Genomic DNA, 45,470 nt, shown 5'->3' with positions numbered 1-45,470 from the left:
CGGACTATCCTTCAGGGAAGACGTCGGCAGGCCTCGCCTGGTTCCTCATGCCTGCCAAAGTAGTGATAGAAGCTGTTCTCGATTTGCCAAAGGAAATCGGCTGGGGAGACGAACCGGGAGAAGCGTCGCGAAGCTACAAGAAGTCTCCAGGTCAAGTTTGAGAACCCTTGTCGGAAATCGCTGCTTTGATGAGGTCCAAAAGAACCCGGCGTAGCGCCGGGTTCTCGATCTTGACGAAAGCGGAAGCAAGTTCCATGCCTTCTTGCGTCTCAAGGAACCGCTGGACGGCCGTTCTATTCTCTGTCGACAGGGCGGAGTGCGTCTGCCCTTCGAGAAGATACGAGGCGGTTACGCCAAGAGCATGGGCGATGTCCTGCAGCCGCCCGGCGCCGACACGGTCTTGGCCATTCTCATATTTCCGAAGTTTCTGGCACGTGATGCCGAGGCGCTTGCCGAGTCATTCCGGGCTGAGGCCGATGACGCATCGCTGGAGTCGGATTTTCATCCCGATGTGTCGGTCGACACGGTTCGGCGATTTCGCAGACATCATCAATGATCCGTGGCAGATGATTACAAGCGGGAATTATAGAGGGAAGCAATATATAACTAAATATCGTTTTTATTCTGGGTTCATGAGAAATTCGAGAGGGGAGGCGATGCTCTCGAACACCCGCCGTTCGATTGCCTCGACGCTACTGGCTGTTGCTGTTCTGTCGAGGAACTCACAACGGCACAGACAGAGAAACGACCCCGACTCACATCATGAAACATTGTAATGAAGTAACAATCGTCGTCCCGGACGGCGATGCTTTTGCGTCCGCCCGCCGCCAGCGCGACGAAATCCGATGCCGCACGTGAAAATGCTTGGCGATGCTGGTTGCTGAACCAGTCTTCAGCCCTAAAATTTGCGGTTAACTCTAACCTCGATTGTGTCGACAGAGCCTCGGATCGCGTAGCGGGAAGACAGACCTCTGGAGGTCTGAACCAGATCTACCGACTGGGCTGAACTATTCTCACTGGAGGCTATTACCCAGATGACGATGGATCAGGTTCAAGGGTCTCATTCTTCCTCCACGCCCCTTGAGCGCGATGCCCGCTTGGTATCCACCGATCACAAGGTTGCGCCAAGCGAAATCGCCATCGGGGTGATCATCGGTCGCGCCGCAGAGTATTTCGACTTCTTTGTCTTTGCCATTGCCTCCGTGGTGGTGTTCCCAAAGGTGTTCTTCCCGTTCGCGGAACCGGTGACGGCAACGCTTTATTCGTTTGCCATGTTCTCGTTGGCCTTTGTCGCCCGGCCGGTTGGTTCGATTATCTTCACGGCGATCGACCGCCGTCACGGTCGGGGCGTCAAGCTGACCATCGCGCTGTTTTTGCTCGGCTTCTCCACCATGGCGATCTCCTTCCTGCCCGGATACGCTCAGATCGGCGCATGGTCCTTGTATCTTCTCGGCGTTCTGAGGATCGGCCAGGGCCTCGCCCTGGGCGGTGCGTGGGACGGGCTTGCGTCGCTTCTCGCCCTCAACGCGCCCGTCGAGCGTCGAGGCTTTTACGCCGCCATTCCGCAATTGGGTGCACCACTCGGATTCATGGTCGCCAGCGTGCTGTTCGCCTTCTTTCTGCTTAACCTGTCAGAGGCCGATTTTCTGGATTGGGGCTGGCGCTATCCGTTCTTCTGTGCCTTCGCCATCAACGTCGTGGCCTTGTTCTCACGCTTGCGGCTCGTCGCGACTGAAGAGTTTTCTCGCCTGCTCGAACGCCGACGGCTCGAACCGTCGCCGATCCTGCCGCTGATCCGGAACCACTCGGGCGTTCTCCTGGTCGGGGCGCTGATCCCGCTGGCGAGCTTCGCTCTCTTCCATCTCGTGACTGTCTTTCCTATCAGTTGGATCACCCTGTTTACCCAGCGTTCCGCTGGAGAGTTCCTGATGGTTCAATGCTCCGGTGCCTTCATCTGCGCGGTCGCGGTCGTGGCTTCGGGTCTCATCGCCGACCAAATCGGACGCCGAAGGCTCCTCCTGATCTCCGCCGGCCTCATTGCCGTCTTCGCAGTTTGCAGCACCATCGCTCCGTTGATCGTCGAGGAGAATGCAATCGGCCAGACGATCTACGTCAATGCCGGCTTTGCGCTGCTTGGCCTGTCGTATGGACAATCATCCGGCGCAGTGACGTCGCAGCTCGCGCAGCGATACCGTTATACCGGCGCTGCCCTCACCAATGACCTCGCCTGGTTGCTCGGCGCGGGCTTTGCGCCGCTGATCGTCCTGTTCCTGTCGGCCCGATACGGACTTGCTTGCGTCGGCCTGTACTTGCTGTCAGGGGCCGTCACGACGCTTGTGGCACTGAGCCTGTCGCGCTCGGAAATCCGGCAGGTCTGAAGCATGCGGCAGCCGATGCACGGGGTCCCCTGGAACGCGTCTCGTGGCACGGTTCTGCGGGGAATCATGGAGTGACTGCCCTGGCCAAATCTCCCACTCAACCGCCCTCGCCACACCGCCCGCGCACGTGCTGGCGGCGCAGATCTCTCCACGGTCTGGTTCTGATCGCCGTCGCAGGGCTTCTCGCCGGCTGCAATCTGGTCGTCATGAACCCTTCCGGTGATATCGCGGTTCAGCAGCGCAACCTCATCATTGCATCCACCGCGCTCATGCTCCTCGTCATCCTGCCGGTGATCGCGCTCACGTTCATTTTCGCATGGCGCTACCGCGCCTCGAACAATGACGCGACCTATGATCCGGACTTTCACCATTCGACCCAGCTCGAAGTGATTATCTGGACAATCCCTCTGCTCATCATCATCGCGCTCGGCGCCATGACCTGGATCAGCACGCACACGCTCGACCCCTACAGGCCACTTGGCCGGATTGCGCCCGACAAGCCGGTGCCTGCCGACGTGAAGCCCCTGACGGTGGAGGTCGTCGCACTCGACTGGAAATGGCTGTTCATCTATCCCGAGTACGGTGTCGCGAGCGTGAACGAGATGGCCGCCCCCGTGAACGCGCCGATCTCCTTCCGGATCACGTCCTCTTCCGTCTGGAACACGTTCTACGTTCCTGCTCTCGCCGGCATGATCTACGCCATGCCGGCGATGGAGACGAAGCTGCATGCCGTGATGAACCAGCAGGGGGAGTTCGCCGGCATCTCGGGGATGTACAGCGGATCGGGCTTCTCACGCATGAACTTCGGTTTCCGAAGTCTGTCGCCGCAGGGCTTTGATGAGTGGGTGGCCAAGGCCAAGTCGGCCGGGACGCCCTTGAACCGTGAGGCCTACCTCAAGCTTGAGAAGCCGAGCGAGCAGGAACCGGTTCGCCAATTCGGCGCGGTGGAGGAGGGACTCTTCGATGCCATCCTCGGCCTGTGCGTCGCGCCAGGCCAAATGTGCGTGCACGAGATGCATCACATCGACAGGACGGGCGGGGCTGCCGATGAAAGCGAGGAGAACCGCAAGCGGCTGGACTACGACGGCCGCCGCCTCGAAAGCGGCACCGAACCGTCTGGCGCGACATTCCCCGCCTCCGGTCGCCCGCCCAGGAGTCTCGAGGAGCCCCAGGGCGTGATGCCGCGCGATCAACCCGGCGAAGGGCCGAACGACCAGGGGCAGGGTACCACCCCGCCCGGTGCAGGCAGCGGCCCTGCACCGTCCCAACTGAACCCTCGACCTGCCGAACCCCACCAGCACTGATCCGGACGGGCCTCCGCATGTTCTCGAACTCAGATCTCAGCCAATTGCTCTTCGGACGCCTTTCGCTCGAAGCCATTCCCTACCACGAGCCGATTCTGGTCGGGACCTTCATCGTCGTCGCCTTGGGCGGCCTGGGGCTCGTCGGCGCGATCACGTGGTATGGTCAGTGGGGCTATCTCTGGCGGGAATGGTTCACGAGCGTCGACCACAAGAAGATCGGCATCATGTACGTCATCCTGGCCATCGTGATGCTGCTGCGCGGCTTCGCCGACGCCGTCATGATGATCACGCAGAAGGCCTTGTCTGTTGGCGCGTCGGAGGGATACCTACCGCCGCACCATTATGATCAAGTCTTCACGGCCCACGGTTCAATCATGATCTTTTTCATGGCGATGCCCTTCGTGACCGGCGTCATGAACTATATCATGCCGTTGCAGATCGGCGCGCGTGATGTGGCCTTTCCGTTTCTCAACAATTTCAGCTTTTGGATGACGGCGGGAGGGGCCGTTCTCACGATGATGTCCCTGTTCGTGGGGGAGTTCTCGCGAGCCACCTGGCTTGCCTATCCCCCGCTGTCAGGCGCCGCCTACAGTCCCGGCGTCGGAGTCGATTACTATATCTGGGGTCTTCAGATCGCGGGCGTCGGCACCACGTTGTCGGGAATCAATCTGATCGCAACCATCGTGAAAATGCGCGCTCCGGGCATGACGATGATGAAGCTGCCGGTCTTCACCTGGACGACGCTGGCCAGCAACGCCATCATCGTTACGATCTTTCCGGTTTTGACCGCGACCTTGGTTCTCCTCGCGCTCGACCGTTACGTGGGGACGCGTTTCTTCACGAACGATTTCGGCGGCAACTCGATGCTGTACATGAACCTCATCTGGATATGGGGTCATCCGGAGGTGTACGTCCTTATCCTACCTGCCTTCGGGATCTATTCCGAGGTTGTCTCGACCTTTTGCAGCAAACGGTTGTTTGGCTACACGTCGATGGTCTACGCCACGATGGTAATCGCGCTCGTGTCATGGCTTGTTTGGCTGCACCACTTCTTCACCATGGGAGCCGGCGCCAACGTCAACGCGTTCTTCGGCATCACGACGATGATCATCTCGATCCCGACGGGAGCGAAGGTGTTCAACTGGCTCTTCACCATGTACCGCGGCAAGATCCGGTTCGAGACGCCGTTCATCTGGGTCATAGGCTTCATCCCGACCTTCGTGATCGGTGGCCTGACCGGGGTTTTGCTGGCTGTGCCGCCCGCCGATTTCGTCCTGCACAACAGCCTGTTCCTGGTGGCTCACTTTCATAACGTCATTATCGGGGGCGTCGTGTTCGGCCTGCTCGCAGGCGTCCAGTATTGGTTCCCGAAGGCGTTCGGCTACAAGCTCGACCCATTCTGGGGAAAGGTGTCGTTCTGGTGCTGGCTGGTTGGCTTCTGGATCACGTTCACGCCGATCTACATCCTGGGGCTCATGGGCGTGACGCGGCGGACACAGCACTTCGAAGATCCAGCCGTCCAGCCTTACCTGACGATCGCTGCGATCGGCGTTTTCATCATCATGGCGGGAATCGCGGCCTTCGTGTTCCAACTCTTCATCAGCTATGTTCGGCGTGAGAAGCTGCGCGACGTCACGGGCGACCCTTGGGGCGGACGGACCCTTGAATGGTCGACGACTTCGCCGCCGCCGCCCTACAACTTCGCCTTCACCCCGGTGGTCCATGATCTTGATGCATGGTGGGACATGAAACGGCGCGGCTACGACCATCCTTTGGAAGGGTTCAGGCCGATCCACATGCCCAAGAATACGGGTACAGGCGTCATCCTGGCCGGGTTGAGCACCATACTGGGCTTCGCCTTGGTCTGGTATATCTGGTGGCTGGCCGCTCTTTCGTTTGTTGGTATCATCGCGACGGCTATCGCCCACACGTTCAATTACAACCGTGATTACTACATTCCGACCGAGGAGGTTGTCCGAATTGAGGGCCAGAGGCTGGCCCAGCCCGCAGGAGGGGTTTGAGCCGATGCACGAGACGACTCCCCCACCTGGCGCTACGGCGCCCGTCTTCTACGAGCAGGAGGAGCACGCCCACGGCGATGGAGGCACGCTGTTCGGCTTCTGGATCTACCTGATGGGCGACAGCCTCATTTTCGCAGTTCTGTTCGCCACCTATGGCGTACTCGGCCGCAACTACGCAGCGGGACCGTCGGGAGCCGACCTGTTCGACCTGCGGCTCGTTGCCGTCAATACGAGTCTGTTGCTTCTGTCGTCGATCACCTACGGCTTTGCCATGTTGGAGATGGACAGGGACCGGATCAGACCGACCCTTGCCTGGTTGGGGGTCACGGGTCTGTTCGGAGCAGCCTTTGTCGGGATCGAGCTTTATGAGTTCTCGCATTTGATCAGCGAGGGCGCGACGCCCCAGCGCAGTGCCTTTCTTTCCTCGTTCTTCGCTCTGGTGGGAACACACGGACTGCATGTCACATTCGGCATCCTTTGGCTCATTACGCTTATGGTCCAGGTGCGGCAACGCGGACTGATCCTGGAGAATCAGCGCCGGCTCATGTGCCTCTCCATGTTCTGGCACTTCCTCGATGTGGTCTGGATCGGCGTGTTCACCTTCGTTTATTTGATGGGGGTCATGCGATGAGCCAGGTTGCCGAACCCGGAACCACCCGACAGTCGCAGGGCCAAAGCGAGGTGCACGGGGAGCATCACTCCCATGGCGCGCAGGGTACGTTCAGAAGCTACATGACGGGTTTCATCCTGTCGCTCATCCTCACGGCCATTCCGTTCTGGCTCGTAATGGGTGATGTGCTGGGCGACACACGCACGACCAGCATCATCATCATAGTGCTGGCTGCGGCGCAGATCGTTGTCCATATGATCTATTTCCTGCATATGAACACGAAGTCGGAGGGCGGCTGGACCTTTCTGGCCCTGTTGTTCACCCTCATTCTTGTCGTCATCACGCTGGTTGGCTCGATATGGGTTATGTACCACATGGACCAGAACATGATGCCGATGTCGCCCCACGAGGCGCTGCAACGGCCCTGACGGGCAAGCGAATCGCGATGCTGGTCGCCTTCGATGTCGCTGCGCTGCTTTTCGTGGCCTTGCTCGTCGCGCTCGCCGCCTGGCAAGTCCATCGCCGCGCCTACAAGCTTGACCTGATCGAACGTGTGGAGGCACGCGTCCACGCAGCCCCGATTCCAGCGCCAGGACCAGGACGTTGGTCTGACGTGAGATCTGCTACGGACGAATATCGTCGCGTGTTTGCAACGGGTGACTGGCTTGAGGATCGCTCAACGTTTGTCCAGGCCGTGACCGCCTTGGGTGGCGGGTATTGGGTCGTCACCCCCTTGGCCCGAGATGATGGAACGACGATCCTCGTCAACCGCGGCTTCGTTCCCGCGTCAGGGCGCGAGCCGACTTCGTGGCGGCCGGGCCCAAAGCCCGCCACGGTGGTCGGTCTCCTGCGCATGTCAGAGCCACGGGGCGGTTTCCTGCGCATGAACGACCCTCGATCCGACCGCTGGTTCTCACGTGACGTGGCCGCGATCGCTGCCGCGCGTGGGTTGGGTGACGTTGCGCCCTATTTCATCGATGCCGAACGCTCGCCGGGTGACGCTGGCCTACCTGTCGCAGGTTTGACGGTCATCGCCTTCTCGAACAACCATCTCGTCTACGCATTCACCTGGGCCGCCTTAGCTGTGATGGCCGCCGCGGGTGCCATTGCTGTCAACTTGGATCAGCTGCGACGGGGCTGGATTGGAGTTCGCAAGGAAAGCCCAACTGAAATCCAAAGCTAAGGTCGTCTCGCGCTTCCCATGAAACCATCGTAGGTTCTTCCCGCATCCTGGAGAGCCGCTGAATGCGCCGGCCCGCGTGATGTGCCGCCCGCGCGATGGGAGCATGATGACGGCGATACGTCAGGCATCCAATGCCGAGGACGCCTTCCCTGCCGTCATCTGGGGATCAAGCACGTCGTCATGACATCTGCGGGTTCCTGGGTCGTCTCGATCTAACGTGAGCGGATCAGGGGCCGCCTTCAGAGATCCTGATCCGTATCCGGGGTAGTACCCGATGCGGGTGCTTCTTTCACCACAACAGTGACGAAGTGGCTTTCCACCTTGCCGCTGGCTGAGCGGACTTCGTAGCCCACCTGATCGCTTCCCTTGAAATTGGGATTTGCCTTGTAGAAGACTCCTTGCGCCTTCGCCGCGAGGCTCGGACAGCGGGCGATGCGACCTGCTTTCAGGGTGCCACTGCGCACATTCAGTTCGCCATGCTTTGGCGAGGTCATCACCTTGATCACCGGCAACGGTCCCGATGTGCAGTCCTTTTGGACATTGCCGTAGACGCCCAGCCGATGCGACTTGCCCGCCACCACGTCCGTGCTTCGATGGGCGCTGTCACCCTGAGCAAGGGCGCTGCTCGGGGAAACCGAGAGGGTGCCGAATAGGACCAAGGCGGACGCGGCGAAGCGATTATGGCTGATCATTCAGTTCTACCGTTCGTATATCGTGCTGAAGGTAAAGGAGGCGCGGGCAACGCCTCCTTCTATCCATTTATCGTTCGGCGGATTGGCCAGACGGAGCCTTCCGGCGCGCGGTGCGTCGCGAGAGCATGTTCAAGCCTTCGATCAGGGCCGAGAATGCCATTGCGGCGTAGATGTAGCCTTTGGGCACGTGGGCGCCGAAGCCTTCCGCAATCAGAGTCATGCCAATCATCAACAGGAAGCCGAGCGCCAGCATGACCACGGTCGGGTTGTTCTGGATGAATGTCGCGAGCGGGTTGGCGGCCAGTAGCATCACCGTTACGGCGGCAACGACTGCGATCACCATGATCATGACGATGTCGGTCATACCAACCGCCGTGATGATGCTGTCCAGTGAGAAGACGAGATCGAGCAGAAGGATCTGGGTGATCGCGGAGCCGAAGGTCAGGGTTGGCTTCGCCGTGTCGAATACATCCTCTGACGGGGTCGGATCCACATTGTGGTGGATCTCCTTCGTGGCCTTCCAGACGAGGAAGAGACCGCCACCGATCAGGATCAGGTCGCGCCATGAGAAGGAGTGCCCGAACAGGGTGAAGATCGGTTCCGTCAAGGTGACGATGATGGCGATGGTGCCGAGCAAGCCGAGGCGCAGGATCAGCGCCAGGCCGATGCCGATGCGGCGGGCTTTGGAGCGCTGATGCTCGGGCAGCTTGTTGGTGAGGATCGAGATGAAGATCAGGTTGTCGATGCCGAGCACCACCTCCATGACGACCAAGGTCGCCAAGGCGACAAGGGCCGTCGGATCCGAAAGCCAGGAAAAGTCCACGCGATGTTCCTTTCATCCCTGCCTTGACACGCATTGTTTCAGCCGGATGGGCCGGTGGCAATCTCGGCTGATCCGACGTTCGGCCATTGTTGTGATGTCTGCAGGGACAGATGTCTCGGCGATGCCGAGTCCTGCCGGGATCCGGATGAAGTAGGCGGATCTCGGACCGGGAGATATGGGTATGGAGCGGCCTGCCCATGGTCAGGGGGCCGCTCCATCGCTTATTTGACTTAGATGTCTTCCTCGAAACCGAAGTCGTCACCGGCATCCTCGGCCGAAGCCTGCTGCGGCTCCGGCTGTCCGGCGTCAGCCGCGTTCGCCTCTCCGCCGGAGAAGGCTCCCGCAATCATGTTGCCGATGAGAACGCCGCCGGCGACACCCATCGCAGTCTGAGCGGCGCCGGCCAGGAAGCCGCCCCCGCCGCGCTGCGGTGCCATGCCGCCCATCATGCCGGGTGCCATGTGAGGCGGCATGCCCTGCGCCGGCTGCTGATAGGGCTGGTACGAGGGTTGCTGCTGCGGACGGGACTGCCCGCCGAACAGGCCGGCAAGGAATCCGCCTCCACCTGCACGGCGGCTGGCGAGTTCATGCTCCAGCTGTTGGATGCGGCCTTGGGCAGCGCTCAGCGCCTGCTCCTGCACCACGATGGTCTGGGCCATGTAGTAAGGGGCATTCGGCTGCTGGCCGATCTGCGCCCGGATGAACTCCGCCGCCTGAGCGTCCGGGGGGGTGGATTGGCGCTCCACCTGTGTGATCTTGCCGAATAGCTGCTCGATGGCCTGACGGTCCTGATGGTCCATGAATGAGGATCCTCTGATGCAATGACGTTGTGGTGGAGAGATTATTCCTCCCGCTGCCCGGTGAGGCTGAGGAGGAGCTGGAACAGGTTGATGAAGTTCAAATAGAGGGAGAGCGCGCCGAACACGGCCATCTTGCTGTTTGCCTCGTGCCCGAAGCCCTCGGCATACTGCTCCTTGATGGTCTGCGTATCGTAGGCAGTCAGTCCCGTGAACACGAGCACGCCGATGATCGAGATCGCGAACTGCAAGGCGCTCGATGCGAGGAAGATGTTGACCAGCGACGCGATGATGATTCCGATCAGGCCCATGATCAGGAAGGAGCCGAACCGGGAGAGGTCGCGCTTGGTCGTGTAGCCATAGAGGCTTGTGGCGCCGAACATGGTGGCCGTGATGAAGAAGGTGCGCGCGATGCTCGCGCCGGTGAACACCAGGAATACGGATGCGAGCGAAAGCCCCATCACGGCCGAGAAGGCGAAGAAGGCCGTGCGTGCGGAGGCCGCGGTCATCCGATCCATGCGGAACGAGAAGAAGAAGATGAAGGCCAGCGGCGCCAGCATCACCACCCATTTAAGCGGGGTCTGGAAGATCGGCACGTAGAGGGCAGGGGTCGAGGCGACGAAGAACGCCACGAGTCCCGTCACCACGAGGCCGATCCCCATGTAGTTGTAGACCCGCAGCATGTGCTGGCGCAGGCCTTCGTCGAAGACGGCGCCGCTCGGACGCGCCGCGGCCGTCTGCCAAGTGTAAGGTGTATTCATCACTGGTCCTCCTGTTATGTATCACTGAAGCGTATGGGACAGGCGCAGGGCGGCCCGCTCGATGGCCTTGTCGCTGCCGGCACCGGTCAGGGCGTAAGCGAGCAGGCCTCGCTGCCAATAGACAGCCTGCGCGTTCTCGATCCGGGCAGGGGTCGGGGAAATCACGTCGAACGCGGGCACCTGGGCGGCGAACAATGACACGCGCCCGAGTGAGCCGGCATCGATCGCGACCTCAACGCTGTGGCCGTACCGCGATGGAAAGACCTGCACATCCCGTACCACCCATTCGGCAGGGAAGGCGGGCAGCTGGATTCCCGTTACCGCAAGGATCTCCGCAGTGTCGAAATCGGTCGTTTCGTGCTGGGACGTCATGCGGGCCCGCAGGAGCGAGGTTGCATGCGAATGGACGGCATCCTCGACAAAAGCTGGCGGCTTCGGCGAGGCCTCGCTGTCGGTGATGCCCAGGCCCACCTGTCCGTGAGCGACCCAGCCGATTCCGATCAGCGCCGCGACGGCCGCGATGCGACGCAACTTCAGACCGACCTCCCGCCATGCGAGCGCGCGCTCGAGCCGGGTTGCCGCCGCCAACATAGGCTCCCCGGGACGGGGCAGGGGAGCCGCCTGGAGCAAGCGGAGCGTGTCTCTGTCCTTCAGATCGGCCATAATACGCGCGGCCGCGTCCGGATCCCGGGCTAGATGCTCCTCGACCTCAATCCGCCTGGCCGGGTCGAGCTGGTCATCCACATAGGCGAGAAGATCCGTTTCTGTGATCGGATCAGACATCAGATCCTCCAACGATGCGCAGGTCGGGGCGCTTGGGCGCGGGCTCTCCGGGTTGGCTGATGCCCGCCTCGAAAGCGCGGAGCGCGGCACGGGCGCGCCCGAGACGGGACATGAGGGTGCCGACGGGAATCTTGAGGGCCGTGGCGGCCTCCTGGTACGACAAGCCTTCGATGGCCACCAGATGCAGGGCGGCCCGCTGCTCGTCGGGCAGGCTCATGAAGGCCGCCTGAACCTGCTGAAGCCGGACGCGGCTCTCCTGGTCGGGCATGGCGGCGCTTTCGGCCAGCTCCGCAGCCTGCTCCCAGCGTCGAAGCTCCGCGATGCGACGACGCCGGTTGTCGATAAAGGCGTTATGGACGATCGAGAGCAGCCACCCGCGCAGGTTGCCGCTGGGACGGAACGATGCCTTGTGCTCGTAGGCCCGTACGAGTGCATCCTGCACCAAGTCCTCCGCCTGCACCTCGTCGCGCGTCAGGGAGCGGGCATAGCGCCGCAAAGGACCCAATAGGCCGATGATGTCCATGCGCTTCACGTCGTTCATGCCAGGTATACGCAACCTACGAGGCTCCTAATCCGGGCTCGTGCGAATTTTTCTGAGCTGGCATCCCGAGCCTGTCTCGCTCTATCCTCTGATCCGCGCGAGCGGCCATGAGCACGAGATCTTCCGGAGAATAGCCATGCCGAGCGATGTGTTTCGTTGAGTTTAAAGGAGTGGGCCGCTCAGATCAGGGGTTGCCTGAGTGCTATATGAACAAACCAAAACCGATGAGCCCAAGCTTGAGCAGGTGGCCGACCGATCCAAAGTTGAGCTGGTATAGACGCTTGATCTCTTCGAAGCTATCGATGCTCGGGCCGGACCGCCGACGGATCACGGCATTCATCTGTCGAAACTCGTCCCCAGCCCAGGTCTCGACAACTGTTGCGGTCGCCTGATCAAGGGGCATGGTGTCTACTCTAACCGCGACGAGTTCAGGATCGTCGAACGGGTGCCGGACGGCGAGAAGGTCGACCAATTCATCGGCGGCGTAGACGGGGGTCACCGGGCTCTCCGACAATCACGCAATCGGAGACCGTGTTTGGACACTCAATTGTGGCAAACCCATGCTGGATCATCGCCGATATCCAAGGGAGGTAGGTTGAGCAAACGCCTATATCCGGAAAGGCAGGCCAATCAGAATGTCACCGGCACGCCGAGAAAGCCGTCACGGGCTTCAACATCGAAGATGTTGCTGGATCAGAGGCGCGTCATAGAACGTCCAATTCTTTAAGCCCTGCAGATGCTCGATCGCCGGACATTGACCTGCATAAACGTCTGGTTCTAACGCCTCGACGGCGAGCCCCGACCGGACGGCGAAGCGTCTATTGGCAATTAGTCTCATTCTGGGAATTGTGTGACTTTGGTCACAGAAGAAATCTTCTGGATGCGCAATCGTCGCCCGTACCTGCCGTCGCGTGCCCAGCAGGACGAGGAGTGTGGGATGACGCAGCCGAACTCGAAAACCCCTGTACCCCGCCAGAATACCGTCAAGGAACATGTGAAAACGATGTTGAGGAGGATCCCTCGGAAATCCCAATCGGGGGATAAACTCACCGGCATCAAGCTGCGGCGCCGCTGATGGCTTTAGCCGGAACGGCGGCCATTCACGCGGCCAATGGGCGTCGCGGCCATCGTTCTTGCAGTGTTCTACACGGCACCGGCGTTCCAGTATCCCGCTATAGAACCTGCGATGCATGAACTTGCGAGGTTTTGGCTGGTGCTGCCAGAGAGGATCGAACTCTCGACCTCTCCCTTACCAAGGGAGTGCTCTACCACTGAGCTACGGCAGCGCGCCAACGGGGAGGGCCGCTTACTGCCACAGGGCAGCCCTCCATGCAAGCTTGAAAATGATCTTTATTCGGCCGCCTGGACTTTGGGCTCCAGAGGAAGCCTGAGCGCCGTCCAGACTTCCACCAGGGCGACCGCCAGGGCATCAATATGGGCGTTCGAGTGGAATGGCCCCGGAGTGATGCGCAGGCGCTCCGTGCCGCGGGGGACGGTGGGGTAGTTGATGGGCTGGATGTAGATCCCGTGCTTCTCCAGCAGGCGGTCCGAGGCCGCCTTGCAGGCCTCCGCGTCACCCACCATTACCGGAACGATATGCGTGACCGTGTCGAGGACCGGCAGGCCGGCCCCGGCCAGAACCGCCTTGGTCCGAGCGACTTGGCGCTGCTGCTGCTGGCGCTCAGCGGAGGATTCCTTCAGGTGCCGGATCGACGCGGTGGCCGCGGCGGCGACAGCGGGCGGCAGGGCGGTGGTGAAGATGAAACCCGGAGCGAAGCTGCGGATGGCGTCCATGACAGCCCGGGTGCCGGTGAGATACCCGCCCATGACCCCGAAAGCCTTGCCCAAGGTGCCTTCGATCACATCGATCCGGTGCATGGCGCCCTCGCGCTCGGCGATGCCGGCCCCGCGGGGGCCATACATGCCGACGGCATGGACCTCGTCGATATAGGTCATGGCGCCGTAGCGCTCAGCCAGGTCACAGATGGCGTGGATCGGAGAGATATCCCCATCCATGGAATAGACGCTCTCGAACACGATCAGCTTGGGCCGGTCCCCGGCAGCCTGAAGGAGTTCCTCCAGATGCTCGAGGTCGTTATGGCGGAAAATAGCCTTGTCGCAGCCGGACTGGCGCACGCCCTCGATCATCGAATTGTGGTTGAGCGCGTCCGACAGGATCAGGCAGTTGGGGATCAGCTTGGCCAGAGTCGAAATGCCGGTCTGGTTCGACACATAGCCCGATGTGAAGACAAGGGCCGCCTCCTTGCCGTGCAGGTCGGCGAGCTCGGCCTCGAGCGCCACGATGGGATTGCTGTTGCCGGAGATGTTGCGGGTGCCACCGGCCCCGGTGCCCAGCCGCCAGGCGGCTTCCACCATGGCCCGGGTCACATCCCGGTTCTGGCCCATGCCGAGATAGTCATTGGAGCACCAGACGGTGATCGGGCGCGGTCCTTCGGGAGAGTGCCAGATAGCCTGGGGATAACGACCGGCCAGTCGCTCGATATCGGCAAAAACGCGGTAACGCCGCTCGGCCTGGAGGCGGTCGAGGGCTGACGTGAAGAAGTTTTGGTAATCCATCATCTCACCGGGTGGGCAATACATGCCCGGGGATAGTGGACCTATTATACCAGATCACATTGATCCGGGTCAAAGTCCTGAACTGTGATATTGCGGTTGAGCGCCGCTTGCGAAGCCTCTATTTGGTAAAGGCGACGATGGGTCGCGTGAACCATGACTGACGTGAAATCGCAAGAGAAAGCTGACCGGCTGAAGGCGGCCTTGAAAGAGAATCTCAAGCGTCGGAAGGCTCAGGCCCGGGGACGTCAGGCTGCAAAGCCATCCGGAAACGAAGCCGGAGGCTTGAGCGTTTCCGCCGAGCGCGACAAGCCGTCCGACTAGCTTAGAACGCTCAAGGCGCGCATAGCGCATGGCTCGACAAGATACTGCAAAGGGAATTCGATGGATCGCATTCGCATCCGGGGCGGCGCGCCTCTCAACGGCTTGATTCCGATTTCAGGTGCCAAGAATGCGGCCCTGCCACTGATGATCGCCAGCCTGCTGACGGAGGAAAACCTGGAACTCGGCAATGTGCCCCGGCTCGCCGACATCTCCTCCCTCCTGCGGATCATGAGCAATTTCGGCGTCGACCACTCTATCGCCGGTCGCCGGCCGGGCCAGTCCTCGGAAACGGGCCAGACCATCCGCCTGACCGCCAAGAACGTCATCGACACGACGGCTCCCTACGAACTGGTTTCGACCATGCGGGCGAGCTTCTGGGTCATCGCCCCCCTGGTGGCCCGGTTCGGCCATGCCAAGGTGTCCATGCCCGGCGGCTGCGCTATCGGGACCCGGCCGGTCGATCTGCTCATCATGGCCCTCGCCAAACTGGGCGCGGCCATCGAGATCGAGGCCGGTTATGTGGTGGCGACAGCCCCAAAGGGGCTTATCGGTTCCGAGATCGACTTCCCGAAGGTGACGGTCGGTGGAACCCATGTGGCCCTGATGGCGGCGACACTTGCTCAGGGCACCACCGTGATCCGCAATGCGGCCCGCGAGCCGGAAGTGGCGGATCTGGCGGAATGCCTGATCAAGATGGGGGCCAGAATCCAGGGTGCCGGCACTTCGGAGATTATCGTGGAAGGCGTGACCAGCCTCGGCGGCGCTTCCCATGACGTCATGCCGGACCGGATCGAGACCGGAACCTACGCCATGGCCGTGGCCATGACGGGCGGCGACCTCATCCTGGACAACACTCGGTCCGAGTACCTTCAGGCCGCCCTCGACGTGCTGGGGCAGGCGGGTGCCGAGGTGTCCCCGACCCATGGCGGCATCCGTATCCGGCGCAACGGAAATGGGATTCAGCCGGTAGATGTTACCACAGATCCCTTCCCAGGTTTCCCAACCGATCTGCAGGCCCAGTTCATGGCCCTCATGACCCGGGCGAACGGGACGTCCCGCATCCGCGAGACGATCTTCGAGAACCGCTTCATGCACGTGCAGGAGCTCGCCCGCCTGGGCGCCCAGATCCGCCTGGACGGGGACAGCGCCTATGTGGACGGCGTCGCCGGCCTCAAGGGGGCGCCGGTCATGGCGACGGATCTGCGTGCCTCCGTGTCCCTGGTCATCGCAGGGCTCGTGGCCGAAGGCGAGACCACAATCAACCGGGTCTATCACCTGGACCGGGGCTTCGAGGCGCTTGAGGCCAAGCTCGCCCGTTGCGGCGCTCAGATCGAGCGCCTGAGAGGATAGGGATCGGGAGGGGCCGGCTGAGGCAGCCGGCCTTTTCCATGAGGAGGCATGAAGAAGAAGCCGCCCTGGGCAGGTTGCGCTGGGGCCAAGGGCTCTCTACCTAAACCTTAAAGTTCAACAATAGGTTGGTGGCCCATGGACCTCCTGAGACTTGTCGCTTTCGATCCGGAAGATCTTGCCGTCATCTCCGCCCACCTGCAGGATTCGCTGCTGCGGGTGGGAGACATCGCCTATCTGCCCCGGGAGCGGCGCTTCGCCATCCAGACGCGTCGCTATGACTGGGAGGCGGCGACCCCCCAGCGCCGGCTGACCTGCATGCATTTTGAGAATGTCACGGGCGTACGGGTCCGCGGCATCGACCAGACCAACAAGGATGCGGTTCTCAACCTTCTCGCTATCGCGTTCGAGGAGACCAGCGCCCCGTCGGGCACTGCCACCTTGATCTTTGCGGAAGGTGGAGCCATCCAGGTGGACCTGGAGTGTATCGAAATGCAGATGAAGGATACCGGCCCCGTCTGGGCCGCGGAAAGCCGCCCTTCGCACGAAGAGCCGGTCCAATCGGCGGGGCGCTTGTAATGGCGCAGAGGCTCGATGCGCGGGAGCCATCCTTCCCGCAGGCATTCGCCGCGCTCCTCTCGGCCAAGCGCGAGGTGTCGGAGGACGTGGACCAGGCCGTTCGCGCCATCATCGAAGACGTGGTCGTCAAGGGCGACGAGGCCCTGATCGACTTCACCTATCGCTTCGACGGACTGGCGCTCCAGCCCGAGACCCTGCGCATATCGGCTGCCGAGATCGACGCCGCCGAGGCCCAGTGCTCGAAGGAGGCCCTGGACGCCCTGGCTTTGGCGAAGGAGCGTATCGAGACCTACCACCGGGCGCAGCGCCCGCAGGACAGCATGTCCACGGACGCGCTCGGAGTCACCCTGGGCTGGCGCTGGACCGCGCTGGAATCCGTCGGCCTCTACGTGCCCGGCGGGCGTGCCAGCTATCCGTCCTCGGTCCTGATGAACGCGGTTCCGGCGAAGGTCGCGGGCGTTCCGCGCCTCGCCATGGTGGTGCCGACCCCGAAGGGCGAGACCAACCCGCTCGTTCTCGCGGCCGCGCGCCTCGCCGGCGTCGACGAGGTCTTCCGCATCGGCGGAGCGCAGGCGGTGGCGGCACTCGCCTACGGGACTGAAACGGTGCGGCCCGTCGCCAAGATCGTCGGCCCCGGCAATGCCTATGTGGCGGCCGCCAAGCGCCGCGTCTTCGGTCAGGTCGGCATCGATATGATCGCCGGCCCCTCCGAGGTTCTGATCATGGCCGACGCCCATGGCAATCCCGATTGGATCGCGGCCGATCTCCTGGCTCAGGCCGAGCACGATCCGGCCGCCCAGTCGATCCTCGTGACGGACAGTCCCGCTCTCGCCGACGCCGTGGAGAAGGCCGTCGAGCAGCAGCTCAAGACCCTGCCGAAGGCGGAGATCGCCGGCGCGAGCTGGCGCGATTACGGCGCCATCATCCTGATCGACCGACTGGAGAACGCCATTCCCCTCGTGGACCGGCTCGCTCCCGAACATCTGGAGATCGAGACGGAGAACGCGGAGGAACTGGCCGCCAGGGTGCGCAATGCCGGTTCGATCTTCCTTGGCAGCCATACGCCGGAAGCCATCGGCGATTATGTCGGCGGCCCGAACCATGTGCTGCCCACGGCCCGCTCCGCCCGCTTCTCGTCGGGCCTGGGCGTGCTTGACTTCATGAAGCGAACCTCGATCCTGAAATGCGATGCGGACGCTCTGCGGGCGCTCGGTCCCGCGGCGATCACGCTCGGGCGGTCGGAAGGGCTGGAGGGGCATGCGCGGTCGGTCGCGATCCGCCTGAACCTGTAACGGCGAGGGGACGGGATGGCGAGCGAAGCGAAGGAGCGGACCCGGCTGGTTGCCGTCACCCTCGACGAATCCTCGATCGGCCGAGGCAACCCCGATCAGGAGCACGAGCGGGCCATCGCCATCTACGACATCCTTGAGGAGAACACCTTCGGCCTGCCGAATTATGACGGGGGCCCCTATGCCCTGCGCATCTCGCTCATCGAGAAGAAGCTCTGTTTCGAAGTGACCGCTCAGGACGGTGCGCATCTCGTCTCGCATCATCTGTCCCTGACGCCCTTCCGGAAGGCCATTCGCGATTACGAGATGATCTGCGACAGCTATTATCAGGCCATCCGCTCGGCCTCGCCGGCGCAGATCGAAGCCATCGACATGGGGCGGCGCGGATTGCACAACGAAGCCGCCGAACTCCTGATGAAGCGTCTCGATGGCAAGCTGATCCTCGATTTCAATACGGCGCGTCGCATCTTCACGCTGATTTTCGCGCTTCACTGGAAGGGCTGACGCTTGGACGAGCGCTTGGACGAGCCCCGCTCGAAACGGATCCATTCCGTTCTGTTCGTCTGCGCCATGAACGCGGTGCGCTCGGTGATGGCCGAGGCCATTGCGCGGCACTATTTCGGCAAGTCGATCTATGTGCAATCCGCCGGTGTCCGCAAGAGCGACACGGATGCCTTCACGGCATCGATCCTGTCCGAGATCGGCATCGATGGATCCAAGCACAAGCCGCGCACGCTCGAGGAGCTGGAGGAGTGGGAGGGTCTCAACTTCGACCTGATCATCTCGCTCTCGCCGGAGGCGCATCACGCGGCGCTGGAACTGACCCGCACCATCGCGGCCGAGGTGGAATATTGGCCGACCCCGGATCCGACGATCACGCAGGGCTCGCGCGAGCAGGTGCTCGATTCCTACCGCAACATTCGCGACGGATTGATGTACCGCATCCGCCTTCGCCTCAAGCAGGGCTCAGCCAAGCATCCTGATGACGGAGAGGGTGCCTAGTCCCACGAGCAGGCCCACGATGTCGATCCGCGTCACGGCCATGGCGACGATCGCCGCCGCGAGGGCGGCCATCGCAGGAAAGCCGTTGTCGATGACCACGGGCAGGATCGTCGCCAGGATGATGGAGCCGGGAAGGGCGCGAAGTCCCCGCTCGATGCGCGGCGTCAGGCGGACCCGGCTCATGACGGCGACGCCCGCGATGCGGCACAGATATGTCACGACGGCCATGGCCCCGATGGCGAGGACGGAGCCCCAGGGGCTCGGGATGACGCTGCCGAGCGTGGTCATTCGATCAGCATCCCGGCAGCAACCCCGGCCAAGGCGCCGGCGATGATGAAGACATAGCCGGGGACGAGCGCGTGAACGATCAGGGACACGATGCCCGCGACGAGCCAGGGCAGGGCGGGCTTCGCGCCTTTCCACAAGGGAACGAGCATGACGCCGAAGAAGATCGGCATGACGAGATCGAGGCCGAAGCGCCTCGGCTCCGGCACGAGGGCTCCGGCAAAGAAACCCGTGAGCGTCGCGACGAGCCACACCAGCCAGAGGATGATCCCGCACCCCAGGAGCACACCCACATCGCGGCCGCCCTCGCCGTGATAGCGGGTACCGACGAGCCAGCCGGCCTCGGTGAGAAGGAAAAGATTGAAGGCCGTGCGAGCGAGCGGCTCATCCTTGAGCCAGGGCTGGAGAGTGGCGCCCAGAAGGATCAACCGTGCATTCACGACGGCCGTGACCATCATGATCGTGAGGATCGTCGAAGGCGTCCACGCCTTTTGCCAGATCTCGAGCCCGACCATCTGGGAGGCGCCGGCATAGACGAAGGCGGAGAGACCCAGCGTCTCGCCGAGCGACAGGCCTTTCTGGGCCGCCGCCGTGCCGAACGCCACGGCAAACATGATGAAGCCGGGAAAGGCGGGCAGGGCGGCGCGGGCGCCGTGCCGAAGCCCGGCCGTGGAAAAATGAGGGCGGAGAGCGGGAGACATGAGCGTCACGCTCTGTGCCTTCCCATCTCTCCGCCGTCAATCGAGGATTGATGATCTCGGATCGATGGTCCGATTCAGCCGATCGCCGCGGTGACGTGCGGCGCGACCTCGATCCAGCCCTCGTAGATCATCTTGAGCGCCACGTAGAGGATGATCGCAAGGCCCACATAGGCGATCCAGCGGTAGCGATGGAGCAGGCGGGCGATGTACGAGGCGGCAATGCCCATGAGGGCAACCGACAGAATGAGGCCGAAGGCCAGGATGTAGGGGTGCTCGCGGGCGGCCCCGGCCACGGCCAGGACGTTGTCGAGGGACATGGACACGTCCGCGATGATGATCTGCCAGGCGGCCTGGGCGAAAGTCTTGCGCGGGGCGCCGCCGGCGACGGTGCCGTCCTGGTTGATGTCCCGGCCCTCGAGAGCCTCCTCGGCGGCCTGCTCCTCCTGCTCGTGACCGGTGCGAAGCTCGCGCCACATCTTCCAGCAGACCCACAGAAGGAGAATGCCGCCGGCCAGGAGAAGGCCCACGATCTGGAGAAGCTGGGTGGTGACCAGCGCGAACACGATACGCAGGACCGTCGCGGCGAGAACGCCGAGAAGGATTGCCTTGTTGCGCTGTTCCTTCGGAAGGCCGGCCGCCGCCAGGCCGATGACGATGGCGTTGTCGCCGGCGAGCGCGAGATCGATGCCGATGACCATCAGGAAGGCGACGACCTCGGGACCGAAAAACTGCGAGAGATCAAACATGCAGAGCCTCATCTGTCGGGTGAGGGGCAAAGCATGCGAAACGCTCAAAAAGACGCATCTGGCTTTGGCTTGATCCGAAATCTCCGGATCGGAAGCCGAAATGCAGGCAAAACCGTCTGTTTGAACGAACCCAGGCCGCCCTGGTTTTCATCCAGTCCGACATCGCCGCTCCCCAAGGAGCGACCAGAGGGGCCCGGCCTGGCTACAAGGGTCCATCTAGACAAGATGCGGCGAGGGATCAAGTGATCTCCCGAAAAGGACAGGCTACTGTCCAATAGTTCAATAGACGTTTTCTCCATGGCTGTTCATTCGAGGAGGTCTTGTTGAGAAGCATTCTCGGCAGGACAACAGAAGCTTGATCCAGACTGCGGCCTCGGGCCATATCGGTCTCAATAGCCTTGGGCGCAGGCTGCGTCCGTCGGGAGGTCGTCCATGTCTGTTCTCCACGAAGGCTCCGAGCCTTCACGCCACCGCGGGCCCGTGCGGGCCCCGCAAAGCCTGGCCGGTGGCCTTCTTCTCGTTGCGCTGGCTGCCTTGGCGCTGTGGCTGACGCGGGATCTGGACCAGGGTACGCTCAATGCCATGGGGCCGGCCATGCTGCCGCGCTGGCTCGCCATCGGAGTCGGTCTGTCGGGCCTGGCGCTGCTCGCCGCCGCCTTCCTCAAGGACGGCGATCTTCTCGAGCGCTGGAGCCTGCGCGGTCCGGTCTTCGTGATCGGCGCCATCGTGGCCTTCGCGCTCACCATCCGCGGCTACTCCTTCGGATCGTTCGGCATTCCTGGCCTCGGCCTCCTGGTCGCGGGTCCGCTCGCCATCATTCTGGGCGGCTTCGCCACCCCGGAGGCGCGCCTGCGCGATCTCGTCATCCTGGCGCTCAGCCTCACGCCCTTCTGCATGGTGCTGTTCGGCGATCTGCTCAACCTGCCGATCCCGGTCTTCCCGCAGGCGCTCACCGGGCTCTTTCCCGCCGACTGGTCGCAGAAGGCGGTGCTGCGGGCCTGTGCCGCCATCATGGCCATTGCGGCCGTCGTCGTATTCCTCACAACCCGCAATCGGCGCCGTGGCCCGATTGACGTCGCCGACCACAGCGGGAGGATCTGATGGGTGATTTCGTCTCCAATCTCAGCCTTGGCTTCGGGGTTGCCCTGTCGCTCCAGAATCTGGGCCTCGCCTTCCTGGGCTGCCTTGTCGGCACCCTGATCGGCGTGCTGCCCGGCGTGGGGCCGATCGCCACCATCGCCATGCTGCTGCCGATCACCTTCGGGCTCGACCCGGTCGGCGCGCTGATCATGCTGGCGGGCATCTATTACGGCGCCCAGTACGGCGGCTCGACCACGGCGATCCTGGTCAATATCCCCGGCGAGGCCACCTCCGTGGTGACCGCCCTCGACGGCCACCAGATGGCCCGCCAGGGCCGCGCCGGCGTCGCGCTCGGCATCGCGGCCATCGGGTCGTTCTTCGCCGGCACGGTGGCGACGCTCGTCATCGCGGCGCTCGGCGCACCGCTCACCGGCTTGGCCCTGGTGTTCGGTCCGACCGAGTACTTCTCGCTCATGGTCATGGGTCTGGTCTTCGCCGTGGTGCTGGCGCGCGGCTCGATCCTGAAAGCCATCGCCATGATCCTGGTCGGCGTGCTGCTCTCCACCGTCGGCACGGATCTCGAGACCGGCGAGGAGCGCATGACCTTCGGGCTGCCGTTCCTGGCCGACGGCATCGACTTCGCCGTGCTGGCCATGGGCATCTTCGGCATCGCCGAGATCATGCGCAACCTCGACCACACCGAGCACCGGGACGTGGTGCGCCAGGCCATCGGCCGCCTGCTGCCCAACAAGGACGACTTCCGGCAATCCTACAAGCCGGTGCTGCGCGGGACCTTCATCGGGGCCATCCTGGGCATCCTGCCGGGTAACGGCGCGGTGCTCGGGCCGTTCGCCTCCTACACGCTGGAAAAGAAGCTCGCCAAGGATCCGCGCCGCTTCGGCCGCGGCGCCATCGAGGGCGTGGCGGGGCCGGAGAGCGCCAACAATGCCGGCGCCCAGACCTCGTTCATCCCCCTGCTGACGCTCGGCATCCCGCCGAACGCCGTGATGGCCCTGATGGTCGGCGCCATGACCATCCACGGCATCATCCCGGGCCCGCAGGTGATGACCAAGAACCCGACCCTGTTCTGGGGCATGATCGCCTCCATGTGGGTGGGCAACCTGATGCTGCTCATCATCAACCTGCCGCTGGTGGGCATGTGGGTGCGGCTTCTGAAGGTGCCGTACCGGCTGATGTTCCCGGCGATCCTGATGTTCTGCGCCATCGGCATCTACTCGATCAATTCGCTGCCGACCGATGTGATGTTCATCGGGCTGTTCGGGTTCGTCGGCTACGTGCTGATCAAGTTCGGCTTCGAACCGGCTCCGATGCTTCTGGGCTTCGTGCTCGGCAAGCTGATGGAGGAGAACCTGCGCCGCGCGCTCATCATCTCGCGTGGGTCGATGGAGACCTTCATCGAGCGTCCGATCAGCGCCGGCCTGCTCGCCGTCGCGGCCATCCTGCTCGTGATCGCCCTCCTGCCGTCCATCCGCAAGGGTCGCGACGAGGTGTTCACGGAGTAGCTTGCCTTCGATCGCCTCGAGCCCACATGTAAGGCCATAACTTTTCCAGGGAGGAAAACTGATGAAGAAGGTTGTACTGGCTCTCGCCGCTGTCGCCGGCTTGGCCGCAACGGGCGCCCAGGCCCAGAACTACCCCACCCGGCCGGTCACGATGATCGTGCCGTTCGCAGCCGGCGGCCCGACCGACGTGATCGCCCGCATCGTCAGCGACCACATGAGCCGGACGCTCGGCCAGCAGATCGTGATCGAGAACGTGGCGGGTGCCGGCGGCACCACGGGCATCACCCGCGCGGCGCAGTCTCAGCCCGATGGCTACACCATCATGATGGGCCACATGGGCACCCACGGCGCCGCGCCGGCCCTTTACCCGAACCTGAAATACGATCCAGCCAAGGACTTCGCGCCCATCGGCGTGGCGGCCGGCACGCCGATCGTGATCGTGGCCCGGAAGGACTTTCCGGCCAATGATCTCAAGGGCTTTCTGGATTACGTGAAGACCAACGGCGACAAGGTGAACATGGCCCATGCGGGCGTGGGCTCGGTTTCCCATTCCACGGGCATCTTCTTCAATTCCGTGGTCAAGGTGAAGCCCACCATGGTGGCCTATCGCGGCACGGGCCCGGCCCTGAACGACCTCATGGGCAACACGGTCGACTTCATGACCGACCAGATCGTCAACGTGGCGCCGCAGATCCAGGGCAACAACATCAAGGCCTTCGCCATCGCGACGCCCGAGCGCTCCCCGGTGCTGCCGAACGTGCCGACCACCAAGGAAGCCGGCCTCGAGGGCTACGAGGTCAGCGCGTGGAACGCGGTCTTCGCGCCCAAGGGCACCCCGCCGGACGTGGTCAAGAAGCTCAGCGACGCGCTCATCAAGTCCCTCGAGGACGAGAACACCAAGAAGCGCCTTCTCGACCTCGGCGGCGTGCTGCCGACCGCCTCGGAGCGGACCCCGGAGGGGCTCCAGAAGCTCGTCGAGAGCGAGGTTGCCCGCTGGACCCCGGTCCTCAAGGCGGCCGGCGCTACGGCCGAATAAGCCGGCGGCAGCTTGAGCATTCGCAGCGGCGGGCCTTCGGGCCCGCCGCCGTCATTTCGGGCCCTGAGTTCTCGAACAGGGCTTGAAATTGCCCGCCTGGACGATTACACCCTGCCTCACGTGCAGCCGTAGCTCAGTTGGTTAGAGCACCAGATTGTGGATCTGGGGGTCCCCCGTTCGAGCCGGGGCGGCTGTACCATTCAAATCAAGCACTTATCCCTCGCAGGTTCGAGGGCTGCTTCCCAGACGGGTCAACTGGGAAACGGGGTGCGGCGGATGCCTTCGAAGATCCACAACATCTGTTTGTCAGCCGCCGCCGGCAAAGGCTCGATCGAGCGTTAAACCTTCACCTTGACGGGGTGTCTCTCGACGTCATTGCATCACTCCATGCGATGCCTATTAGCGCTTGAGCCCTTTCCGGGTGGAGGGGGGCTCGTCCTGATTGAAGGGAATCCATGCTGAATCGCCTTTCGCGAGCATGACTGGGCCATCGGCGCCGGACCGGCGATCCCGCCGCAGCGGCAGGAGGTGCCGGTCTCTTGTCCAGACTGGATCGACAACAACCGCCATGTCGTCGAGCGCCTCTGGGTCAGGCTTGAAGAGTGGCGGGCCGTTGCCACTTGCTACGAGAAGACCGCCACCTCGTTCACTTGTACTCCCCGTCTCGCCGCTCTCGATTGGATCAAGCGTTAACAAAACCTAGCGCTGAACCACTAGCGATGCATATTGATTGAATTTTTGGCACATAATTCTCAAGCAATTCCCAAAATAACGCCAAAATTTACTATTGACTACTGAGAGAATCCATCTGAGTTGGAATAGGCACACCTGTAGCCTCGGGTATTCATTGCGGCTGACCTGCGCGGCTCCATTTATGCATCATTGGCAGCGCAGACTAGGTATATCGGGGGCATAAGTAGTACTGATCTACTACTAAAACCGAAGAGGCGCCTACAATCAGGAACCCGCGCGCAAAGAAGTTCGGTTTCTTGTTGTGTATCGACTAGTCGCGGCGTTCAGGTTCTGCCCATTTGCAATGGGAGGTTGTCATGCTGGCGCTCTCGAAGAGGCATCTGACAGTAATCGCATTCGCCTATGTTGCTGTGTTCTATGCTCCGGCCATTCCGGCGCAGCCCTCCGGCAACGTACAACAGCCACCACTCTCATCCCAGACTCGTCCAGAGCTTCTCGCGGCGCCGCTGCGCAAACCAAGTAGTCTGCGACCCATTCGCGAGGAAGTGGTGTCAACGGATGTTACTGATGCCGGCACCGACGGCGATGTACAAGCGGTCAGCGGCCAGCTCTATTTCAGCATTGGTGGCAACCTGCATTATTGCAGCGGGGTGTTCGTAACTAAATCTGTCATTCTCACAGCCGCTCATTGTGTGCAAGAGAACGGCAAGACTAACTACTATCAGATCGAGAAATTTGTCAGGGAGGGAAACAACAGCCATTTCATCAAGAAGGATGCCAGCAATAAAGATTGCATCAGGGTTCCCGTCGAGTGGTCAACCCAAACTGATGCGTACCTCAGGATAGACTATGATTACGCCTTTCTCAGAGTCGCCAATTCCGACGAGCTCAATGCTGATCCTAAGGTTATTCTCGTGGACGCGCATGTCGGCAAGAATTCAATCAAGGCGTATGGGTATCCTGCATCGGCAAATCAGGACTTGACCGCGATCGCGGAGAACGTGAACCCGGATTTGCTGCACCCCAATCTTCTGGCCGTCGATACCACCAGCCTTGGTTTTACTGAAGGAACAAGCGGCGGTCCCTGGGTGTGGAAGCATAATGCAGGAGGCACAGGCAACACAGGCGGTGGCGGACAACAGCTTAAGATCGTTTCCGTCAATTCGTCGTACGCTATTCCGGTCAATGATAAGTCGAAGATCTGGATCTACGGCCCTAATTTCAAGCGCCCCCAAAAGTCGAACACCGAGCCGACGGCGTACGATCTGCGTCAGAATGCGGAGAACTGCCAATGAGCCAGTCAACGGAGGGTAAGATGACACTCAATCCTGCCAGTCTGGCCAGCGCAACGGACCACCCGTTTGCATCCCGCCGTGACGTTCTGGCTGCGGCCACCGCGCTGCTCGCCGCCGCTGCAACGGGCTCATCCGCCGAGGCCGCCACGGGCGCTGAGGGTTATTTCCTCGTGTTCGAAAAACCTGGCGGTTCCTATAATCCGAACGATCCCGAGGCCAGGGTCTTCTTCATTCCATCCTCGTGGCTTGAACTGTTCGAGGTCACCGACTTCTATAAAACCAACTACCCAACCACTGGCCCTAACAGTTGGCTGAAAGTTCTGGAGAAGATTAGCAAACCGCCATCACCTGGCGGGGGAGCGCCTGGAAAGAAACACAAGTTTCACGCCCTGTACGCGGATACGACGGAACCCGCCATGGACATCCCATTCCCGAACCGCACCGTCATTCCAGCCACACCACCGGGCGCCGGTCAGACCTACCTCGCGGCGATGCTTGCCCCAATGAACCTGCAGCCGTAAATGCCGTACCCCATCGATGGAAGCCTGCTGCAGAACATCTGGAGCAAGGATCATCGTTCGCCCAAGCTCGCGTCGCACCGGATTTGCAGGCCCGAGGAGACCTTCGCGCGCATCGAGCCGCTCCTTCCGATGGCCGGTATCACGCGGATTGCCGACGTGACGGGGCTGGATCGCCTCAACATTCCCGTCGCCGTCGTAACGCGGCCCAATTCCCGAGGGTTCTCGGTCTCTCAGGGGAAGGGCCTTGATTTCACAGGTGCGAAAGTCTCTGGGGCAATGGAGGGACTCGAGAGCTTCCATGCCGAGCGCATTGACCGGCCTCTCTACTTCCTGCGCTGGAGCGAGCTTGCCGGAGCCGACCGCGTCGTCGATCTCGATCGGCTGCCCCGGCTGCGCAACAGCCTATTCCATGCCGACAAGCGCATCCCCTGGATCTCGGCGACCGACCTTCTGAGTGGTCGCGAGCGGCTCGTCCCCTTTGAACTCATCCACACTGACTTTTCGTTACCGGCATTGCCCGGCACCGGATGTTTCCCCCGAAGTTCGAACGGCTTGGCATCCGGCAACAGCTTCAGCGAAGCCGCTGTCCACGGCTTATGTGAACTCATCGAGCGGGATGCCTATGCGCTTTACCTGTGGCACCCCGAACGGGGCGTGCGCGTCGACATCTCTACCGTCTCGGACTCTGTGCTCGGCTCCCTCGTCGAGCGAGTCGCGAAGGCGGGCTGCTCCCTCATCGTGAGGGATATCACCTCCGATATCGGCGTTCCGGTATTTTGGGCGACGATCACAGGTGGTGACTCCGCGGTGACGGCCGCACCCGCAGGCGGGCTCGGTTGCCACCCCGACCGAGTCTGGGCTTGTGTTCGTGCCATCACAGAAGCCGCGCAGTCGCGGGCCACGCGCCTCTCGGGGGCTCGCGACGACCTCACGCGTCGTTGGTTTCAGCCCATGAATACGTCGCTCGCCTCGGTGCCGGAGCACGATGTAGGGGCTCTTCAGACTGGACAGAGCTTTTGCGGCGAGACCATTGAGGATGATCTGCGCTGGTTGCTCGACCGGCTGAACGCGAAAGGCTTCGACAGCGTTCTTGCCGTCGATCTGAGCCGCCCAGAGTTCGGCCTGCCGGTATTGAGGCTCGTGGTGCCTGGCCTCGAGCATCCTGGCGATGATGCGATACCTGGACCGAGGGCATTCGTATATGACGTTTGACCGTCCCGTGCTCTTTCTTGGGCCCGCGCTCCGCGCGGAGCGGGCACAGGCTATTCTGCCCGTCGAGATTAGGCCCCCAGCCGCTCGTGGCGATATATACCGGGCTGCCTTGGAGGAGCCGCGTGCGATCCTCCTCGTCGACGGAGCTTTCGAGGATGTACCTGCGGTGTTTCACAAAGAGATCCTGTGGGCGCTCAAGCAGGGCATTCATGTCTTCGGCGCCGCCAGCATGGGCGCGCTTCGTGCGGCCGAACTTCATCGCTTTGGAATGGTCGGGATCGGCGAGGTATTTGAAGCCTATAGGGACGGACGCCTGCAGCGTGATGATGCCGTCGCCTTGCTGCACGGACCGGCAGAACTTGGTTGGCCGCAGCTGACTCGCTCGCTCGTGGATATCCACGCAACCCTCGCCGCAGCCGAGAGCAGTGATATCATCGAACCTGACGATACCCAGGCCCTCGCACAATCGGCGGCGACCCTGTTCTGGCGCGAGAGAACCTATGCTGCCGTGGTCGGGCAGGCCTTGGCCGATGGTTGGAGAGGAGAACGCTCCGATGCTTTTCTTGCATGGGTTGAACATCATGAGGTTTTTCAGAAGGAGCGGGATTGCCTCGCTCTCCTCGAGCACGTCTCAATGAACTGGCAGGCTCTGGAAGAGCCGTTTCAGCCGGAGTTCCGCTTCGAGCACACGGAGGCCTGGCAGGTTCTGCAGGCAGAGGTAGAACAGGCCGAGCCCTTGGCCTCGGAGCCGGGGATCTTAGCGGCGCTCCAGCAGCACAGCGCCCACGAGGCTATCGAGGCGCAGGCGCTTCTCTCGTTGTTGGCCGAGGAATTTCTGCGCGAGGCAGATGGACCGGACGATCCGCTGGCGTTCTCAAAAGCGGCAGCTGTGTTCCGCAGCCGTCACGGGCTGACCAGCGCCGACAATGTGGCGCGCTGGATGACCGAAACCGGGCTCTCCCACGCAGATTATACTGCGCTCGTCCGCAATACTGGAAACATCGACGTGCTACAGTGCCGCTTCGCTCCACGTCTCTCCGCCACGATGCTGCGCATCGCTCGCGCGCGGGGTCTGCTGGACCCTGCCGAAGGCCTGAGTACGCAGAACGGTGAAGCAAATCGTTCCGCGCAGCGATAGAAGCGAGGACGAGCACGTCCTGAGAGCACTCGCTCGAGGCGCAGAGCAACGTTACAAACCTGCCTTGCGCAGCCCCTCCACGAAGTGCATGGTGTCGGACTCGAGCCGATCTGGCTGGACGGCGGCCCACCGCTCGACGCTGAACGTTGGGTGGGCCTCGAGGATTTTCGCAGCCTCGCGCTGCGCTTCCACAAGCCGGCCGAGTTGGGCATAGCTCGCTGCTAAGATCCGACGCCCCTCGGTTGGGTTCTGCATACTATTGATCGTATGCACGGCGTCCTCATAGCGGCCGAGTTTGTAGAAGGCGCCGCCTAGGTGCCAGAGATACTGGTCAGGATAAAAGGGGTTGAGCCGCTTGGCCTTGTCGAGCAGCGCAACAGCCTCGGCGGCCTCGCCCGAGTGAGCCAATGCATCAGCCATGTCGGACATAAGATCAGCGTCATTCGGGTTGAGGACTAGTGCCCGACGGTACGCGCTTAATGCTGCATCGTGCTCCTTGCGATAAAGATGTGCAAATCCTAGCTCTCCAAAGCCACGTGCATCTGTGGGATCGACCTCGATAGCCGATTGCGCAAGATTGAGCGCGGTATCCAGGGCCTTGTCTCGCATTTCAGTCCAGCTGTACCGCCAATCGATGTTGAGCGTGCGCGACTTCGCGGCCATTGCCCTAGCATAGTGGGGATCGACTCTGAGCGCGCTCTCATAGAGCAGCCGAGCCCGGCGGTTCTCGTCCCGGGTATAGTGGAAAATGTGCTGCTGGCCTTGGAGGACGAGGCTGTAAGCCCTCAGGTCGGAAGGGCCAACTTGCTGCAGCCGCTCCCATTCCGAGACATGAATGCTCACTGCCGTCGCAGAGACGATGATCTGAGTAATTTCCTCTTGAAGCTCGAGGATATTATCGAATTCGCGGTTGTACTGCTCGCCCCAGATGGTCCTGTCCCTCTCAGCATCGATGAGCTGGATACCAATCCGGACGCGCTTGCCTGCTATGCGCACGGTGCCCGCAACCACGTATCGCACGCCAAGCTCCCGTGCCGCATGCAGCGGCGTCTCCGAAGCTCCCCCAACCACATAGGCCGAGTTGCGAGAAATCACGAAGAAGTCGTGGAAGCGCGAGAGACTCGTGGTGATGTCGTCGGTGAATCCATCAGCGAGCCAGTGCCATGCCGGATCGCTGCCCTGAAACCGGAATGGTAGGACGACGACTGATGCTTCCGGGACAAGCGGGCGGTTCGGCTGCTCCGGCGTTGCCGCTCGTCTGAGGCCAGTCGTCATCGCTGCGGCAGTCGCGTCCTCCTGGACTTGGAAAATGTCGACGGGCTCGCGGACGTTCTTGAGGCGCTGAGCCCCAAGATAGGAGTAGCCGAAGGCGAGCTTGTCACAGACCTGATCGTAAACTGCCGCGGAGATGCAGACCTGCCCTGGTCGCGCGTAAGTCTCAATGCGGGCGGCAATATTCACGCTATCGCCGCCGACCTGTCCGTCGTCGAATAGAATCTCGCCGAGATTGATGCCGATCCGGAAGAGGATCTGCCGCTCCTCCGGGATCCCCTCGTTGAGCATTCGCATCTGCTTTTGAATCTTCATTGCGCAGCCCACGGCCGCCATCGCGCTACCGAATAGAAGGAAGAGCCCATCACCGCTGACCTGCTGGACCTCTCCATCGCACTCATGCGCGAGTTGCTTGAAGATCTGAAGTCGCTCCTTGACGGCATGCCAAGTGCCGATTTCGTCGTCGCCCATGAGCCGAGTGTAATCGACGATGTCAGCAAACAGCATCACACCTAGTCGGCGATGCGGAGCAACCTGATCTACATCCGACATAATGACAACTCATGGGCGAGTCGGGAGCATGCGAAGCCGAATTCTGCAGCGACCTTCACTCAATTTACCAAAAATCAAGCTAACGGAGCAAGGAGTGAGTGAACGCTATACTGATTTGTTCAAGTCATCGGCAAAGAGAAGCCGGTGAGAGTTCTGTGATACCCTCATGCTTGGCTGATTTCTCACACGTTATTTTACATCCGAACGAACATATTTGCCATAGTGACATGCCAACCGCCAACAGTCGGGCTGTTGAACGAACTAGAGCATTCTGGTCTGGCGCTGCTAGCAAAGCACCGAGAGGTCTATTGGGGGTTCTTGACACCAATCCGTACAGCCGCGCGCGCCAACGTCTCAGCCTTGGCGATTTGCGGATCGCCGCCAAGCTGAACCTTCGCTAGGATCCCGCGCGTGCCCGCGGGCCTTGTCCGCGCTTAAGACCTCGACGGTGCCGATGCTCACCCGCAGGAGGGTGCCGAACGCGGGGGACCCAATCCGGTCAATCGCAGTCGTCGTAATGCCAGTTGGCTCCTACGGCACGGTATGGCGGCGCTTCCAGCCGCCCGGTCTCCAGGAAGCCGCTCAACAGCCGCTGGAGCGAAACAAGAGAGGATGCTGCCGGTCTCGCGCTCAGGCGCAGCAACTGGGTCATGGCGAACCCTCCATCGATGATCTCCCCAGCCGCATGAGCCTCTACCCGGACGCGCAAACCCGCAACCAAGTCATATGGGTTACCTCTGGCGATAGGCTGGTGCGGGCCTCTCACCCTGCGCCCGGTTGGATCGGGGAGCATCGATGGACGGCTTGGGGCGGGCGGGCAAGGCGAGCCGGCCCAGTGGATCAGACCACGGCGTTTCCCTGCGCAGCATCTCGAATTCCGGCTCCTTCTGTGGCAGAATGAGCCTTCAGGAACAGGAGACGACAATGGATAAGGTCGCAATCGCCTTAGCTATCTCCTTGCTGGCGGCCGGCGCTGAGGCCCAAACGCGTCCTTCGACCGTGAACATGCCATGTGGTGCCAGCCGCCAATTGGTTTTCACGAGAGGCGCCATCGTGCTCGGAACCGGGGGAATGACCTATGACCGGTTCGTTCGCGACGCTACGTTCTGCGACGTGACGGAATATGCCCAGTCGGCCTATGTTCCAAGCATAGAGACGCCCATCTGCTTCGTTGGATATCGATGCAAACAGGGTCCCCGCGATTTGTGGGACGATTGACGGGCATCATTCCGCACGTGCCGTTCGAATCGAGTCAGTCCGCCAAGGTCAACACTTGAACCCAGCCGGGGAGTTGCGGCTGGGTCCCAGGCGGCTCTCGGGCTGCCGGGGCTGTTGACGGCTCCTCCACTCACGGACCAGAGAGTGCTCCTGATTTCAATGGCCCAGCTCTCTCACCAAAGTCGGGGTTATCGCCCTTACAGAATGTGAAATAGGAGGGTGGCGCGCAGGAGATCACGGTGGCAGCCGGGCCTGTCGACCGAGAAGGGACATGGCCAGAGGCTCATGATGGAAACGGGACAGGCGGCTTCCGAGGCGCGTGGGACGCGGATCGGTGTTCTCTACGCGTTGGCCGCATTCTTCATGTGGGGCTTGGCCGTTCCCCTACATTTCAAGCTTATCTCGGCTGTTCCCGCTCTTCAGATTCTCGCCCACCGCATCGTCTGGGCAAGCCTGTTCGCCCTTGGTCTGATCCTCGCTGGCCGGCAATGGCGCAAGCTTGTCGAGGCGCTGACCTCCGGCAGCCGGTTGCTGCTCCTGAGCCTTTCGGCCGGCCTGATCGCCATCAACTGGCTCATCTATATCTGGGCCGTCAATGCCGGGCATCTCGTTCAGACGAGCCTCGGATACTTCATCAACCCGCTCCTGAATGTGGTGCTCGGCGTTCTCTTCCTGCGGGAGAAACTCAATCCGACGCAGATCGGCGCCTGCCTGATCGCCGCCGTGGGCGTGCTCGTCCTTGCCGTCTCGTCGGGCGAGATGCCGTGGGTCGCGCTGGTTCTGGCCTTCAGCTTCGGCTGCTACGGCCTTGTCAGAAAGATCGTGCCGGTGGCGCCTCTCATCGGCTTTTGCGTCGAGTCCCTTCTGCTCACTCCTCTGGCCTTGGGCTACCTGGTCTGGGTTGCCGTGAACGGTGAATCCGCCGCCTTTCGGGGCGATCTGGTTCTGGACTCGCTGCTCGTCCTGACGGGACTGAGCACGGCCTTGCCGCTCATTTGGTTTGCCGCGGGCGCGCAGCGGTTGAAGCTCTCCACCATCGGCCTGCTGCAGTACCTGGCGCCTTCGGGCCAGCTCGCACTCGGGGTTCTCGCCTTTGGCGAGGCGTTCGGATGGATCGATGCCTTTGCGTTCGGATTGATCTGGATTGCTCTTGCGCTTTACACCGTCAGTGCCCTCAGGTCGGCGCCGCACGTGTCGGATCCGACGGTTCCACCCGACGGAACAGCCCCTCAATCCGGGAAAGAGGCGCTTTGACGGCCGGATGGACTTTTTGACGGCTTGGCCCGATGCTGTGCCTAACCGTGGCAGGGCCTGCGCGATGCGCCTCGAGGCAGGTCCAGAAGAGGGTGCTTGTCTGCGATGCGTGGGTGCTCCTGCATCAGAGTGCTGATCGCCATGGTCTATGGCGCGGTTCTCCTGTTCCTGGGTTCACTCGGAGCCGAGGCACAGCCTCAACCGGCCCCCAATCCTCCACCGCAGGTTCAGCAGATGCTGCAGCTCCTGCAGGATCCCGCCGTTCAGACGTGGATCAATGAGCAGAAGAGGCCTCCCGTCGCCGCTGAGGCTCCCGCAGCCGAGCCGACGGTGTCCGAAATCATGATGCAGCGGATCACGGGACTGCGTGGTCGCCTGGCCGCCCTGGCCGCCGCCGTGCCGCGGCTGCCGGACGAGTTCCGGACGGCCTCCGGTCGCCTTCTCGAAGAACTCCAGGGGCGACGGCCCCTGTCCGTCCTCGTTCTCATTCTGGGGTTTCTCGCCCTGGGAGCAGGGGCCGAACGGCTCTTCCGCGCGGCGACCGGACCATCTCGACGGCGGATCGTCAGCCGTCCGGCGACCACCACCACCGAACGCCTGCACGCGATCGTCCTGCGCTTCGCGTTCAATCTGGCCGATCTTGCGATCTTTGCCGCCGGGAGCATCGGGGCGTTCCTGGCCCTCGACTGGCCTCCGCTCCTCCGCCAGGTCGTGGTCGCCTATCTTGTCGCCGCCGTGGTCCTGCGGCTGGCTCTGATTGCGAGCCGCTTCCTTCTCGCGCCGAATCATGCCGGACCGGAGCATGCCGAGCAGTTTCGCCTGATCCCGTTGGATGCGGTGACGGCGCGGTTCTGGCACCGGCGCGTTGCCCTGTTCGTCGGCTGGTTCGCCTTCGGATGGGCGAGCGTCGACGCACTCCGGATCCTGGGCTTCACGCCGGACGCGCGGGCCGTCATGGCCTATGCCCTCGGGCTCGGGCTCCTGGTCATCGCCATCAACGTGGTCTGGACCCGCCCCAGGCCGGCCTTCAGCAGCGCCCCGGAGGCGGGTGCGCCGAGACGGCTGCCCCGCGCACTCGCAGCCAGCCTGCTGTCCTTGTATTTCGTGCTTGTCTGGGGCTTGTGGGTGGCGGGCCTCATGGGGTTCTTCTGGCTGGCCGTCATCGCCCTGCTGCTGCCGCTTGCCATCTCCCTGACCGAGAAGGCCAGCCGCCATGCCCTGCGCCCGCACGAGGGGGTGGAGGCCGCCACGCAAACGGGACTCATGGCCGTCTATCTGGACCGCGGAATCCGGGCGCTACTCATCGCCGGCGCCGTGCTGTTGCTCGCCGACGCCTGGCATATCGATCTGGTCGAGATGACCAGTCGCGATACGCTGCTCACCCGCCTCGTCCGCGGAGCCTTGAGCGCCGTCGTCATTTTGCTCGTCGCGGATCTTGTCTGGCAGGTGACGAAGACTTTGATCGACAAGCGCCTCGCCCGCGCGCAGGCTCAGCCATCCGCAGACAACGAAATCGCTTCGCGCGAGGCGCGCCTGCGAACGCTTCTGCCGATCTTTCGCAACGTGATCTTCGCGGTTCTCGCCGTCGTCGCCATCCTGATGGTTCTCTCCGCCCTGGGCGTGGAAATCGGTCCGCTGATCGCAGGCGCGGGCATTGCGGGCGTCGCCGTCGGGTTCGGCGCACAGACGCTGGTCAAGGACGTGATCAGCGGCGTGTTCTACCTTCTCGACGATGCGTTCCGGGTGGGGGAGTACATCCAGAGCGGCAGCTACAAGGGCACGGTCGAGTCCTTTTCCCTGCGCTCGGTCAAGCTGCGCCACCATCGCGGGCCGGTCTATACCGTGCCGTTCGGTGTGCTCGGGGCGGTCGAGAACATGAGCCGCGACTGGGTGATCGACAAGTTCCAGATCAACGTCCCCTACGACACGGATCTGGAAAAGGCACGCAAGCTCATCAAGAAGATCGGCCAGGATATGGCGGCCGATCCCGAATATGCTCCCAATATCATCGAGCCTCTGAAGATGCAGGGGGTCGAGCAGTTCGGAGATTTCGCCATCCAGATCCGGTGCAAGATGACGACGCGTCCGGGCGAGCAGTTCGTGATCCGCCGCAAAGCCTTTGCCCGCATCAAGCAGGCCTTCGACGAGAATGGAATCAAGTTCGCCTTCCCGACGGTTCAGGTGGCAGGCGGGGAGACGGCGCCCGCCGTGGCCCAGGAGGGACTTCAACTCGTCAAGCCCGCAGGTGCTGCGGAGTAATCCTGCCGAGAGCGCCTTGAGGCTAGAGCATCGGACGGACCCAGAGGGCCGCGTCAGCGAAAAGTGGATCCGGTTTTCGCTACGCGGCCCTTCGGGTCCGTTTTGATCGATGCTCTCATTCAAGAAGAATGCATCGAATGGGTCCCAAAAGTGAAAGTCCACTTTTGGGTCCGATGCTTTAAGCGCGCAAAGAAAAGCCCTGGAGAGAATTTTTCCTCTCCAGGGCAGGATTCGCCCACTGCGTGCAGAATCAGCTCACTTCAGCATGGACGCGACATTGTCCTTCGTCACGCGGTCGATGCCGGCATAGATGATGTCCTGAACCTTCTCGCCCTTCTTCAGCTGCAGGAGGATGTCCATGGCCTTCTCGCCCATCTCGTATGGACGCTGACCCACCAGCGCGTTGGCATAGCCGTCGCGCAGCAGCTCGAGCTGGACCTTCAGGGTGTCCGCCACCACGAGCGAGAACTTGCCCTGATTCATGGCTTCCTTGTTCTTGTTCACGAAGCTCTTGTAGGCCTCGGGGACGAACATCGGCCAGCCGCCCACCGGCACGATGGCGGCGAGATCCGGATTAGCGGTCTTGAGGTCCTGCATCTGCTGGACGGCGAGCGCAAGGTCGTCATTGCAGTAGGTGGGAGAGCCGGAAACCTCCGTCCACTTGGATCCCTTCAGGGCGTCACGCACGCCTTCCACCCGCTCTTTCAGGTTGGCGGCTGCCGGACCACCGGACACCATGGCGTATTTGCCGCCTTCCGGGCGCAGCTTCAGGAGTTCCTCCCCGAGAGCGCGACCCATGGCGCGGTTGTCCGTGCCGACATGCGCCTGGCGGGCGGAATTGGGCGCGTCGGCATCGAACGTGATGACCGGAATGCCGGCATCGCGCGCAGACTTGATGACGCGCACCGCCGCTGCGGCATCTGACACCGAGATGGCGATCCCGTCGACCTTCTGGCTGATCAGATCCTGAATGATCTGAGCCTGGCTCGCCGGCTCATGCTCGACGGGACCCTTGTAGATGCATTCAACGTTCCCGAGCTCCTTCGCGCGCTTCATGCATCCGTCGCGGGAAAGGTCGAAGTAGGGGTTGTTCATCGCCTTGGGCACGATGGCGAACTTGTAGGTCTGCTGCGCCATGGCCGGCGCTGCGAGCGCCGCGGCGGCGACCGCGGCAAGGATCAGGCGTTTCATCATGTCTTCCTCCTGGTTGATTGTCCGCCCCATTCCTGGGGTCTGGTGACCGGCTTCTCGCGACCGGCTTCTAGCATCCGCTTCGAGGCAGGCCGTGCTGCCTCCGATAACGGGATCTCACGTCGTCATCCGCAGGGTCCGCAGGCGGTCGACCAAGACCGCCAGGATGATGATCCCGCCCACGAGCACGATCTGCCAATACGCATTGATGCCCGCGAGCACGAGTCCATTGCGGATGACCTCGATGAGAAGGGCGCCGATGACCGCTCCCGCCGGGCCGCCGATGCCGCCATTGAGGTTCGCGCCGCCGATGACCGCCGCCGCGATGATCGTCAGTTCGTAGCCCGTCGCCAGATTGGCCGGAGCGGAGCCAAGCCATCCCACCATCAGGATTCCGGCAAATCCTGCGGACAGCGCGGACAGCACATAGACGGCGATTTTCACCCGCTCGACCGCGATGCCGGTCAGCGCCGCGGCCTTCTCGTTGCCGCCCAGTGCAAAGACGTGCCGCCCGAAGGCCGTATGATGAAGAACGACGCCGATGATCACCGCGAGGACGAGGAGATAGATGATGGCGACCGGAACGCCCGCGATGTTGCCGTCGGTGATGTCGTAGAAGAGATTCACGTCCGGTCCTGTCGGAGCCTGCCCGCGCCCCTCCGTGACCGCATAGGCGAGACCGCGAACGATCGAGAGCATCCCGAGGGTCGTCACGAAGGGCGAGAGCCCGACGCGGGCGATGAGCAGCCCGTTCGCCAGACCGATCAGCAGCGCGACGCCAAGGCCGGCGGCGAGCGAGACCAGCATGCCGGCCAGTGGAACGCTGTCGAGCACCGTGCCGCTCACCGCCTGCATGACGATGGCGCAGGTGATCGCCGACAGGGCCATGGTGGAGCCGACCGACAGATCGATGCCGCCCGTGACGATGACGAGGGTGACTCCGAGCGTCACGATGCCGACGAAGGAGAAGTTTTTGGCCACGTTGGCCAGGTTGCCCGGGCTGAGAAACGCTGAGCTCAGGAACGACATCACGATCATGATGACCACGAGGGCCGCCGCCACATAAGCGGTCTGGCTCGCGAAGAAGCCGCGCCGCCACCAGCGGGCCCGGCCCACATTCGAGAAGTCGCTGGTGTCGGAGTTGGTGGCCGGAGAGAGTTCGCTCATCACGCCGCTTCCTTCGCGCCGGTGATCAGCGCGGTGACTTCCTCGGGACTCGACTGGCTGATCGGCTTGTCCGCCACCTTGGTCCCGCGCCGCATGACGACCACCCGTTCGCAGACCGAGAACACGTCCGGCATGCGGTGCGAGATCAGGATCACGGCAATGCCCGCATCCTTCAGCCGGCGGATGAGATCGAGAACCTCGGCCACCTGGCGAACCGAGATCGCCGCGGTCGGCTCGTCCATGAGGATCAGCTTGGCTTTGGCGAGCCTCGTACGGGCGATGGCGACCGCCTGCCTCTGCCCGCCCGACATGGCGCGAACCACATCGTCCGGACGCGTCTCTGATTTGAGCTCACGGAACAGCTCCGCCGTCCGCTGGTTCATGGTCGCGTGGTCGAGAAACGAAAACGGCCCGACCTTGCGTTTCAACTCGCGCCCGAGAAACACGTTCGCGGCCGCCGTCAGGTTGTCCGCGAGGGCGAGGTCCTGATAGACCACCTCGATGCCGACCGAGCGGGCGTCGATCGGCCTGGTGAAATGAACCTCCTGATCCTCGAACAGGACTCTGCCGTGGGAGGGCGGGAAGTTGCCCGCAATGATCTTCACCAGGGTCGACTTGCCGGCGCCGTTGTCGCCCATGAGGCCGACGACCTCTCCGGGCTTGATGGTGAGATTCACATGGGACAAAGCCCGAATGGCGCCGAATTCCTTTCCGACGTCTTGCAGGACGAGGAGTGACAAGAGCGTTCCTCCCTCAAACTTCAGGCGTTCGCCTGTGCGGCGTCTTCGCGCCATCGCTGATCTAAGCACGGGGGGCCGTGCGGTGTCATCTGCACCTTTGGTGAAAACGGTGCCGGATTGGTGGGGCTCTTCTGGCGCCCGGCATCATGCTGCCCTCTCGCTCTGGCTCTGGTCGAGCTTATAGAAGCGGGCCGCATTCATGCCGAACACCGCATCATGATGGCGGACCGGCACGAGATCATGGCACATGGCAAGCCATTCCTCGTAGGTTCCAGCGAGCCTGAGCACCGGCCAGTCGCTGCCCCAGATGAGGCGCTCCGGACCGAACAGTTCGAGGAGCGTGTCGACATAAGGTCTGATCGTCGACATGCCACGCCGCTCCGCGGCCTCCGTGAGAAGGCCCGAGAGCTTGCAGTGAACCTGGGGGAGGGCGGCCAGATCGGCCATCAGACCACGCCACGAATGGATCTCGCCGGTCGCAATGCGAGGTTTCGCTCCGTGATCGATCACGATCGGGAAATCCGGGTGTCGCTTGGCAAGCGCCGTCAGAGCTCTCAGATGCTGCGGCATCACCAGAGCATCGAACCGCAGGTCCGCCTTCTTCATGGCATCAATCGCGGGGTCGAGCTGCGGATCATCGATCCAATCGTCGTCCGCGATGTCCTGCAGCATCGGCCGCAGGCTCTTCAGCCGCGGATGAGCCGAGAGGCGCGCTACATGACGAGCAGCATCGGAACCCTTGAGATCGACCCAGCCCACGACGCCCAGGATGAAAGAATGCCGATCCGCCAGATCCAGCATGAAGTCGGTATCGTCCATCGTGGGAAGCGACTGAACCAGGACCGTGCCGCCGATGCCGCACGCCTTCAGGACCGGCTCAAGGTCCTGCGGCCCGAAATCACGGTGGATGTCAGCCAGTTCAGGCGGCGGCCACTGGCCCTCCCGGTTGCGCATCAGCCAGAAATGCTGGTGGGCGTCGATGCGCATGGCGCTCATTCGCCTTTGCCAGGGAGGGGGGCCGCTTCGTCGATCAGGCCGCGTTCGCGAAGGGCTGTCCAGAACTCGTCGGGGATCGTGGCCTCGAACCAAGCCACGTTCGTCTGAAGCTGCTCGGCGTTGCGGGCTCCGGTCACGCAGGAGACGACGGATGGATGAGCCATAGGGAAGTGAAGGGCGGCCGCTGGGAGCGGTACGTCGAACTCGTCGCATACGGCCTTCAGGGCCTGGACCCGCTGCACCACATCCGGCGGAGCGTCCTTGTAGTCGAACTTATTGTTGCCCACGAGGATGCCCGAATTGAACGGGCCGGCAATGACGATCCCGGTTCCGACGCGAACGCACCTCTCCATCAGCGGGAGACTCATCTGCTCCAGGAGCGTGTAGCGGCCCGCGAGCATGACGATGTCGAGATCCGCTTCCTGCATGGCGTCCTGAACGACTTCCGCCTCGTTGACGCCGAGCCCGATGGCCGTGACGGAGCCGTCACGGCGGAGTTCCTGGAGCGCGCGGAACCCGCCGCCCGCGGTGAGCTGGCGCCAATAATGCTCATGCCGGTCGCCGTGGGTATAGGGGCCGATGTCGTGAATGTAGAGGATGTCGATCTCGACAACGCCGAGGCGCTGCTGGCTGTGCTCGAAGGATTTCAGAATGGCGTCATAGCTGTAGTCGTAGGTCGGGCGGAACGGGAGAGGCCGCACCCAGCCATTCTCGTCGTCGCCGACGCTGTCGTCGGGCACCATCAGGCGTCCGGCTTTCGTGCTGACGACATAGCTGCCCCTTTCGCGATCGCTCAGCAGAGCGCCCAGCCGGCGCTCGGCCCGCGTATAGCCGTAATAGGGAGCAGTATCGAAATAGCGGATGCCGGAATCCCACGCGGCCTCGGTTGCAGCCTGAGCGTCGGCAAAGCTGGTCGAGCTGTAGAGCCCTCCCATCGGCGCAGTTCCGAGACCGAGCGACGTCAGCGACAGGTCGCAGCGGGGCAGGGTGCGACGGTCGGAAGCCTTCATGGGAAACCCACGATCCGAGCGCAACCGGGATTCGCAACCCGTTGAGCGGTTCGGGACTTCACCAGCGTGCTGGTGCAATGGCGGAGAACGGCGCTTACGCCTCGCATGAATCCTCCCTCTGCAAAAGGGCTCTGTTCGCTGCAGAGCTCTCCGCCGGCCCTAATTGGTCAGGCCAGTCCGGTTGCACTAGGAATATGGCCGAGAGGAATATTTGGTCAAGTTAAAAGGTTTCGGCAGAAATGTGTCGCTTCGGCCTTGTTGCCAGGGTCCAGGGCGTGAACTATGGTCAGGCCAGTTCTGCCTTTCCCTCCCGCCCGGAGGGCTCCGCACCAATGTCGATCCCATCCAAGACCACTGAGCCGAGGCGCCTTTATCAGCAGATCGCCGAACAGATCCGCGGCCTGATCCAAGCCGGACATTTCCCGCCGGGAGCCCGCCTCCCCGCCGAACGGGATCTGGCCCATCATCTGGGCGTATCACGCCCTTCGCTCAGGGAGGCGCTCATCGCACTCGAGATCGACGGCCGCGTGGAAATCCGCTCGGGATCCGGCGTTTATGTCTGCGCACCTTTGGAACGTGTTGCCAGCATGATGGGCTCGATGGGCGAGAGTCCGTCGGAACTCATGCAGGCGCGAGCTGTCATTGAGGGGACGGTCGTGGCTCTCGCCTGTGCACGCATGACCCCTGAGGGGCTGGCGTCTCTCCAGGCAACGCTCGAGGCGATGCGGGCCGATATCGCCGATGGACGAGATCCGCTTGAGCAGGATCGCCAATTCCATCTTGCCATCGCGGGCCTGTGCGGCAATTCCGTTCTCATGCGCATCGTGCGCGGCCTGTTCGACGAGCGTCATAGCCCGATTTCCGCTCAACTCAGCGTACGATTCGACAGCCGGGAAGGCTGGCACACCGCGCTCCTGGAGCACGAAGCCATCTATGCGGCGCTGGAGGCCGCGGATCCCCTTCTGGCGGAGGCGACGATGCGGATGCATCTCGACGCTTCGAAGAAACGCTGGCTGGGGGACTGAAATGGAGAAAGCCGTTTCGGCCCGCGATCGCCGTCGCAAAAGAAGCGGCTTCGGTCCGTACCGAAGCCGCTTCTGAAAGCCCGGGCAGCTTGCCTAGATGACGGTGAAGTCGGCTGCCGAGAGTTTGGCGAGGTTTTCGATGACCGCGAACTTCACCGCAGCCGTCGAACCCGTGCCGTCCGCGTCATAGGAGAGCGCGCCCGTCTTGTCGTCGTAGATGATGCGGTCGCTCGCATCCAACGCTTTCGTGCCGATGACGAAGCTGCTTGAGGCGAGTGCCCCGTACTTGAGCTTGCTGAACGCCGAGTCGTTGAGGCGGATCGTGTCATCGGCGACGTTGAAGTCGACGATCACATCCACATTGGCGCCGCCCGGCTTGGTGTCGAAGGTGAAGCTGTCCTTGCCGGCTCCGCCGATGAGGATGTCGCTGCCGTTCTTTGCCCAGATCTTGTCGTTGCCGCCTTTGCCGTCGATCACGTCGTTGCCGGACGTGCCTGTCAGGCTGTCGGCACCGCTCGTGCCGTTGATCGTCTTCGTCGTGGTGGGGCGCGGCGCAGGTGTCGGGGCGGGAGACTCGGTCGCATCGGCTACCTGGAGAGTTACGGTTCCGGTATCGGTATCGCCGTCGACGTCCCTGACCGTGTAGCTGAAGCTGTCCGAGCCATGGAAGTTGGCCTTCGGCGTGTAGACGAACGAGCCATCGGCACTCAGCTTCACGCTCCCACCCTGAGCCGTGGCGATGGTTCCGGCAAGTGCCGCCTTGCCGCCGTCCGCCGCCACGTCGTTGGCGAGCACGCCCTGAGCGGCGGAGACGGTTAGAGCCCTGTCCTCGGTTGCAGCGTACCTGTCACTCGTCGCGACGACCGAATGGTCACCCGCGTCAGGTGTGGGGGGGGGCGTCGGGGCCGGTTGCGTCGGCGAGGTGACGACCCCGTTGTGGTTGAAGCTCAGGGCATAGAACGAGGTCTGGCCATAACCTGAACCATTCGTCTCGTTCGCGCCGAGGTAAGCGCCGGCCTTGAAGTAGAACGTGTCGGACTGCCAAACGCTGTTGATCTTGCTGACCGACTTATAGACCTGGCCATCGGCGAAGACCGTCACCTCGAGATCGTCGCCCTTGGCGTTGATCGTGTAAGAGAAGCGCTCATCCAGGGATACGCTCGGCTGCTGGCCCGAAGCGTTCACGAAAAAGAACTTCGTCTCGGTGTTGCTGGAGCCCGCCTGATCGTTGGCGAAATAGAGCTTGCCATTCTCCCAATAGAGGCGGACGAGTTCATCATCCTGGCCATGGATTTGACCGACGACGATCTTGCCGCCCACACCGTCGCGGTTGGGAGCAGCATCGACCTCGAGGGTAGCGCTCATGAACCCGCCGGTTGTGAGGTTCCAGGCGGCCGTTGCGGTGCCGTTCATCTCGCGCAGCTCTGAGCGGGAATAGGACGATCCGCTGGTGGTCGCACCTTCGACAGGGGCCACAAAGGTCATCGCTCCGTCGGCGGCGGTGTAGAAATATTTGGAGTGCTGGTAGCCCGAGAGGTTCTTCACTTCCATGGCGGTGCCGATGAATCCGCCATTCGGGTCCACAGGAAGGGTGATTTTCCAATTAGACAGGTCAAAGTTGCCGCTCGGCGCGACAGAAGAGTTCAAAGCCATGATGTCTGCCCCAAAATTGAGCGAGCCCCTTTCGCGAGGCTTCTGAATAAGACTTGTGCAGTTCTCTTGAGAACTAGCGAGGATTATGCCGGAAGAAAACGCACGATACGTACAGGTGAAAATGAACGTGGATCTAGACGCTCACAATACTGCGGGCCGCGATGTTTATAGCTCGAAATCCGCTGCGAATGTTCTGCTGATCGAATAAGGCAACATCGTGGCATCTCAGGAAAATCTGAGTTCCCGAGTAAGGATTCTGTCCTCTTCGAAGATCAAGAGGGCGAAGAAGGAATAAAAGCCTGGTTCAAGCCGACGTACGTATTCGGTGAAAAGGGCAGGGTGCAGGAACGACAATGGAGGTTCCAGTCCGGCGCTTGTCGCCCGATCCCCACAAAGAAAGAGCGCCGGGTCGATTGGCGCTCTAGGGAGGCCGCCGTTGCGGCCAGAGGGAGGACCGTGCCAGCCAGGCACCTGAGAAGGCTGCGCCTGAAAGGTAAACGACTGGTTACGAAACGAACGCGACGGCTAATCTTTCAGGACATCCTCTGGCCGTTCAGCATCCCGCAAATCCGCGCTCTCGGCAGGCGCGTATCCGAATCGTTCGGTGAGCGCCCCGAATGAATCCTGCGTATCATGCCCCGTCTGCACGCCGTGGCAGACGGCAAAATACTCGATGACGGCGTTCTCCTCGGCACCGGAGGGCGAAGCCAAGTTGAGGAGAGCCACCTTCCATCGCCCCGTGTCGCCCTGCCAGATTGCGGACGGCTTTGTCTTCGAGCAGAAATAGTAACCCGTCGATGCCTCGCCGCCTGTCCTGGGACGGCGCCTGTCATAGCTGCCGTTCGGGTGATGGGAGGTCCATTCCCTGGAGATCACCTTGAACAGGCCGCCATTGCTGTTGGAGCCGACGATGTCGCGGCTCTCGATGCTGAACCAAGCACAATAGTCCATCCGGCACCGGCCCTGCATCAGTTCGGCCGAAAGGGCAGTCCCAGCGGCCGTGAGACCAGCGACGCAGATGGCGAGGGCGGCAGTCCAGGGAAATCTCATGGAACCCCATCGACAATGTCTTGGCCCGTCAATGTAAGACAAGCAGCCAGCCGACCAAAGCCACGGGAGCAATGATGCCGAGAACGAAGGAAACAGCATCGTGGGCCATAAAAACCTCCTGCCGATTTCCCTAACGTAATCTCTTGAAGCTCAGGCGGCGGTGCGCTTGAGCACGTGCTATGGAATGAGGGAGCGGATCAGGAACTCGAACCATCCGGCGTTTCGGGCTCAGGAGAGGTGCCGGAAGCCGTGCTATCCTCGACCGGTCTATCGTTCCGGGCCTTGCGCTTCTTGCCGAGCCATCTGAACAGCATCCAACCCAAGCCCGAGCTGAGCGCTGCGATCACCACGAGGCCGGAACTCGGATAGTCTCGGAAGTTGACGCGTTTCGTGCCGTTCAGCTCTTCCAGTTCGTCATCCGGCTGTTCATCTGTCTCGGGCATGAGAGAGGTCTCGAAGGGGTTATCTCCCATATATGTCTCATGACTTGCGTTTCCATCGCCTTCTTTTGGCAAATGCCAAACGGGGTCTAGCCCTGGAGGGGCCTGTCCGAGCGTACCAACAAAAACGCCCGGCTCTGTTGAGCCGGGCGGGGATGCGGATGCCAGAGCCAGACGGGCTCAGGCGGCCTTCACGCCGGAGAGGAAGGCCGTCACCTCCTGGCCCAGATCGTGGGAATGGCGTGCAAGCTCGCGTGCCGCGCCTAACACCTGACCGGCTGCCGTGCTCGTCTCGCCGGCGCCTTGGTTCACATCCGCGATACTGCCGGTCACGGCTTCCGTGCCCCGCGCCGCTTCCTGAACGTTGCGGGCGATCTCGGCGGTCGCGGCGCCCTGCTCCTCCAT

44 protein-coding genes, 2 tRNA genes and 2 pseudogenes are annotated in these 45,470 nt (G+C 62.3%); 24 read left to right on the top strand and 24 right to left on the bottom strand.

Annotated features, from left to right (window positions below; all coding sequences use genetic code 11):
• Nucleotides 1–151 precede the first annotated feature (151 nt).
• Nucleotides 152–439 (bottom strand): helix-turn-helix transcriptional regulator, encoded by a 288-nt coding sequence (locus KBI52_RS34170; RefSeq protein WP_210808671.1) that lies wholly within the window; start codon nt 437–439, stop codon nt 152–154.
• Between the two features lie 595 nt (nt 440–1,034).
• On the opposite strand from KBI52_RS34170, the gene KBI52_RS16105 reads away from it, so the two are divergent.
• From KBI52_RS16105 to KBI52_RS16080, 6 genes are all read left to right on the top strand, one after another.
• Nucleotides 1,035–2,378, top strand: a complete 1,344-nt coding sequence (locus KBI52_RS16105; RefSeq protein ID WP_173945738.1) for an MFS transporter — start codon at nt 1,035–1,037, stop codon at nt 2,376–2,378.
• Between the two features lie 155 nt (nt 2,379–2,533).
• Nucleotides 2,534–3,682: a ubiquinol oxidase subunit II gene (gene cyoA / locus KBI52_RS16100; protein ID WP_247654431.1), complete on the top strand. Its 1,149-nt coding sequence runs from the start codon at nt 2,534–2,536 to the stop codon at nt 3,680–3,682.
• Nucleotides 3,683–3,699: 17 nt separating this feature from the next.
• A complete protein-coding gene (cyoB, locus tag KBI52_RS16095) occupies nt 3,700–5,703 on the top strand; it encodes a cytochrome o ubiquinol oxidase subunit I (RefSeq protein WP_173945739.1) in 2,004 nt (667 codons plus the stop codon).
• A gap of 4 nt (nt 5,704–5,707) precedes the next feature.
• Complete coding sequence (cyoC, locus tag KBI52_RS16090; protein WP_210808661.1) at nt 5,708–6,334, top strand: cytochrome o ubiquinol oxidase subunit III; 627 nt, start codon at nt 5,708–5,710, stop codon at nt 6,332–6,334.
• Nucleotides 6,331–6,741 (top strand): cytochrome o ubiquinol oxidase subunit IV, encoded by a 411-nt coding sequence (cyoD, locus tag KBI52_RS16085; protein WP_173945741.1) that lies wholly within the window; start codon nt 6,331–6,333, stop codon nt 6,739–6,741. Before cyoC ends, cyoD begins: the two co-directional genes overlap by 4 nt.
• Before the next feature lie 17 nt (nt 6,742–6,758).
• Nucleotides 6,759–7,496 carry an SURF1 family protein gene (locus tag KBI52_RS16080; RefSeq protein ID WP_173945742.1) on the top strand — a complete coding sequence of 246 codons (738 nt, stop codon included), beginning with the start codon at nt 6,759–6,761 and terminating at the stop codon, nt 7,494–7,496.
• A 239-nt stretch (nt 7,497–7,735) separates the two neighbouring features.
• Here KBI52_RS16080 and KBI52_RS16075 read toward each other — a convergent pair whose 3' ends face one another.
• The 9 genes from KBI52_RS16075 to hemA all read right to left on the bottom strand — a co-directional run bounded on the left by KBI52_RS16075 (nt 7,736) and on the right by hemA (nt 14,470).
• Nucleotides 7,736–8,188 (bottom strand): 4-aminobutyrate aminotransferase, encoded by a 453-nt coding sequence (locus tag KBI52_RS16075; protein ID WP_210808659.1) that lies wholly within the window; start codon nt 8,186–8,188, stop codon nt 7,736–7,738.
• A 67-nt stretch (nt 8,189–8,255) separates the two neighbouring features.
• Nucleotides 8,256–8,951, bottom strand: coding sequence for a TerC family protein (locus KBI52_RS16070; RefSeq protein WP_247654430.1), 696 nt, complete (start codon nt 8,949–8,951; stop codon nt 8,256–8,258).
• A gap of 290 nt (nt 8,952–9,241) precedes the next feature.
• Entirely contained in the window at nt 9,242–9,811 is a 570-nt protein-coding gene (locus tag KBI52_RS16065) for a DUF2076 family protein (RefSeq protein WP_173945745.1), read from the bottom strand.
• A gap of 41 nt (nt 9,812–9,852) precedes the next feature.
• Complete coding sequence (locus tag KBI52_RS16060; RefSeq protein ID WP_173945746.1) at nt 9,853–10,569, bottom strand: Bax inhibitor-1/YccA family protein; 717 nt, start codon at nt 10,567–10,569, stop codon at nt 9,853–9,855.
• Nucleotides 10,570–10,590: 21 nt separating this feature from the next.
• On the bottom strand, nt 10,591–11,352 hold the full coding sequence (locus KBI52_RS16055) for an anti-sigma factor (protein ID WP_173945747.1): 762 nt from the start codon (nt 11,350–11,352) through the stop codon (nt 10,591–10,593).
• A complete protein-coding gene (locus tag KBI52_RS16050; protein WP_210808669.1) occupies nt 11,345–11,893 on the bottom strand; it encodes a sigma-70 family RNA polymerase sigma factor in 549 nt (182 codons plus the stop codon). Before KBI52_RS16050 ends, KBI52_RS16055 begins: the two co-directional genes overlap by 8 nt.
• Before the next feature lie 202 nt (nt 11,894–12,095).
• Nucleotides 12,096–12,392 (bottom strand): hypothetical protein, encoded by a 297-nt coding sequence (locus KBI52_RS16045; RefSeq protein ID WP_210808655.1) that lies wholly within the window; start codon nt 12,390–12,392, stop codon nt 12,096–12,098.
• Nucleotides 12,393–13,104: 712 nt separating this feature from the next.
• Nucleotides 13,105–13,179: transfer RNA gene (locus KBI52_RS16040), tRNA-Thr, on the bottom strand.
• 64 nt (nt 13,180–13,243) lie between these two features.
• Nucleotides 13,244–14,470: a 5-aminolevulinate synthase gene (hemA, locus tag KBI52_RS16035; RefSeq protein WP_210808653.1), complete on the bottom strand. Its 1,227-nt coding sequence runs from the start codon at nt 14,468–14,470 to the stop codon at nt 13,244–13,246.
• 381 nt (nt 14,471–14,851) lie between these two features.
• On the opposite strand from hemA, the gene murA reads away from it, so the two are divergent.
• From murA to KBI52_RS16010, 5 genes are all read left to right on the top strand, one after another.
• On the top strand, nt 14,852–16,141 hold the full coding sequence (gene murA, locus KBI52_RS16030) for a UDP-N-acetylglucosamine 1-carboxyvinyltransferase (RefSeq protein ID WP_210808651.1): 1,290 nt from the start codon (nt 14,852–14,854) through the stop codon (nt 16,139–16,141).
• A gap of 135 nt (nt 16,142–16,276) precedes the next feature.
• Complete coding sequence (locus KBI52_RS16025; protein WP_173945751.1) at nt 16,277–16,717, top strand: DUF2948 family protein; 441 nt, start codon at nt 16,277–16,279, stop codon at nt 16,715–16,717.
• The gene (gene hisD / locus KBI52_RS16020) at nt 16,717–18,009 is read left to right on the top strand and encodes a histidinol dehydrogenase (RefSeq protein ID WP_173945752.1); all 1,293 of its coding nucleotides are present in this window, start codon (nt 16,717–16,719) and stop codon (nt 18,007–18,009) included. The genes KBI52_RS16025 and hisD overlap by 1 nt, the downstream gene beginning before the upstream one ends.
• A gap of 15 nt (nt 18,010–18,024) precedes the next feature.
• A complete protein-coding gene (locus KBI52_RS16015; RefSeq protein WP_173945753.1) occupies nt 18,025–18,510 on the top strand; it encodes a UPF0262 family protein in 486 nt (161 codons plus the stop codon).
• Nucleotides 18,511–18,513: 3 nt separating this feature from the next.
• Nucleotides 18,514–19,008, top strand: a complete 495-nt coding sequence (locus KBI52_RS16010; protein ID WP_256439493.1) for a low molecular weight phosphatase family protein — start codon at nt 18,514–18,516, stop codon at nt 19,006–19,008.
• Here KBI52_RS16010 and KBI52_RS16005 read toward each other — a convergent pair.
• From KBI52_RS16005 to KBI52_RS15995, 3 genes are all read right to left on the bottom strand, one after another.
• Nucleotides 18,973–19,296, bottom strand: a complete 324-nt coding sequence (locus KBI52_RS16005; RefSeq protein ID WP_210808649.1) for an AzlD family protein — start codon at nt 19,294–19,296, stop codon at nt 18,973–18,975. The two genes, KBI52_RS16010 and KBI52_RS16005, sit on opposite strands and share 36 nt — an antisense overlap.
• On the bottom strand, nt 19,293–19,994 hold the full coding sequence (locus KBI52_RS16000) for an AzlC family ABC transporter permease (RefSeq protein ID WP_173945755.1): 702 nt from the start codon (nt 19,992–19,994) through the stop codon (nt 19,293–19,295). Before KBI52_RS16000 ends, KBI52_RS16005 begins: the two co-directional genes overlap by 4 nt.
• Before the next feature lie 74 nt (nt 19,995–20,068).
• Nucleotides 20,069–20,740: a TerC family protein gene (locus KBI52_RS15995; protein ID WP_173945756.1), complete on the bottom strand. Its 672-nt coding sequence runs from the start codon at nt 20,738–20,740 to the stop codon at nt 20,069–20,071.
• Between the two features lie 432 nt (nt 20,741–21,172).
• Between KBI52_RS15995 and KBI52_RS15990 the strand changes: the two genes are divergently transcribed.
• The 9 genes and pseudogenes from KBI52_RS15990 (at nt 21,173) to KBI52_RS15950 (ending at nt 29,238) form a co-directional block, all read left to right on the top strand.
• A complete protein-coding gene (locus KBI52_RS15990) occupies nt 21,173–21,841 on the top strand; it encodes a tripartite tricarboxylate transporter TctB family protein (protein ID WP_173945757.1) in 669 nt (222 codons plus the stop codon).
• On the top strand, nt 21,841–23,343 hold the full coding sequence (locus KBI52_RS15985) for a tripartite tricarboxylate transporter permease (protein ID WP_173945758.1): 1,503 nt from the start codon (nt 21,841–21,843) through the stop codon (nt 23,341–23,343). Before KBI52_RS15990 ends, KBI52_RS15985 begins: the two co-directional genes overlap by 1 nt.
• A 61-nt stretch (nt 23,344–23,404) precedes the next feature.
• Nucleotides 23,405–24,379 carry a tripartite tricarboxylate transporter substrate binding protein BugD gene (locus KBI52_RS15980; RefSeq protein WP_173945759.1) on the top strand — a complete coding sequence of 325 codons (975 nt, stop codon included), beginning with the start codon at nt 23,405–23,407 and terminating at the stop codon, nt 24,377–24,379.
• A gap of 122 nt (nt 24,380–24,501) precedes the next feature.
• A tRNA-His gene (locus KBI52_RS15975) sits at nt 24,502–24,578 on the top strand.
• A 269-nt stretch (nt 24,579–24,847) separates the two neighbouring features.
• Nucleotides 24,848–25,072 (top strand): annotated as a pseudogene (locus KBI52_RS15970) (IS5/IS1182 family transposase); the annotation flags it as partial.
• A gap of 356 nt (nt 25,073–25,428) precedes the next feature.
• The gene (locus tag KBI52_RS15965; protein ID WP_210808647.1) at nt 25,429–26,367 is read left to right on the top strand and encodes a serine protease; all 939 of its coding nucleotides are present in this window, start codon (nt 25,429–25,431) and stop codon (nt 26,365–26,367) included.
• Between the two features lie 20 nt (nt 26,368–26,387).
• Nucleotides 26,388–26,888 (top strand): hypothetical protein, encoded by a 501-nt coding sequence (locus tag KBI52_RS15960; RefSeq protein ID WP_210808645.1) that lies wholly within the window; start codon nt 26,388–26,390, stop codon nt 26,886–26,888.
• Nucleotides 26,889–28,100 (top strand): YcaO-like family protein, encoded by a 1,212-nt coding sequence (locus KBI52_RS15955; RefSeq protein WP_173947201.1) that lies wholly within the window; start codon nt 26,889–26,891, stop codon nt 28,098–28,100. It abuts the gene before it with no gap.
• Nucleotides 28,090–29,238: a TfuA-like protein gene (locus tag KBI52_RS15950; protein WP_210808643.1), complete on the top strand. Its 1,149-nt coding sequence runs from the start codon at nt 28,090–28,092 to the stop codon at nt 29,236–29,238. The genes KBI52_RS15955 and KBI52_RS15950 overlap by 11 nt, the downstream gene beginning before the upstream one ends.
• Before the next feature lie 51 nt (nt 29,239–29,289).
• Here the strand turns inward: KBI52_RS15950 and KBI52_RS15945 are convergent, their stop codons facing one another.
• Both KBI52_RS15945 and KBI52_RS15940 read right to left on the bottom strand, forming a co-directional pair.
• Complete coding sequence (locus tag KBI52_RS15945; protein ID WP_173947199.1) at nt 29,290–31,062, bottom strand: tetratricopeptide repeat protein; 1,773 nt, start codon at nt 31,060–31,062, stop codon at nt 29,290–29,292.
• Between the two features lie 499 nt (nt 31,063–31,561).
• Nucleotides 31,562–31,714, bottom strand: coding sequence for a hypothetical protein (locus tag KBI52_RS15940; protein WP_173947198.1), 153 nt, complete (start codon nt 31,712–31,714; stop codon nt 31,562–31,564).
• A gap of 272 nt (nt 31,715–31,986) precedes the next feature.
• Between KBI52_RS15940 and KBI52_RS15935 the strand changes: the two genes are divergently transcribed.
• The 3 genes from KBI52_RS15935 to KBI52_RS15925 all read left to right on the top strand — a co-directional run bounded on the left by KBI52_RS15935 (nt 31,987) and on the right by KBI52_RS15925 (nt 35,793).
• Complete coding sequence (locus KBI52_RS15935) at nt 31,987–32,280, top strand: hypothetical protein (RefSeq protein ID WP_173947197.1); 294 nt, start codon at nt 31,987–31,989, stop codon at nt 32,278–32,280.
• Nucleotides 32,281–32,568: 288 nt separating this feature from the next.
• On the top strand, nt 32,569–33,534 hold the full coding sequence (gene rarD / locus KBI52_RS15930) for an EamA family transporter RarD (protein WP_173947238.1): 966 nt from the start codon (nt 32,569–32,571) through the stop codon (nt 33,532–33,534).
• Nucleotides 33,535–33,639: 105 nt separating this feature from the next.
• Nucleotides 33,640–35,793 carry a mechanosensitive ion channel family protein gene (locus KBI52_RS15925; protein ID WP_210808665.1) on the top strand — a complete coding sequence of 718 codons (2,154 nt, stop codon included), beginning with the start codon at nt 33,640–33,642 and terminating at the stop codon, nt 35,791–35,793.
• A gap of 255 nt (nt 35,794–36,048) precedes the next feature.
• Here the strand turns inward: KBI52_RS15925 and KBI52_RS15920 are convergent, their stop codons facing one another.
• The 5 genes from KBI52_RS15920 to KBI52_RS15900 all read right to left on the bottom strand — a co-directional run bounded on the left by KBI52_RS15920 (nt 36,049) and on the right by KBI52_RS15900 (nt 40,897).
• Nucleotides 36,049–36,984, bottom strand: coding sequence for a sugar-binding protein (locus tag KBI52_RS15920; RefSeq protein ID WP_210808663.1), 936 nt, complete (start codon nt 36,982–36,984; stop codon nt 36,049–36,051).
• Nucleotides 36,985–37,101: 117 nt separating this feature from the next.
• Nucleotides 37,102–38,151: an ABC transporter permease gene (locus KBI52_RS15915; RefSeq protein WP_173947196.1), complete on the bottom strand. Its 1,050-nt coding sequence runs from the start codon at nt 38,149–38,151 to the stop codon at nt 37,102–37,104.
• Nucleotides 38,151–38,891, bottom strand: coding sequence for an ATP-binding cassette domain-containing protein (locus KBI52_RS15910; protein ID WP_173947195.1), 741 nt, complete (start codon nt 38,889–38,891; stop codon nt 38,151–38,153). The genes KBI52_RS15915 and KBI52_RS15910 overlap by 1 nt, the downstream gene beginning before the upstream one ends.
• A gap of 144 nt (nt 38,892–39,035) precedes the next feature.
• Entirely contained in the window at nt 39,036–39,878 is an 843-nt protein-coding gene (locus tag KBI52_RS15905; protein WP_210808641.1) for an amidohydrolase, read from the bottom strand.
• 5 nt (nt 39,879–39,883) lie between these two features.
• The gene (locus KBI52_RS15900; protein ID WP_210808639.1) at nt 39,884–40,897 is read right to left on the bottom strand and encodes an aldo/keto reductase; all 1,014 of its coding nucleotides are present in this window, start codon (nt 40,895–40,897) and stop codon (nt 39,884–39,886) included.
• Nucleotides 40,898–41,229: 332 nt separating this feature from the next.
• Between KBI52_RS15900 and KBI52_RS15895 the strand changes: the two genes are divergently transcribed.
• Nucleotides 41,230–41,922, top strand: coding sequence for a FadR/GntR family transcriptional regulator (locus tag KBI52_RS15895; protein ID WP_210808637.1), 693 nt, complete (start codon nt 41,230–41,232; stop codon nt 41,920–41,922).
• A gap of 93 nt (nt 41,923–42,015) precedes the next feature.
• Here the strand turns inward: KBI52_RS15895 and KBI52_RS15890 are convergent, their stop codons facing one another.
• The 4 genes and pseudogenes from KBI52_RS15890 to KBI52_RS15875 all read right to left on the bottom strand — a co-directional run.
• Nucleotides 42,016–43,575 (bottom strand): polysaccharide lyase family 7 protein, encoded by a 1,560-nt coding sequence (locus KBI52_RS15890; RefSeq protein ID WP_210808635.1) that lies wholly within the window; start codon nt 43,573–43,575, stop codon nt 42,016–42,018.
• Nucleotides 43,576–44,100: 525 nt separating this feature from the next.
• A complete protein-coding gene (locus KBI52_RS15885; protein WP_173947191.1) occupies nt 44,101–44,625 on the bottom strand; it encodes a hypothetical protein in 525 nt (174 codons plus the stop codon).
• Nucleotides 44,626–44,822: 197 nt separating this feature from the next.
• Complete coding sequence (locus tag KBI52_RS15880; RefSeq protein WP_173947190.1) at nt 44,823–45,098, bottom strand: hypothetical protein; 276 nt, start codon at nt 45,096–45,098, stop codon at nt 44,823–44,825.
• Between the two features lie 147 nt (nt 45,099–45,245).
• Nucleotides 45,246–45,470, bottom strand: a pseudogene (locus tag KBI52_RS15875) (methyl-accepting chemotaxis protein); the annotation flags it as partial.

The sequence above is a fragment of the Microvirga sp. HBU67558 genome, assembly GCF_018069605.1.
GTDB lineage: Bacteria > Pseudomonadota > Alphaproteobacteria > Rhizobiales > Beijerinckiaceae > Microvirga > Microvirga terrae.
The sequence above is the reverse complement of the archived record's forward strand: the minus strand, read 5'-3'. Positions and strand labels throughout refer to the sequence as shown.

Excerpts from the sequence above, each read along its gene's own strand:
- KBI52_RS16105 (WP_173945738.1), top strand. The coding sequence starts at position 1,035 with ATGACGATGGATCAGGTTCAAGGGTCTCATTCTTCCTCCACGCCCCTT.
- cyoB (WP_173945739.1), top strand. The coding sequence starts at position 3,700 with ATGTTCTCGAACTCAGATCTCAGCCAATTGCTCTTCGGACGCCTTTCG.
- cyoC (WP_210808661.1), top strand. The coding sequence starts at position 5,708 with ATGCACGAGACGACTCCCCCACCTGGCGCTACGGCGCCCGTCTTCTAC.
- cyoD (WP_173945741.1), top strand. The coding sequence starts at position 6,331 with ATGAGCCAGGTTGCCGAACCCGGAACCACCCGACAGTCGCAGGGCCAA.
- KBI52_RS16080 (WP_173945742.1), top strand. The coding sequence starts at position 6,759 with ATGCTGGTCGCCTTCGATGTCGCTGCGCTGCTTTTCGTGGCCTTGCTC.
- KBI52_RS16075 (WP_210808659.1), bottom strand. The coding sequence starts at position 8,188 with ATGATCAGCCATAATCGCTTCGCCGCGTCCGCCTTGGTCCTATTCGGC.
- KBI52_RS16070 (WP_247654430.1), bottom strand. The coding sequence starts at position 8,951 with ATGGAGGTGGTGCTCGGCATCGACAACCTGATCTTCATCTCGATCCTC.
- KBI52_RS16065 (WP_173945745.1), bottom strand. The coding sequence starts at position 9,811 with ATGGACCATCAGGACCGTCAGGCCATCGAGCAGCTATTCGGCAAGATC.
- KBI52_RS16060 (WP_173945746.1), bottom strand. The coding sequence starts at position 10,569 with ATGAATACACCTTACACTTGGCAGACGGCCGCGGCGCGTCCGAGCGGC.
- KBI52_RS16055 (WP_173945747.1), bottom strand. The coding sequence starts at position 11,352 with ATGTCTGATCCGATCACAGAAACGGATCTTCTCGCCTATGTGGATGAC.
- KBI52_RS16050 (WP_210808669.1), bottom strand. The coding sequence starts at position 11,893 with ATGAACGACGTGAAGCGCATGGACATCATCGGCCTATTGGGTCCTTTG.
- hemA (WP_210808653.1), bottom strand. The coding sequence starts at position 14,470 with ATGGATTACCAAAACTTCTTCACGTCAGCCCTCGACCGCCTCCAGGCC.
- murA (WP_210808651.1), top strand. The coding sequence starts at position 14,852 with ATGGATCGCATTCGCATCCGGGGCGGCGCGCCTCTCAACGGCTTGATT.
- KBI52_RS16025 (WP_173945751.1), top strand. The coding sequence starts at position 16,277 with ATGGACCTCCTGAGACTTGTCGCTTTCGATCCGGAAGATCTTGCCGTC.
- hisD (WP_173945752.1), top strand. The coding sequence starts at position 16,717 with ATGGCGCAGAGGCTCGATGCGCGGGAGCCATCCTTCCCGCAGGCATTC.
- KBI52_RS16015 (WP_173945753.1), top strand. The coding sequence starts at position 18,025 with ATGGCGAGCGAAGCGAAGGAGCGGACCCGGCTGGTTGCCGTCACCCTC.
- KBI52_RS16005 (WP_210808649.1), bottom strand. The coding sequence starts at position 19,296 with ATGACCACGCTCGGCAGCGTCATCCCGAGCCCCTGGGGCTCCGTCCTC.
- KBI52_RS16000 (WP_173945755.1), bottom strand. The coding sequence starts at position 19,994 with ATGTCTCCCGCTCTCCGCCCTCATTTTTCCACGGCCGGGCTTCGGCAC.
- KBI52_RS15995 (WP_173945756.1), bottom strand. The coding sequence starts at position 20,740 with ATGTTTGATCTCTCGCAGTTTTTCGGTCCCGAGGTCGTCGCCTTCCTG.
- KBI52_RS15990 (WP_173945757.1), top strand. The coding sequence starts at position 21,173 with ATGTCTGTTCTCCACGAAGGCTCCGAGCCTTCACGCCACCGCGGGCCC.
- KBI52_RS15985 (WP_173945758.1), top strand. The coding sequence starts at position 21,841 with ATGGGTGATTTCGTCTCCAATCTCAGCCTTGGCTTCGGGGTTGCCCTG.
- KBI52_RS15980 (WP_173945759.1), top strand. The coding sequence starts at position 23,405 with ATGAAGAAGGTTGTACTGGCTCTCGCCGCTGTCGCCGGCTTGGCCGCA.
- KBI52_RS15965 (WP_210808647.1), top strand. The coding sequence starts at position 25,429 with ATGCTGGCGCTCTCGAAGAGGCATCTGACAGTAATCGCATTCGCCTAT.
- KBI52_RS15960 (WP_210808645.1), top strand. The coding sequence starts at position 26,388 with ATGACACTCAATCCTGCCAGTCTGGCCAGCGCAACGGACCACCCGTTT.
- KBI52_RS15955 (WP_173947201.1), top strand. The coding sequence starts at position 26,889 with ATGCCGTACCCCATCGATGGAAGCCTGCTGCAGAACATCTGGAGCAAG.
- KBI52_RS15950 (WP_210808643.1), top strand. The coding sequence starts at position 28,090 with ATGACGTTTGACCGTCCCGTGCTCTTTCTTGGGCCCGCGCTCCGCGCG.
- KBI52_RS15945 (WP_173947199.1), bottom strand. The coding sequence starts at position 31,062 with ATGTCGGATGTAGATCAGGTTGCTCCGCATCGCCGACTAGGTGTGATG.
- KBI52_RS15940 (WP_173947198.1), bottom strand. The coding sequence starts at position 31,714 with ATGACCCAGTTGCTGCGCCTGAGCGCGAGACCGGCAGCATCCTCTCTT.
- KBI52_RS15935 (WP_173947197.1), top strand. The coding sequence starts at position 31,987 with ATGGATAAGGTCGCAATCGCCTTAGCTATCTCCTTGCTGGCGGCCGGC.
- rarD (WP_173947238.1), top strand. The coding sequence starts at position 32,569 with ATGGAAACGGGACAGGCGGCTTCCGAGGCGCGTGGGACGCGGATCGGT.
- KBI52_RS15925 (WP_210808665.1), top strand. The coding sequence starts at position 33,640 with ATGCGTGGGTGCTCCTGCATCAGAGTGCTGATCGCCATGGTCTATGGC.
- KBI52_RS15920 (WP_210808663.1), bottom strand. The coding sequence starts at position 36,984 with ATGAAACGCCTGATCCTTGCCGCGGTCGCCGCCGCGGCGCTCGCAGCG.
- KBI52_RS15915 (WP_173947196.1), bottom strand. The coding sequence starts at position 38,151 with ATGAGCGAACTCTCTCCGGCCACCAACTCCGACACCAGCGACTTCTCG.
- KBI52_RS15905 (WP_210808641.1), bottom strand. The coding sequence starts at position 39,878 with ATGCGCATCGACGCCCACCAGCATTTCTGGCTGATGCGCAACCGGGAG.
- KBI52_RS15900 (WP_210808639.1), bottom strand. The coding sequence starts at position 40,897 with ATGAAGGCTTCCGACCGTCGCACCCTGCCCCGCTGCGACCTGTCGCTG.
- KBI52_RS15895 (WP_210808637.1), top strand. The coding sequence starts at position 41,230 with ATGTCGATCCCATCCAAGACCACTGAGCCGAGGCGCCTTTATCAGCAG.
- KBI52_RS15890 (WP_210808635.1), bottom strand. The coding sequence starts at position 43,575 with ATGGCTTTGAACTCTTCTGTCGCGCCGAGCGGCAACTTTGACCTGTCT.
- KBI52_RS15885 (WP_173947191.1), bottom strand. The coding sequence starts at position 44,625 with ATGAGATTTCCCTGGACTGCCGCCCTCGCCATCTGCGTCGCTGGTCTC.
- KBI52_RS15880 (WP_173947190.1), bottom strand. The coding sequence starts at position 45,098 with ATGGGAGATAACCCCTTCGAGACCTCTCTCATGCCCGAGACAGATGAA.